The organism is Microcoleus sp. MON2_D5, from assembly GCF_036701905.1.
GTDB lineage: Bacteria > Cyanobacteriota > Cyanobacteriia > Cyanobacteriales > Microcoleaceae > Microcoleus.
In genome coordinates this window covers 1-51,807 of the sequence record NZ_JAUBRM010000046.1, presented here as the reverse complement: position 1 = coordinate 51,807, position 51,807 = coordinate 1, and the positions used below count along the sequence as shown (strand labels likewise).

At 47.0% G+C, this 51,807-nt stretch carries 35 protein-coding genes; 17 read left to right on the top strand and 18 right to left on the bottom strand.

The window, feature by feature from the left end; genetic code table 11:
- Positions 1 to 1,199: Calx-beta domain-containing protein (locus QUA47_RS18155; protein ID WP_333431741.1), on the bottom strand; the 1,199-nt coding region annotated here is incomplete at its 3' end.
- Between the two features lie 618 nt (positions 1,200 to 1,817).
- Positions 1,818 to 3,926 carry a GAF domain-containing protein gene (locus tag QUA47_RS18150; RefSeq protein ID WP_333431740.1) on the bottom strand — a complete coding sequence of 703 codons (2,109 nt, stop codon included), beginning with the start codon at positions 3,924 to 3,926 and terminating at the stop codon, positions 1,818 to 1,820.
- Between the two features lie 315 nt (positions 3,927 to 4,241).
- Here QUA47_RS18150 and QUA47_RS18145 point away from each other — a divergent pair, with 315 nt between their 5' ends.
- Positions 4,242 to 5,144 carry a pantothenate kinase gene (locus QUA47_RS18145; protein ID WP_333431739.1) on the top strand — a complete coding sequence of 301 codons (903 nt, stop codon included), beginning with the start codon at positions 4,242 to 4,244 and terminating at the stop codon, positions 5,142 to 5,144.
- An 88-nt stretch (positions 5,145 to 5,232) separates the two neighbouring features.
- Here the strand turns inward: QUA47_RS18145 and QUA47_RS18140 are convergent, their stop codons facing one another.
- From QUA47_RS18140 to bcp, 3 genes are all read right to left on the bottom strand, one after another.
- On the bottom strand, positions 5,233 to 6,039 hold the full coding sequence (locus QUA47_RS18140; protein ID WP_333431738.1) for an alpha/beta hydrolase: 807 nt from the start codon (positions 6,037 to 6,039) through the stop codon (positions 5,233 to 5,235).
- Positions 6,040 to 6,197: 158 nt separating this feature from the next.
- The gene (locus QUA47_RS18135; protein ID WP_006632358.1) at positions 6,198 to 6,653 is read right to left on the bottom strand and encodes an NUDIX hydrolase; all 456 of its coding nucleotides are present in this window, start codon (positions 6,651 to 6,653) and stop codon (positions 6,198 to 6,200) included.
- Positions 6,654 to 6,730: 77 nt separating this feature from the next.
- Positions 6,731 to 7,204, bottom strand: a complete 474-nt coding sequence (gene bcp / locus QUA47_RS18130) for a thioredoxin-dependent thiol peroxidase (RefSeq protein WP_333431737.1) — start codon at positions 7,202 to 7,204, stop codon at positions 6,731 to 6,733.
- A gap of 465 nt (positions 7,205 to 7,669) precedes the next feature.
- On the opposite strand from bcp, the gene QUA47_RS18125 reads away from it, so the two are divergent.
- The gene (locus QUA47_RS18125) at positions 7,670 to 7,858 is read left to right on the top strand and encodes a hypothetical protein (RefSeq protein WP_006632360.1); all 189 of its coding nucleotides are present in this window, start codon (positions 7,670 to 7,672) and stop codon (positions 7,856 to 7,858) included.
- 99 nt (positions 7,859 to 7,957) lie between these two features.
- On the opposite strand, the gene argH is transcribed toward QUA47_RS18125, so the two are convergent.
- The 6 genes from argH to QUA47_RS18095 form a co-directional block, all read right to left on the bottom strand.
- Entirely contained in the window at positions 7,958 to 9,343 is a 1,386-nt protein-coding gene (gene argH, locus QUA47_RS18120) for an argininosuccinate lyase (protein ID WP_333431736.1), read from the bottom strand.
- A 288-nt stretch (positions 9,344 to 9,631) separates the two neighbouring features.
- A complete protein-coding gene (locus QUA47_RS18115; protein ID WP_006632362.1) occupies positions 9,632 to 9,871 on the bottom strand; it encodes a hypothetical protein in 240 nt (79 codons plus the stop codon).
- Positions 9,861 to 11,348, bottom strand: a complete 1,488-nt coding sequence (locus QUA47_RS18110) for a PP2C family protein-serine/threonine phosphatase (protein WP_333431735.1) — start codon at positions 11,346 to 11,348, stop codon at positions 9,861 to 9,863. The genes QUA47_RS18115 and QUA47_RS18110 overlap by 11 nt, the downstream gene beginning before the upstream one ends.
- Positions 11,349 to 11,913: 565 nt before the next feature.
- The gene (gene ftsY, locus QUA47_RS18105) at positions 11,914 to 13,671 is read right to left on the bottom strand and encodes a signal recognition particle-docking protein FtsY (RefSeq protein ID WP_333431734.1); all 1,758 of its coding nucleotides are present in this window, start codon (positions 13,669 to 13,671) and stop codon (positions 11,914 to 11,916) included.
- 123 nt (positions 13,672 to 13,794) lie between these two features.
- Entirely contained in the window at positions 13,795 to 14,427 is a 633-nt protein-coding gene (nusB, locus tag QUA47_RS18100; protein ID WP_333288569.1) for a transcription antitermination factor NusB, read from the bottom strand.
- Between the two features lie 352 nt (positions 14,428 to 14,779).
- Positions 14,780 to 15,505 carry a DUF502 domain-containing protein gene (locus tag QUA47_RS18095; protein WP_333217617.1) on the bottom strand — a complete coding sequence of 242 codons (726 nt, stop codon included), beginning with the start codon at positions 15,503 to 15,505 and terminating at the stop codon, positions 14,780 to 14,782.
- Between the two features lie 1,133 nt (positions 15,506 to 16,638).
- Between QUA47_RS18095 and QUA47_RS18090 the strand changes: the two genes are divergently transcribed.
- A complete protein-coding gene (locus tag QUA47_RS18090; RefSeq protein WP_333431733.1) occupies positions 16,639 to 19,467 on the top strand; it encodes a PAS domain S-box protein in 2,829 nt (942 codons plus the stop codon).
- 775 nt (positions 19,468 to 20,242) lie between these two features.
- Here the strand turns inward: QUA47_RS18090 and QUA47_RS18085 are convergent.
- Entirely contained in the window at positions 20,243 to 20,440 is a 198-nt protein-coding gene (locus QUA47_RS18085; protein ID WP_015176637.1) for a hypothetical protein, read from the bottom strand.
- A 383-nt stretch (positions 20,441 to 20,823) separates the two neighbouring features.
- Between QUA47_RS18085 and QUA47_RS18080 the strand changes: the two genes are divergently transcribed.
- The 7 genes from QUA47_RS18080 (at position 20,824) to QUA47_RS18050 (ending at position 36,967) form a co-directional block, all read left to right on the top strand.
- On the top strand, positions 20,824 to 21,174 hold the full coding sequence (locus QUA47_RS18080) for an STAS domain-containing protein (protein ID WP_333431732.1): 351 nt from the start codon (positions 20,824 to 20,826) through the stop codon (positions 21,172 to 21,174).
- A 143-nt stretch (positions 21,175 to 21,317) separates the two neighbouring features.
- Positions 21,318 to 24,185, top strand: a complete 2,868-nt coding sequence (locus tag QUA47_RS18075) for a TIGR03960 family B12-binding radical SAM protein (RefSeq protein ID WP_333431731.1) — start codon at positions 21,318 to 21,320, stop codon at positions 24,183 to 24,185.
- Between the two features lie 1,469 nt (positions 24,186 to 25,654).
- On the top strand, positions 25,655 to 28,000 hold the full coding sequence (locus QUA47_RS18070; protein ID WP_333431730.1) for an Rne/Rng family ribonuclease: 2,346 nt from the start codon (positions 25,655 to 25,657) through the stop codon (positions 27,998 to 28,000).
- A gap of 1 nt (position 28,001) precedes the next feature.
- The gene (locus tag QUA47_RS18065; RefSeq protein WP_333431729.1) at positions 28,002 to 28,685 is read left to right on the top strand and encodes a ribonuclease HII; all 684 of its coding nucleotides are present in this window, start codon (positions 28,002 to 28,004) and stop codon (positions 28,683 to 28,685) included.
- Positions 28,686 to 28,810: 125 nt separating this feature from the next.
- On the top strand, positions 28,811 to 34,291 hold the full coding sequence (locus QUA47_RS18060) for an AAA family ATPase (protein WP_333431728.1): 5,481 nt from the start codon (positions 28,811 to 28,813) through the stop codon (positions 34,289 to 34,291).
- 514 nt (positions 34,292 to 34,805) lie between these two features.
- Positions 34,806 to 35,201, top strand: coding sequence for a response regulator (locus QUA47_RS18055; RefSeq protein WP_190662129.1), 396 nt, complete (start codon positions 34,806 to 34,808; stop codon positions 35,199 to 35,201).
- Positions 35,198 to 36,967, top strand: a complete 1,770-nt coding sequence (locus QUA47_RS18050; RefSeq protein WP_333431727.1) for an adenylate/guanylate cyclase domain-containing protein — start codon at positions 35,198 to 35,200, stop codon at positions 36,965 to 36,967. Before QUA47_RS18055 ends, QUA47_RS18050 begins: the two co-directional genes overlap by 4 nt.
- Positions 36,968 to 37,247: 280 nt before the next feature.
- On the opposite strand, the gene QUA47_RS18045 is transcribed toward QUA47_RS18050, so the two are convergent.
- On the bottom strand, positions 37,248 to 40,253 hold the full coding sequence (locus tag QUA47_RS18045) for a PAS domain S-box protein (RefSeq protein WP_333431726.1): 3,006 nt from the start codon (positions 40,251 to 40,253) through the stop codon (positions 37,248 to 37,250).
- A 695-nt stretch (positions 40,254 to 40,948) separates the two neighbouring features.
- Here QUA47_RS18045 and QUA47_RS18040 point away from each other — a divergent pair.
- On the top strand, positions 40,949 to 41,119 hold the full coding sequence (locus QUA47_RS18040) for a hypothetical protein (RefSeq protein WP_333431725.1): 171 nt from the start codon (positions 40,949 to 40,951) through the stop codon (positions 41,117 to 41,119).
- 10 nt (positions 41,120 to 41,129) lie between these two features.
- Complete coding sequence (gene trpD, locus QUA47_RS18035; RefSeq protein ID WP_333431724.1) at positions 41,130 to 42,245, top strand: anthranilate phosphoribosyltransferase; 1,116 nt, start codon at positions 41,130 to 41,132, stop codon at positions 42,243 to 42,245.
- A 236-nt stretch (positions 42,246 to 42,481) separates the two neighbouring features.
- On the opposite strand, the gene QUA47_RS18030 is transcribed toward trpD, so the two are convergent.
- A complete protein-coding gene (locus QUA47_RS18030) occupies positions 42,482 to 43,450 on the bottom strand; it encodes a retropepsin-like aspartic protease (RefSeq protein ID WP_333431723.1) in 969 nt (322 codons plus the stop codon).
- On the opposite strand from QUA47_RS18030, the gene carA reads away from it, so the two are divergent.
- Both carA and QUA47_RS18020 read left to right on the top strand, forming a co-directional pair.
- Complete coding sequence (carA, locus tag QUA47_RS18025) at positions 43,449 to 44,606, top strand: glutamine-hydrolyzing carbamoyl-phosphate synthase small subunit (protein ID WP_190662119.1); 1,158 nt, start codon at positions 43,449 to 43,451, stop codon at positions 44,604 to 44,606. The two genes, QUA47_RS18030 and carA, sit on opposite strands and share 2 nt — an antisense overlap.
- A 153-nt stretch (positions 44,607 to 44,759) precedes the next feature.
- Positions 44,760 to 45,116 carry an STAS domain-containing protein gene (locus tag QUA47_RS18020; protein ID WP_006632381.1) on the top strand — a complete coding sequence of 119 codons (357 nt, stop codon included), beginning with the start codon at positions 44,760 to 44,762 and terminating at the stop codon, positions 45,114 to 45,116.
- Here QUA47_RS18020 and QUA47_RS18015 read toward each other — a convergent pair.
- Positions 45,103 to 45,414 carry a hypothetical protein gene (locus QUA47_RS18015; protein WP_333431722.1) on the bottom strand — a complete coding sequence of 104 codons (312 nt, stop codon included), beginning with the start codon at positions 45,412 to 45,414 and terminating at the stop codon, positions 45,103 to 45,105. The two genes, QUA47_RS18020 and QUA47_RS18015, sit on opposite strands and share 14 nt — an antisense overlap.
- A 100-nt stretch (positions 45,415 to 45,514) precedes the next feature.
- Here QUA47_RS18015 and QUA47_RS18010 point away from each other — a divergent pair, with 100 nt between their 5' ends.
- The 3 genes from QUA47_RS18010 to QUA47_RS18000 all read left to right on the top strand — a co-directional run bounded on the left by QUA47_RS18010 (position 45,515) and on the right by QUA47_RS18000 (position 48,179).
- On the top strand, positions 45,515 to 45,961 hold the full coding sequence (locus QUA47_RS18010; RefSeq protein ID WP_006632383.1) for a Mini-ribonuclease 3: 447 nt from the start codon (positions 45,515 to 45,517) through the stop codon (positions 45,959 to 45,961).
- 263 nt (positions 45,962 to 46,224) lie between these two features.
- Entirely contained in the window at positions 46,225 to 47,604 is a 1,380-nt protein-coding gene (rlmB, locus tag QUA47_RS18005; RefSeq protein WP_333431721.1) for a 23S rRNA (guanosine(2251)-2'-O)-methyltransferase RlmB, read from the top strand.
- Between the two features lie 296 nt (positions 47,605 to 47,900).
- Positions 47,901 to 48,179, top strand: a complete 279-nt coding sequence (locus tag QUA47_RS18000) for a DUF1816 domain-containing protein (protein ID WP_190732199.1) — start codon at positions 47,901 to 47,903, stop codon at positions 48,177 to 48,179.
- 132 nt (positions 48,180 to 48,311) lie between these two features.
- Here QUA47_RS18000 and QUA47_RS17995 read toward each other — a convergent pair whose 3' ends face one another.
- From QUA47_RS17995 to QUA47_RS17985, 3 genes are all read right to left on the bottom strand, one after another.
- Positions 48,312 to 49,148 (bottom strand): alpha/beta hydrolase, encoded by an 837-nt coding sequence (locus QUA47_RS17995; RefSeq protein ID WP_333431720.1) that lies wholly within the window; start codon positions 49,146 to 49,148, stop codon positions 48,312 to 48,314.
- Between the two features lie 56 nt (positions 49,149 to 49,204).
- Positions 49,205 to 50,506 (bottom strand): serine hydrolase, encoded by a 1,302-nt coding sequence (locus QUA47_RS17990; protein ID WP_333431719.1) that lies wholly within the window; start codon positions 50,504 to 50,506, stop codon positions 49,205 to 49,207.
- Positions 50,507 to 50,734: 228 nt separating this feature from the next.
- The gene (locus QUA47_RS17985) at positions 50,735 to 51,190 is read right to left on the bottom strand and encodes a helix-turn-helix domain-containing protein (RefSeq protein ID WP_039886916.1); all 456 of its coding nucleotides are present in this window, start codon (positions 51,188 to 51,190) and stop codon (positions 50,735 to 50,737) included.
- Positions 51,191 to 51,807: the final 617 nt, after the last annotated feature.

The window sequence follows — 51,807 nt, the reverse complement described above, 5'->3', positions numbered from 1 at the left end:
ACGTTAACCGTAGCCACGCCGCCTTCTGCCACCGTGTAATTTGGTTGGGCGAACTGGAAGAGACTTGGAGACGTCGGAGTCGGCGTCGGAGTTGGCGTCGTCCCAGTTGGCGCCACATCATTAATCGTCAAAATTGACGGATTACTGACATTGCCACCGAAGAGCACCAAATTCACCGTTTCCGGCGATTCCACACTCAAATCACTCAAAGCCGTCACGGTGAAACTAGCGGTTGTTTGCCCCGCAGCAAAATTCAACACCCCCGCCGCCGTAGTGTAATCCGCTGCTGTGCCTGCTGAACTTGCCGAACCGTCAAAAGTAGCGTAGTTAATCGATGCAGCCGCCGTGCCACCGGTGCGAGTAACGTTAACCGTAGCCACGCCGCCTTCTGCCACCGTGTAATTTGGTTGGGCGAACTGGAAGAGACTTGGAGACGTCGGCGTCGGCGTCGGCGTCACATCAATGCCTTGATATTGAATACTCCGCACTAGGTAGTCGGAACTATCGTTTTTGGAGGAGGTGCCGAGGTAGGCAGCGGTGGGGCTATCGTAGGCTTTGGCCTTGAACCGCAGTTCGTCAAAAGCGACGCTAGTGGAATTTGATTGTACCTGGAATTGGAAATTGCCATCGGTACGATCGCCAATGAAAGTCACTCCATCTGAAGACACAGCGATCGGTTTTTGACCGCTCGTCGGAGCGTTGAGGCGAGTGATCGTAAAATTGCTGGCCGATACCGCCGTCCCATTATTAAAGAGTTGTAGGAAACCAACTTCATTACCTTGATCGTTCACTGCAGAACTTGATTTGGGAAGTAATCCACTGAGGCCGATCGTGGCGCTAGTGATGTCTTTGTTATCTGCCCATTTCACCTTCAGCACCTGAGATTTATCGGTGTTGGGGTTATGGTTGATTTCCGCCCGAACTTTATTGACATCGGTGAACCAACCAGGATAATCAGATGGGACACCAATACCAGCGACACCGCCGTAGCTCAACCAGCTTTTAGGGTTTTCGTTCGTTGCTAAGGTGAGGTTGCTGATGACAGTAGGGTTGGTGTAGTTCGTTTCCACGTCATCAAAAGCTATCCCAGACAGTTGGATGCCTTGATCTTGGGCGGCAGTAGGCCATTGTTTAATTAGGTCACTAATGCTGCTGTAATTAGTGGTTGTACCCAAAGAACCAGTGAATGAAGTAGCCATAGCTTCTCCTTTGATGATGAGTAATTAAGGATTAGAAGTGACTGAAAACCAGAGGTTGGGCTTTCTTGTAGCGATCGGTCACTGCAAGAAAAATTTCCTCATACGTGCAGGTAAATCCAGTAAAAATGCTTGCCCAATCAGCATCTGAAGGTATTATTGCCCCCGAACAAATGTTTGGTGTAAATAATTACACCTACTTAGACATATTTACCTAGAGATGTTTAACTTTCATCATCAATAGGTTTTATCCGGAGAAAGTGCGATCTTTTTTTCAGCCCTATAAAAAGCGGGTTTTCCACATCTGTAGAGGAGAGCTTAAATCCCCGATTTCGGCCCCCAAGAGGCAGCTTTCACTGATTCAGGGGGCAAAAGTGAATCAGGAGAGACAATTTTGAGTAAAAATACTTAGAATTTTATATGTCTAAGCATCACCCAGTTGGGAATTTCTGAAAATTGAGGTTCGGGCGTAAGTTAAATCTGATTCCATTAAAAATGCGATGGTAAAAAAACAAATTTATTGCTGCTCAGTAACGTGATTGACGATCGCTAAAAGATGTCAAATGGGTTCTATACTACTGCCAGAGTGACAAAACAGGCTTAATCTGACTAAAGCAGGAATTATGCACTTACCCTCCTCTGATTTGTCAGCGGCAACTCTACAATAAACTCAGTTCCTTCGCCAACCTGACTGACGCAACTGATCTTGCCACCGTGAGCTTGAACAATTACCTGATAGCACACTGAAAGTCCCAAACCCGTGCCTTTCCCGACAGGTTTAGTAGTAAAAAACGGGTCAAAAATCTTGTCTTGAATTTCTGCAGGAATGCCAGTTCCCGTGTCGCGGACAGAGATTGTTACCCAGTCCGGCTCACTTTGCCAAGTGCGGATGGTTAATTCCCCCGGTTTGTTCGTTGACTGAAGCGCATCTAAAGCATTGTCAATCAAATTATAAAATACTTGGTTGATTTGACTGGCATGACATTCGACGGGCGGTAAACTGCCGTATTGCTTGTCTATTTTTATATGGGTTTTTAGCTTATTTTGCAGCATCAAGAAACTGCTTTCTAAACCTTCATTCAAATCTACTGGTTTTAATTCAGCGTGGTCTAAACGAGAAAAACTTCGCAGCGTCATCACGATCGAGCGAATCCTCCCGCTTCCTTCCCGCATTGAATTGATCAGTTTACCAAAGTCTTCTCGAATGTAATCGAGTTCTAGTTCTTCATTGATTCTGACAATTGCCTCCGCTGCTTCCGGGCAGGAATTCCCGGCCAGTTCTAGAGCTTCGTTTAAGGCTTTAAAATATTCTTGAGCATGAAACAAGTTAGCGTGGATGAAATTGTTGGCATTGTTAATTTCGTGAGCAATTCCCGCTACCATTTGCCCCAAACCTGACATTTTTTCGCTTTGAATCAATTGCTGTTGCGCCGATCGCAATTCTTCTAACGCAGCCTGCAATTGCTGGGTTTGAGCTTGAGATTTTACCGCAGCATCTTGGACTTGGCTGTAAAGTTCTGCTTGCTGAATGGCGATCGCCATTTGGTTGGCTATCTGGGATAGCAACTCCATTTCTTGTCGCTCCCAATTGCGGGTATCCCGGCACTCGTGAGCAATAAGCAAACCCCACAGCCTACCGGGAAATTTAGGATTATAGTTTCCGGCTGTTTCCGGGGAACTTTCTTCAGTTCTCGATGTAACAATCGGCACGATCAGATTAGCTTTTACCTGCAAACGGTCTAAGAAATCAACGTGACAAGGCTCTAAACCAGCATTAAAAATATCATTAATGGCTTTGACTCGCCCTTGCTGGTAAAGATCGGCGTAATCTCCCCGGAAACACTTATCCGCCCCCATATCTCCTAAAATTGAAGGCCAAGGGATGACCATATCTTCAACAACAACTTTTCCTTGCCAGTTGTCTTGAAACTGATAGATGATTACTCGATCGCACTGCAACATTTGGCGGACTTCCCTCACCGCTGTTTGTAGGATAGTTTCCAGATCTAGGGTACTGCGAATTTGGTTGCCGATCAGCCGCAGCAGCGATTCTCGTTCGGCTTGGCGCCTGGTTTTGCTATAGAGTTTGGCTTGATTGATCGCGATCGCCAATTGCGATGCTACCCCTTCTAAAAGCTGCCGTTCCCAATCAGTCCATTCCCGTTCGCGATCGCACTGATGCAAGCCAATTATGCCATTCACTTGACCTTGATAGCGAGTAGCTACTGCCACCATTGACTTAATCTCCAAAGCTTCGGCAATTTTTCGGGTTTGTGGGTTTAATCCCGGAAAATCGAGAAACTTCGTCACTGCTAGCGACTCTTGCTGAGACACGACGGCAGCCAAATGCGGGTTGTCAGTCATCAGTACTTTCATACCAAGTTGAATCGGATAGTCGCCCGCGTTGTACTCTCCGCGCGTGACTAAAGTTTTTTCTGTATTTGATTCTTTGACTAAAATGCTCACGCGACTGCACTCTAACGCTTGCCCCAGCAATCGGCAGGCCGATGTCAAAATTTCTTCTATGTCAAGTGTACTGCGAATTTCGTTATTAATTTGGTTCAGCAAGTTTGATAACTGAACTTGCTGCTGCATCTGCACGATTAGGGCTTTTTGTTGGTCTACTTCCGGCAGCGAAAGACTTTCTTCCTGCCTCCAGTTTTCAGATTCAGGCAACCGCGAAGTGACTCTTTGCCAGGGGTTTTCGTGTTCTTGTATTTTTAAAGACATATTTACTCAGGAGTTGTACAGTATTTTGATTGAGTCTGTTTTTTTAAACCTATGCTTACCCCACCAACAGCCCCATCGCAGCTACCAGGACTTTTGGAATATCTTAAGACATTATAAAGGATGCAGCCTGAGCAAAGCAATTTTTTGCTTTACAAATATTTATATTTAGCAAGTATGCCCTCTGTGGCCCACAATACTAATTGGCGCGTGGCATGGAACTTGGTCAGATGTCAAATAGAGTTAACCGCCCGCTTAACCTAATAAAATTAATCTAAAATCTATCTTTAGTTCAATGTTTGCGCGCGCTCGATCGACATGGAAAACTCAATTCCCGACAATTTTCGTTCGCCACCAAGAACCGACAACCTTATATCTGGATTAATAGGTAAAGACCAGATTAAAATAGCTTTGGCGATCGGCAATTCCCGGCTGCACTGGGGATTATTTGTGGGCAAAACCCTGGAGAAAACCTGGGATACAGAGCATCTCACTGCTGATGCTGTTTCCCCGCTCTCCGAGGAGGAAAAGGCAGAATATTTGGTGCAAACAGTAATGAGGTCGATCGAGGAAGTATCTTCTCAAAATCTCCTTTCTCTTCCTGCTACTCCCGCTTTTTCTAGTCCTCACACACTTTCTTTAGTGCCGCTGCCTCTAATTGTGGCCTCAGTAGTTACCCAGCAAACAGCAATTTGGCAGAGTTATCCTAATGTCCGAATTATTACTTTAGACCAGTTGCCGATCGGGGGACTCTATCCTACCCTGGGAATTGACAGAGCTTTGGCTGTACTGGGGGCTGGCAACCAATTCGGTTGGCCAGTTTTACTTATAGATGCTGGTACAGCTCTAACATTTACTGGGGCTGATGTCAATAGGTATTTAGTTGGGGGCGCAATCTTACCAGGTTTGGGTTTGCAGTTATCGTCGCTAAGTAAAAAAACCGCTGCATTACCTTTAATTAGTTTACCAAAAAATCTGCCGCACCGCTGGGCGAAAGATACTGCTGAGGCAATTCAAAGCGGAGTTGTGTATGCGACGGTGGCAGGAATTAGGGATTTTATTGAAGATTGGCGGTGTTTCTTTCCTGATAGCAAAATTGCACTCACCGGGGGCGATCGCACTATGCTTTTAAAATACCTTACCGCAGCCTTTCCTGATACAGCTTCCGCAGTAATTGACGCACCCGAAGCCATTTTTTGGGGAATTACTCATGAGTTATGAGTCATAAGTTATGAGTCATTGTTAAGCGGGATGGGTAATGGCGAATTCTTCTTCCCTCTTGCCTCTTTCTTCCTTACCAATTCCCAATTCACTTAGCAAATTCCCGAATATACTTAGCAACAACATCCGGGACTTCCTGCGGCAAATTGCTTTCCCCCGAACTGACCAATTGCAGTTCGGCATTAGGAGCCAGAGCAGCATAGGATTGACACAGAGACGAAGCTGCGGCGGTATCTTCAGAACCGTGCAACAGCAAAACAGGCGCTTTCAGCAAAGGCAAATTCTCATCAACTAACTCCGCTGTAATTTCAGCCCGCCGCCGCCGGAACAGCAACTGCACGGCAACTCGCGACTGAATCAACTGCTGTCTGAACTTTAGCAGTCTGTCAATCTTGTTTTGAGTACCCAGCAACTTAGCAATTGGATAGATCGATCGCAGCCACCAAAAACCGAGGGGTGGTTTGCCGATCAGCCAGCTAGCCGTCTGCCACCGCCCCCGCCGGTTGCCAACCTTGAGGCCTTCTGGGGCCAACAAAACCAAACCCTGAACTCGATCGGGATATTTGATAGCGTAGCTGGTGGCCACCCAACCACCGAGAGAGTGAGCGATTAAATAAACCTCTCGCAGTTTCAAAGTATCGAGGTATTGAGCGAGACATTCTACTTCCAGGTCGATCGAATAATGAAGATTCGGGCGTTCCGAGTCGCCAAACCCCAGCAAATCCGGTGCGAAGCAGTGGTAGTAGGGGCTCAAATGTTCGATCGTCCTCAGCCACTGACTGCTGTTCTGCCAAGAACCGTGCAAAAATACTAAATTCGGGCCTTGACCGACTTCGTGCCAGAAGATTTGCCCTACAGAGAGTTTGATCCGAGAATTGCGTAGCGGTGAGTACATCCGGTTAAATATTTAGTAATAAAAAGATGATTAATTTAATCTTCAGAGATTGTGAATTAAAGTAGGAAAACATTAAAAATTAATTCCACAGTCATCACAGACAATTTTTGACGGCGAGGTAATTTCCGACTTTTCTCAAATTTGGATGCGCCGCCGATTTACGCCAAAGTTGTCAGGCCTTGAAAATAGTCCTGTAAGTGTTGGTCGTTATCGTGGCTGAGCGCGCCCTCCGGCAGTGATTCGGGCAAAAAAGCCTCAACCTCACTGACTTCAAGCGTATCCTGAACTTGCATATTGCCCTGCACCTCTGCAGCCACCACGATACAAATCGAGTGCAGGCGAGGGTCTCTATCGGCAGCCGAATAAACACCCACCAAGCGACGGATTTTGACTAAATCGAGTCCTGTTTCCTCTGCTAATTCCCGGCGCACAGTTGTCGGAATATCCTCTCCCCAATCCACCATACCTCCCGGCAGTGCCCAGCGACCGTTGTCGCGGCGGCGAATTAACACAATTCGCCCGTCAGGCAATACGGGAATCACCGCAGTACCAGTGACAGGATGTCGAAAAATCAGTCCCAGCACAGTTTGTACAATTTGCCACAATCGACGCATAAACTCAAAAGCTTGTTTAGGAGATAATAACTTCAGGCCTCCTAGCTTGCAGCTCCGGAGTCTTAATTTTTAATTTTTCATTCACGCCAGAGGTCTGGCAAGTCTGCTAGGATTTCCGCCGCGTGAGTTTGTGGTTTGACTTTCCGATAAACCTTTTCAATCCTACCATCTGGGTCGATCGCGAAAGTCGATCGAGTAATTCCCATAAATTCTTTTCCCATAAATTTTTTTAGTCCGTAACAGCCGTAGGCGCTAGCAACTTCGGCGTTAGAGTCGCACAGCAAGGGAAAGGGCAGTTGATATTTAGCTGCAAACTTGGCGTGAGACTCGGCCCCGTCTGTGCTGACGCCGAGGACTGCAATATTCCGCGACTCGTAGTCTGAGTGAATATCGCGAAAGCCGCAAGCTTCTTTGGTACAGCCTGGGGTATTGTCCCGAGGATAAAAGTAAAGTACAACTCGCCGCCCTCGAAAATCTGCAAGGCTGACGACATTGCCTTGCGCGTCGGGCAGGCTGAAGACAGGAGCTACGTCACCGGAATAAATCGTCATTTGTCGTATTTTGTCAAGAGTTTATAGAAATATTCCGCAAGAGCGAAAACATTGCGTCCCATCGGGCCCGCATTCCCACCGACTTGAATCCCCGTATTCTTTTTTCTGGGTCTTGTACCGGGTGTGCTATGATCGTCATCGGTCTAAAATTGAGTATAACTAGACAACGTAAAAACTTAACTGGATTAGTTGAGTGCGTAGTCACACCTAACGGTGTTGCGGTTTAGGAAAGCTAAATTTGAAGAAAACCTAACTACATAAAGAGAACTGATCGAGTACGGTATGGCATACCGGAATTTACGCTTGGGGAGAAGACACCTATATTTTGGCTGGAGCAATCCTGTCGCCAGTAAGTGACTTCGCTGAACCAAGAATCTTAGTCACCCAGAGTGCACAGAGTGTCAAACTTAAGAATCCCTGGGCGTGAAAGCCCGGGGACTGTCAATGTTTATTAGTGAGGTCAGAATGGCTAAGCGCCGCAATCTCAAGAAAGAGAAGGCACAACGAAATCAAGCATACGCTCGCAAGTTTCGCAAGCGGAGAAATCAAGATATGTTCTCCAACAAGAGAAGACGATTTGACGGCGGCAACGGCGGTGGCATGGGCGCCATGAGCGGTGGCAGAGACAAAGACATGGCTGCTGCTGAAGATTAATTGCTGAGGCTATCTGCCGAACTTAGAACCAGAGTGGAAAACACGATCGTTCTTTCGTAGAGATAGCCAGCCGGAATTTGTCCAATAATTCAACGATGTTTAGGCGATCCGATCGCGCGCAGCGATAAGTGATTTTCTCACTTGTTCAAACCCGGTACCCCCGTAACTATTGCGAGCCGCCACCACTTGCTGAGGTGCGATCGCGCTGTAAATGTCTGTCTCAAAGGCTGGGTGCAAGTCTTTCCACTCCTCAAGTGTCAAATCTTTGAGGAGTTTGCCCCGCGAAAGGCAAGTTTTGACGACTTTGCCGACAAGGTTGTAAGCTTCCCGGAAGGGAACGCCTTTGGCAGCCAAGTAGTCGGCTACGTCTGTAGCGTTAGAAAAGTCTTCCGTAACAGCAGCAGCAAGGCGATCGCCGTTAAACGCGATTCCTTCCCGCAGCAAAATCGTCATTGCTTCCAAGCAACCCTGTACCGTTCTTACGGTATCAAACAAAGCCTCTTTATCTTCTTGTAAATCTTTGTTGTAGGCCAAAGGAAGTCCCTTCACTACTACCAACAAGGCTTGCAAGTTACCGAACACCCGCCCCGCTTTGCCCCGCACCAACTCCGGCACGTCGGGATTTTTTTTCTGTGGCATGATGCTCGAGCCCGTAGCGCAGCTATCTTTGAGCGTAATAAATCCAAATTCGTGAGAAGACCACAAAATCATTTCTTCTGACAAGCGGCTCAGGTGTACCATAATCAAGCTAGCTGCGGCGAGAAATTCGATCGCAAAATCTCGATCGCTCACTCCATCTAAGCTATTAGCATAAACCTTGTCAAACTGCAATAGTTCTGCCGTATAATGTCGGTCAATTGGGAAAGTCGTCCCCGCCAGCGCGCCACAACCCAAAGGCGAAACATTCACCCGCTTGCAGATATCGCCGAGACGTTCCCAATCGCGATCTGTCATTTCAAAATAAGCTAACAGGTAATGAGCCAAACTGATCGGCTGAGCGCGCTGCAAGTGCGTGTAACCGGGGATTAAAGTTTCCACGTTCCGATCGGCAATATCGAGCAAAACTCCTTGAAATTCCCGCAATTGCTCGCGAATTTCTGCGATGCGATCGCGCAAATACAACCGAGTATCAGTGCCGGCTTGATCGTTGCGCGATCGGGCCGTGTGCAGCTTTTTCCCCGCATCCCCCACGATATCCGTCAGCCGCTTCTCTACAGCGAAGTGAACGTCTTCTGCATCAACTCCCGGAACAAAAAGTCCTTGGCGGTATTCGCGGCGGATCTGTTCCAAACCATTGACTAACTGTTCGCCTTCTGCTGCGGAAATAATCCCTGTTTTTGCCAGCATTTTCGCGTGAGCGACAGAACCCGTCAAGTCGTACTCAATCAATTCAATATCGAAGCCAATACTAGCATTGAATCGGGCGATCGCTGGGTGCAGCGCCGATTCAAATCTTTGACTCCAAGTTTTTTGTTGTGTTGTCATTGCTCAAGCTAAAACTAGATTATATCTCTGTTGCAGAAGTCTATAAAAACCGATTTGTAGCAAAGATTTTAGTCCTTCCTCCGGTTTGTAGTCGGGACTTTAATCCTCCCTCCCAAATTCTGTAAGAAAAAACTCACGTTTTGACTACAAAGTTTTTATACATCTTTTGACCCGAAAAAACTGAAGTCTTGACTACAAAATTGTGAAACTTTTGCTGCATCAGAAAGAAGTGAAGTTTTGGCTACAAACCTTTTAAATCCGTTCCCCATCCCTCCTTCGACCAAAAATCTAACGAAAAATCCCTTTAAAGAACCAGCCAACAAAAATACCTATAAAAAAAGCTCCTATTTGACCAGTCGAAACAAAATTGTTCCAAGCTTTCTGGAAATTTGTAAAAAGTTCGTAGCTTTGACCCAAAACCACCGTCGATCTCAAATGAGATTTCACAACTAACACGTGAGCGACATCGTTCCAATTAATTGAACTGGTTAATCCAGCAGTAATTTCCGGCATTAAATTAACTATCATGGTGATTTTCTCCTGCTAAAGGTGCTACCCTAAGTACAACCAGTGTCATGTCATCTTCGTTACGATTGCCGATGCCGATAAACTGGTGTACACGATCGAACAAATAATCCAAAATCTCTTCAGAGTGCTGGTAATTTTGACAGGCCCACTGAAAAGCCGAGGTCAAGTTATCCTCGTCAAAGCGATCGCCCCTTTGATTAGCAGCATCGGTAAATCCGTCTGTGTAATAAATAATAGTATCTCCTGGCTGCAATTGCACTTGAGCTTCTTGGTAATGTGAATCAGCATCCAGGCCAATTAACATTCCCTCCAAAGTATCGAGCTGAACAATCGAATTAGTTGCAGCTTGCCACAGCAAAGGCGGGTGGTGAGCTGCATTGCTGTAAGACAAAACGCGAGTTTTCGGGTCATACTCCGAATAAAACAGAGTCACAAAACGATGGGAATTTTCCAAATCCGCGTGCATAACCCGGTTTAAATGTTGCAAAATTCTCGACGGCGAGTGGCGGTTCAAAACCTCCGCCCGCAGCATACCCCGTGTCATCGTCATCAACAGGCCAGCCGGTACTCCTTTGCCCATCACGTCGCCGATCACAATGCTCCAGCGGCCCTTGTCGATTTTGGACTTGAGATTTTTAATTAGGGATGGGGGGTTTTCCCCCTCATTCTCCTTGCCGATCGGGTCATAGTCAGCGGGAATAAAATCATAATAATCTCCGCCGACTCTGCTAGCAGTTTGGCAGCGGGCGGCCACGTCAACACCGGGAATTTTCGGACAACTGCGGGGTTGCAGCCGCAATTGAATTTCCGCCCCGATTTCTAACTCTCTGTCTAAGCGGTCTTTTTCCGCCAACTTAACAGTAAGTTCGTCTTTGCAAATAGCCACGGCGGTTTGATCTGCCACCAACCGAACTAATTTTTGTCTGCTGGGAGTCCAGAGATATTGCGGATCACTGCTAAAAACATAAAGGCGTCCGCGTTCCAAATTGTTGACTAAAATTGGCGCCCCAAACAAATGAACATCCGGGCCCAAATAACGACCGACTTGCAGGTCTAGACTAGAAGTTTGCCCAGAGGTTTCAGAAAACGATGCAGCAGTAGCGCCCGCACCTGCTGTAGCTTGCCTGGTGGCTATTTCCAGCGCTTTTCGCATATCTTGGCACTGCCGTCCTTCTTGACAATGCAACTGCTGAAACCTGACTTGACCGTTGGGTTTGAACAGCACTAAAGCTCCCCCGTCGGCGTCAGTAACGCGAGTCGCCACCAAAGGCACCAACTCCAAAAATTGGTTGAGATTGTTAAAACTTCGCAGGGCAAATCCCAGCGAACCCAACATATCTTGAACGTTGTGCTGATATCGGTGCAAACGCGCCACCAGTTCTTTGAGGGCAAATACTGGCGTCGCGTCGGTGGAATTGCGACCCGAAGGGCGGTCAGCAGGTTGAGGTGAGGGGCGAGGCAAAGGCACAGCAGTCATTTTAAATTTGTGATTTTCGATCTTAGAGGGAGGAGGAATGATTGAGGACTTAGGGGTCACTTGAACAGAAACCCGTTTTTTTTAGAACAAGTAGTTTGGTTTGAGCAAGTAGGTTATGTACTGGGACATTCGTATCAACTTAACTCTGAAATTCTTAAGCAATCTCGTTTATAGCTGAGTCTAGAGCCCCCTAAATCCACGCCGCTTGCTTTACTGGGGGGGCCCCAAGACCGCAGCGGCTTCCCTTAAGAAGGGGGACTTTAACGATTTGCTGTCGCCCTTCTTAAGGGGAGGGGCAGGGGGATCGAGAAGACTGTGCAATCAAACAGCAGACTGATACTAAATTTGAGCTTAATTTGACACACTACTGGCGCTTTCAACCCAAACCAGCAAGAACAGGGGAAGGTATTGTTTCTAAGTATTTAGTTTTCACTCGCCACCCGTGGCGATCGGCGCAAGTCCTGCGATGGTAGTTTGAGGTTAATGATTTGAGATTTTGAACCTCTGTATCCGCCTCCAAAAATCGGGACGACCACAGATACCCGATCAATCTAAAATCTAAAATCTAAAATCTAAAATCGAGTAGGGCTTCCACAAATTCGTAACTAGAAAACGGGCGCAAGTCTTCGATGCTTTCCCCAACTCCAATAAAGCGGATTGGCAGACCAAGCTGCTGCACTACAGCTAGGGCAACACCACCTTTAGCAGAACCGTCGAGTTTTGTCAATACTACTCCGCTTAATTTTGCTGATTCTGCGAACACTTCTGCCTGTCGCAAACCATTTTGACCCAGTGTGGCATCCAAAACCAGTAGAGATTCTACGGTAGCGCCTGGGGCTTTCTTATCTACAATGCGACGGATTTTACTTAATTCGTCCATCAGATTTTTTTTGTTTTGCAGGCGGCCTGCGGTGTCTACGATCAGGAGTTCTGTGCCTCGGGCACCCGCAGCGGCGATCGCATCAAACACGACAGCAGCCGGATCGGTATTTTTCCCTGGGTTGGCAATAATTTCGACCCCACTGCGCGAACCCCAAACTTTTACCTGTTCGACGGCGGCGGCGCGGAAAGTGTCGGCGGCGGCAATTAGGGTTTTGTAGCCGGATTTTTGGGCAATATGGGCAAGTTTGCCGATCGTCGTAGTTTTGCCCGCACCGTTGACTCCTACGATTAACCAGATGTTAAAAGTGTCTTTTTCCGGGGCAAATGTCAGGCTGTAGGCGGGATTGCCGGCGGCGGTTTCGGCACAGGGAGCGTCGAGAATGTCGCGCAGGATGGTTTTCAGGTAGGCTAGAGCCTGTTCTGGGGGCAGCACTTCTTGTTTGAGCCTTTCTTGGAGGCGACTGATAATGATGTCGGTGGCTGCGACTCCGACATCGGCTTGCAGCAGTAAAGTCTCAATTTCGGCTACCGCGTCTTGATTGAGCGGGCCTTGACCGACGATCGCCTTTAGTCGATTAATTAAGCTGCGACGAGTTCTTTCTAAGCCTTTCCGCAGTTTTTGCAGCCAAGTGATTTCTTCGACGGATACTTGTTCTGGCCGGCGGCCTTGACTGGCTAAGATTTCTGATGACCACAGGAAGCCTTCGTCAAAGGCGAAACCGGGAATTTCTTCGATAATTGCCGCTCTCTCGGCGGCGGCTGCAATTACTTCTGGTTCTTCAAGGGCGGTTTCTTTGAGGCGTTCGATGCGCTCCATGCGATCGGCCTGAGCTCTGGCCCAAAACGGCAGGGCTTCGGCTGCTTCGCCCTCGGATGCGAGTGATTCGGTTTCTACAACCTCCGTTGCAGGTTCGGCAATTTCTATATTTTCTGCTGTAACTTCTAATTGTTGAGCAATAGGTGCAATGTCGATCGCCCCGGCTGTGGGTTGCAGAGTTTCTGCAATTTCTGCTGGCTTGGCTGCATCGAGTTCGATCGCCTCGGTTGCTTCAAGTGCGGCGGGTTCTGCAAATTCTGTAACTTCTGCAACAGTTGGTGTTGTGGGTGCTGGTTCAAGTTCGATCGGCTCGGTTGCTTCAATCGTCGCCGGTTCTGCAACTTCTGCAACTGTCGCGATTTCTGTTTCGGCTGCTGGAACCTGGGGCGCTGCTGTCTCGGAAACTTCTGTTTCGGGTTTTTGCTGTTTTTGAATATTTTTGTAAGCAGCTTTTGCCCAATTGAGATAATCTTCGGCTACAGCAGGAGAGCCTTGCTCTGTTGCATCTGCTTGAGGCTCAACCGATGCGGATTTTACCGACTCATCTTGCGGCTGTTCGGGGGTTGCCTCTGTTTCTGAAGATTTGCTTTCGCTGTACTGGCGACGAAACCAATTAAATACCATAGGAAATTGGGAATATAGTTATTAGTCCTTAGTTTAGAGCGGATTGCGAATTGCGGATTGCTCATGACTCTTGGTAAGGTGCACCGAAGAGCACCCTACAGACTCTTGACTGAGGACTAAGGACTACTGACTAACAACTTCTGCCTTGATTTTATCGACTACTCGGCGGAGGACTCCGTTGATGAAGCGATGTCCTTCGTCACCGCTGTAGCGTTTTGCCAGTTGGACGGCTTCGTTGACGCTGACTTGTTCGGGTAAGGCGAGATATAGCATTTCGGCGATCGCGATTCTCATGATATCTCGATCGATCCGGGGCAACCGTTCTATTTGCCAGTCTACAAGGGCTTCCGAGAGCAATTCATCAATTTGAACACGGTTGGCGCTGACTTTCGTCAGGATTTGCAAAGCATAGGTGCGGACATCTTGCTGGTTGGCTAGCTGGATCAGTTCTGGAAACTCCATTGCTGAACCGAGACGGTTGATTGCGGTTTGGGTGAGTTCGACTGCTTCCCGCACCATTGCTCTAGCACTTTGTATATCCGCAGCGCGGATTTCGCTAGCAAGCAGTTTGTCGCTACTCCGCTGCACTTCGGATGCTGCTGCTTCTAGGGCTTCTTGAACTTCTGTTGTCAGGGTACGGATGGCGGCGAGAAGAACATCTTGCAGTTTTTTGGCTTCTAAGAGTTCTGGATTCGCCGGCAGTTGGCTGATCCCGAGGAGCGCGAGTTCGCGTGCTGTTTCGCGGGCTTTTTTCATAATTTGTTAGATAGGAATTGGGACTTTAGGAATTTCGGAATTTTTGAGATTGCTAGGCGCTGGTTCAGAGCATAGACTTGGACTTTAACAGAAAAACTCGCAAAAAACCCGCCCTGAGTCACGATTGTTTCTGGGGAGGTTTTGGAGAGATATTATCTGTTATTGGGAAAGTAAAGTTTAGAGTTTCAAACCCGCTAAACCTTGCGAGCATCTGAGTTTTGCTTTTACAGGAGTGCGCGCGGCACGCCCGCTACATATATATATAGCGGGCGTCCCGCTCGCACTCCTAAAAAACGCTTTTTACTCTCATTGAGATGCTCTCTAAACCTGACCTACAGATTGATGTCTTCGTTTACTCTTCTTCGACTGGGACAGCCTGGTATCTTGATTCGGATACCAAGGGTTCGAGTGTTTTGCCCTTGATTTTTTCGGGGGTTACTGGAACTGAGTTGCTGGGGTTGACGATGCCGCCAGAGATGATGACTTTAAAGGCATCTTCGATCGACATTGACAAATTGACTAAATCTGCCTCCGGGACTATAGCGTACCATCCGGTAGTGGGGTTCGGAGTGGTGGGGATGAAAATGCCGATCGGGGTTTCACCCGAAAGGTGAGGTGGGATATCGTTACTCTCGATCGTACCGGTCACAAATGCTAACGTCCAGATTCCCCGCCGGGGATATTCCACTAACACCACGCGGCGAAATTTGTCGTTTGAGTTGAGGATGGTTCCCAGCAGTTGTTTGAGGGTTTTGTACACCGAACCGGCTAGGGGAATTGCCTGCAACAGCCGTTCGCCAAAGTCTAGCAGCCACTTGCCGAAAATGTTGCGGGCCATTAAACCGATGACTAAGATGCTCAGCAGGGGTACAGCCAGACCTACTAAAAGATTTAGCAGATTCACCAAAATCGGGTTGAGTCCGTCAAAAGGGTTGATCTGCTTGGGAATTTTGGTGAGAAAATTGATGACCCAATTGGCGACGGTAATTGTCAGCCAGATGGTGGTAGCTAAGGGTATCACTACCAATAGTCCTGCGATCAGGTCGTTTTTTAAGTCTTGTTTGATGCGTTGGAGCACGGCGGGTCAAATCTCCTCGTAACTGGTTGCCAATAACCTGAATAAAGCTGAGACTAAAGCAACTGCACGGGCTTTACTGGAAGTCACCATAGACGATCGTGTTCAATTCTGCTAAACCCTACCCTTTCTGAGGGGGAAGAGTTAGGGATCGCCGGTGCTGTACCTCTATTTTAAAGAATTATTGCAAGTTGGCGCTTGGTTTTAATATATGCAGGCTGTGCAGCAGCTCACCGTATTGTATATTTTAAGACACTTTGGGTCGGTTCAATCAATAAGCCGATCGGTCAGAGGCAGCCTGGGAGTGCAAGTTTAGCGAGTCCAGAGAAAATTTTCTGTTATTTGTATAGGAAATTAATTGGTCGATCGAGCTTTCTCAGATTTTCGGCTGGGTGGCACTTCGTTGTACCGAATTCAGGGGAATCTATCCAGGTTGAGTGCAGTGTCTATCCAACAACCTATCTTTGGATAGATGCACTATGACATTTTTTGGTATAAAATTTTTTCTTCTTGAAGACAGACAGCGATCGACAAGGCAACAGTTGCCTACCCTGCAAGTGTTGCATATTAGGCAAATCCGACAAAAAGTAAAGCAGACAGACCAGCAACTTTGACTTTTTTTGACACGATCGATCTATATTCAGGAAATAAGGGCACAATTCAAGCGAATTCGAGTTTGAGAGCAGCGGCAAAGCAATATAGCATTAACTCGGGCATCACTACAAAAAAAAGAATCTGCCAAACGAGGTAGCAGTAGTTAGTAGCAAGCGAGATAAATTACTACATAGCTAGTTGTTTCTAGCCAGAAGCGCGGAACTATTGGTTCAACAGCGTATAGCTAAACTGCTGCATAGAAGCAAAACTCCAGCGGTGCCGATTCCTTGGAAGCAGACGAAACTTAAGGAAAAACAAGCGTACTAGCCAATTAAGTCAGAGCCGGGATTCACCTCGCGGCAAGCAGCAATAGACTTGATTAGAAGTTAGGATTCAGATATGAATGCTCAACTAATGAAACCAATTGATTTTTACATTTTTTTATGCGATTCAAAATGCAATAATTTTTTGGGCTTCACTTAAAGCCGCAGCCTGATAAAATTTTGTATCCGATAATTAATATTTAAGTAAAAGGAATTTTTGTGAAAACGCTTAGTATCCTCTTAGTAGAAGACAGTCCCCTAGATGCCGAACTGATCGAGGCATATCTAAAGGATGGCGGGCTCGAATTTTCTCTGGTGTGTGTGGAAAATCGAGAAGACTTTGCCGCGGCGCTGGAAAAACAACGTTTTGACATTATTTTGGCAGATTATATGCTGCCTGGTTTTAACGGGATAGCTGCACTGGAAATCGCCCACACTAATTGTCCGGGAGTGCCGTTTATTTTTGTTTCGGCTACTTTGGGCGAGGAAGTGGCGATCGAAACTTTGAAAAGCGGCGCTACTGATTATGTTCTCAAACGCCGTTTGATACGCCTAGTGCCGTCGATTCAGCGGGCCCTGCGGGAAGTTCAAGAACGGAACGAGCGCAAGCAAGCCGAAGCACAGCAGCAGGAGAGCGAAGCTCGATTTCGGATTATGGCAGATACCGCGCCGGTGATGATTTGGATGTCGGACACTGACCAACTTGGCGATTACTTTAACAAAGTTTGGTTGGAGTTTACCGGTAGAACTTTGGCGCAAGAAATGGGCACGGGTTGGATGGAAAACTTGCACCCAGATGACTTGCCAGAATCTCTGGATATTTACCAAAAAGCCTTCAAAGCTGGCAGCGAGTACCGGCTCGAATGCCGCCTGAGACGCTATGACGGCGAATACCGCTGGGTTTTGGGTACAGGCGTACCCCGGTACAGGCCCGATCGCACTTTTGCAGGTTACATCGGTTCTTACATCGATATTAGCGAACGAAAACAGGCAGAACAAGAACGCGCTGCAGCTTTGTCCCGCGAAAAAGCAGCGAGGTTGCAAGCAGAAGAAACTGCTAAAGCGCTGCAATTGGCAAACGATCAAATTACTAACATTCTCGAAAGCATTACCGATGCTTTTATCGCTGTTGACTTAAATTGGAACTATACCTATGTCAACCACCAAGCTATTGAGCTGTTAGGCAGACCAAAAGCCGAACTGATGGGTAAAAATTTTTGGGATATATTTCCCTGGGCGGTCGATTTACCGTTTTACAAAATGGCTACCAAAGCATTAGCAGAAAAAGTAACAAACGAGTATGAGGGATTCGTACCGTTATGGAATAAGTGGTTGAAGATGCGTTTTTATCCTTCCGATTCGGGTTTGTCGGCTTACATCCAAGACGTTACCGATCGCAAGCAAACAGAAGCTGCACTCCAAGCTAGCGAAGAAAAGTTGAGAATGTTAGCAGAAGCTAACTTAATAGGAATTATCTTCGGGGATGTAAACGGCGGTATCCTCGATGCCAACGATGAATTTTTGCGGATAGTTGGTTACACGCGGGAACACTTGCAGCGCGGGGAATTAAACTCGATTGACATCACGCCGCCGGAGTACCAGTCTCTCGACAAGAAAGGGATGGCAGAGGCACAAGCAACGGGGGCTTGCACTCCCTACGAAAAGGAATTCTGGAGGAGAGACGGCAGCCGGATTCCGGTGTTGATCGGATATGTTTTGCTGGCACAAAAGCGGCAAGAATCTGTGGCTTTTATTCTCGACTTGACGGTTGGCAAGCAGTTGGAAAGAGAACTGGAGGATCGAGCTCAGGAATTGGCGCGGGCGAACCGGATTAAAGACGAGTTTCTAGGAACTTTGTCCCACGAATTGCGGACGCCGCTGAATGCGATGCTGGGATGGGCGCAACTGCTGCGAAACCGCAAGTTTGACGAAAAAACGACTGTTCGGGCTCTGGAAACGATCGACCGCAATACACGCTCGCTGGCAACTCTGATCGAGGATTTGCTAGACGTGTCCCAGATTATTAGCGGGAAACTGTCGCTGAATTTGCGGTGGGTGGATGTGATTTCGACTGTTGAGGCTGCGATCGATACTCTCGCGCCCGCGATTGCGGCCAAAAATATTGAAATTGTGACGGATTTCGACCCAACTACCGGGCGGATTTTTGCCGATTCGGGCCGGTTGCAGCAGGTAGCCTGGAATTTGCTGTCGAATGCGATTAAGTTTACTCCCGATGGCGGACAGGTGAAGGTGGGGGTGCGAAAGATGCAGGGGACTTTGGCCCCTGAGGAATCCGCTTGCTGTAAAAAATTGTCGCCCGCTACTGTGGAAATTGAGGTTAGCGACACGGGAAAAGGGATTTCAGAAGAGTTTTTGCCGCACGTTTTCGAGCGGTTCAGCCAAGCTGACAGCTCTACAAGGCGATCGTACAACGGATTGGGTTTGGGTTTGGCTCTAGTGCGGCATTTTGTGGAAATGCACGGGGGGACGGTGCAAGCCGAATCGGCAGGGAAGGGAAAAGGGTCGAGGTTTTTAGTGAGATTGCCAATTCAACAGCTTCCTGGCGACGGCGGATTTTCTGTTGCCGGAATCGGGGAGTTGGCGATTCCTCCCAGCAAGGCGCGAGCCCCTGTAAAGGAGTCTTTTGTCAACAGCAATCTTTCTGGAGTGCGGGTATTGGTGGTCGATATCGACGTGGATTCCCTGGATTTTGCCTCTACCGTGCTCGAAGATTGCGGGGCCCAGGTGGAGACTGCTAGCTCTGGAAAGGGTGCGTTGGAGGCGATTGAAAGGCTGAATCCGGATGTGTTGGCGATCGATATCGGGATACAGGCCCTTGACGGAGAGGCTCTGCTGCAACAAGTGCGATCGCGGATGGTGGACAGGGAAATTCCGGCGTTGGCGTTCACGGTGGTTGGTAGGGTAGAGGAACGCATACGGGCACTGCAGCAAGGTTTTCAAATTTACGTGCCCAAGCCGATCGAGCCTGCTGAGTTGGTGGCGGTGGTGGCAAGTTTGGTGGGGCGATCGAACGATTTTAGATTTTAGATTTTAGATTTTAGATTGACTCCGCGAGGACGGAAATCCTAACTACAAACCAATTTTCTTGCATTCGAGCGATCGGATAATAGTTCTTAGGACTAAGGCCAACTGGTAGATTAAACAAAAATATGTAGTTGCGGTTGTGCGCTCTTAGCTGAGGAAAGAGCGTACAGGCGCAACTACATACTTAAAATTTAAGCTTTATTTGTGACAGTTGCCCTTAGTCCTAATCCTGCCGAAAAACTTTTTTTATTATGAATTAGACTTAGAAATAATTTGTCAAGTCCCAAAAGTTATAAATTTAAGTGGGAGCACAGTGTGTAGTTTTTGATACTGAGAACAGTTTCTCAAAAGAATGCAACTGTAGAAAAGTTCCAAACCCTGATAATTATCAGTAGTCCGACTTTTAAAATCTAAAATCTAGAATCTAAAATCTAAAATCTAAAATTGTATGAGATTCAGGGACGATCGCCCTTAACAGTCTCTCCTCAAATATCAAGTTCAGCAATTAGCTGCTTAATTAAGCATGAATTTTAGTTACAGTTAACCTAATTTGTCATACCCCAAAAGTTATAAATTTAATTTAAGTCAAAGTTTTTAGCTTTTGATCCGAGGCGCAGGGACGATCGCCCCTAACACTATTTCCTTAAATATCAAGTTTACCAACGAGATGCTTAATTAGAGAAATATTCGGTCGGCACAAACGCTTCTAACACTCCTCTATTGCCCGCCGTGCAAGGATTTTTGGGTTCTTGGATGTGGACTGGTCGCCCGCTTTCCACTAGCGACGGCTAGATACCAATTGCACCCTGCCGGCATCCATTTCATCCATTAATAACTCTAAAGCCTCATAATCAATATCCGAGATGTACCCCAAACGGGTAAGCTCGTAGTTGATTTCGTTTTCAATGTCAGGCGTCAACTGCTTAATGTAGAGGGCTTTTTCTACAAGTTGACGGATAGCATGAGTTGCTTGCATAGTAAGTCGGAGAACTCCGTACATTTTAATTTTCCTCTGAAGTGTCGAGCAAACAGGTGATCTAGATCAGAACTAACAAGTGATTTTAATTACATTGTTTAGTTTTATTGAACAGCTAGGGCAAAGTCGATCGCAATTTTTAGAGTTAGCAAGACTAAAGCGGCTGGCCTAAATAAAAAATAGTATAGTAGCTTACGTTTCCTCCCCAAATCTTACGCAAAATTTCATAAAAAAGAGGCAATAAATAAAGATTCAGTAAAACTACTCACCAAAACTGGTCATTTTGCCTCAGATTAAGTTAGGCTCAGGGTAATCAAGTAGGTTTAGGCTTACATCCGTTTAGCACAGTAGTTGAAAATACGTAGCAATCATAGGTTTGACATATGCAGACACTTCTTGCCCATAAACCAATTACGGTGATTCGACCCCTAGACTACCTGAATGCAGCCACCTGCGGAGAATTCGGACGGCAACTAACGACAGCAATTTCAGCCCCCGGAGTGGTAGCGGTACTCGTAGATTTGGGCGCAGTAACATTTATTGACAGTGCCGGTTTGATGGCATTGGTTTCAGGCCTCAAGCAGGCGAAAAAAATGGGCCGCAGGTTTAGTCTGTGCTCGGTATCCCCCGGGATTAGGATGGTTCTGGAACTCAGCCAACTCGATCGAGTTTTTGAAATATTTGAAAATGTCGATAGCTTTGATGCCGAAAACTCCTGCGTAAAACAACACTGATAGAGCCTCCTAGGCCAGGAGAACAGGCAACAAAACACAGCACATTCGGTTAAATGCCCGAAAAGACAGACGGCTGTCGTTGGCGTGTTGGCAGATTTTAAGGTAGGCTGCTTAAGAGTCGCAAATATTTAGCGAGTCGAGCCGTGGCAGTAAAAGTCGAAGAATTACTTACAGCAGACATTAATCAGCCTGCTCGTTATCTGGGAAACGAATTGGGGGCTACGCACAAGCCTTGGGACGAAGCGTTGGTGCGCTGGGTTCTCACTTACCCAGAAGTTTATGAAGTTGGTGCTTCCAATCTGGGGCACATCATCCTTTACAACATTTTGAACGCAGGGCCAAGACAGTTGTGCGATCGGGCTTATTTGCCCGCCCCTGACTTGGCAGCAAAACTGCGATCGACCCAAACTCCGCTGTTTGCCGTAGAATCGAGGCGATCGCTCACAGAATTTGATATTCTGGGCTTCAGCCTCAGCTACGAACTCGGAGCCACAAACATTCTGGAAATGCTGGATTTAGCCGGCATTCCCCTAACTTGGCAAGAAAGAGCGACTAATCGCCAAAACGGTCAAATGCCGCTGATTTTTGCTGGCGGGCAAACGGCAACTTCCAATCCTGAACCCTACGCGGACTTTTTTGACTTCATCGCTTTGGGAGATGGAGAAGAATTGCTGCCAGAAATTGGCTTGATTTTGGCAGAAGGCAAAACAAATAATTTGAGCCGAGAAGCATTGCTGCTGGATTTAGCGCAAATTCCCGGCGTCTACGTCCCGCAATTCTACGATATGGCGGCCGACGGTTCTGTTCATCCCAACCGCCCCCAAGTTCCAGAACGAATTCTGCGCCGCGTGGCAACTCCCATACCAGCTTATTCGATCGGCCTGGTTCCCTACGTCCAGACAGTACACGACAGACTGACAGTAGAAATCCGCCGGGGGTGCACCCGCGGGTGTCGCTTCTGTCAGCCGGGAATGCTGACTCGCCCCGCGCGCGATGTCGAACCGCAGCAAGTCGTAGAGGCGATCGAACAGGGGATGCAAGCGACCGGGCACAGCGAGTTTTCCCTGCTTTCCCTCAGTTGTTCCGACTATCTGGCACTCCCAGCAGTCGGGATGGAAATCAAAAATCGCCTGAAAGATAAAAATATTTCTCTGTCTCTACCCAGCCAGCGGGTTGACCGATTTGACGATAATATTGCCGACATTCTCGGCGGTACGCGACAAGGCGGTTTGACTTTTGCGCCGGAAGCTGGTACTCAGCGGATGCGCGACATCGTTAACAAAGGTTTGACCAACGAAGAATTGCTTCGGGGTGTCAAAACTGCGGTCGATCGCGGCTGGGATAAAATCAAGCTGTATTTTATGATCGGTTTGCCCGGAGAAACCGATGAAGATGTTGTGGGCATCGCCGAAACAGTCCGCTGGCTGCACAGGGAATGCAGGCTCGATGGCCGCCGGGGACTGATTTTTAACTTGACAATTTCTAATTTTACGCCTAAGCCTCACACTCCTTTTCAGTGGCACTCGGTTTCTACTGCTGAGTTTTCCCGCAAGCAAAAACTCCTGAAGGGAGAATTTCGCGGGATGCGGGGCGTCAAGGTGAATTACACTGATGTGCGGATTTCGGCAATGGAGGATTTTGTCGGACGGGGCGATCGACGTTTGGCTGCTGTAGTCCGCCGCGCTTGGGAACTTGGCGCGGGTATGGATGCGTGGTGGGAAAGCTTGGATCAGGCTTACAAAGCTTGGACTCAGGCGATCGATGAATCGGGCCTTACCTGGAAATACCGCCAAGTCGAAAGCGGCGAGTGGAATCTTTTTGAGAAGGAAGAGGAGAAGGAAGAAGGAAGTTCGGCAACGGATTCTGTAACGGATGTAACGGATGTAACGGATGTAACGGATGTCAGTCCGATGGAAGTCGGAAGAAGGGAGAAGGAAGAAGGAAGAGGGAAGAAGGAAGAAGGAAGAGAAATTAAGGAAGATTTTTTCACTTCTGGCCCTCTCCCCCTCTCCCCCTCCCCCTCTCTTTCTCTCGATCAGGCCCTGCCTTGGGATCACTTAGATACGGGGATCGACAAAAACTGGCTGAAAATTGACTTGCAAAAGGCTTTAGAAGCAGCGACGGTTCCTGACTGTTCCTTTGAAGGCTGTTCGCGCTGCGGGGTGTGTGGCACCGATTTCGGACACAATGTGGTTGTGGATGCGCTGCCAATTCCTGAGTTTGCCGGGGAGTTTGTTCCGAATACGGAGCGGAAACAGCGTTTGCGGGTTTGGTTCGGGAAGGTGGGCGATATGGCTTTGGTTGGTCATTTGGATTTGATCCGCTTGTTCGATCGAGTAGTCCGCAGAGCCGATTTGCCGATTTCGTTTACGGGCGGGTTTCACCCAAACCCTCGGATTTCTCTGGCAAATGCTCTGCCTCTGGGTGTTACCAGCACTGGGGAAATTGCCGACTTTGAGCTCACTGAGTCGATCGATATTGAGAGTTTTCGGGAAAAGTTGGCCGCTAAGCTGCCGGAAAATATTCCGATTTACAAGGTTGAGTCGATCGATCTCAAGGCTCCTTCTGCTAACCAGTTGTTAGAAGCAGCGGAGTACGTAATTACTGTGGCCTCCGCAGGCTCGTTGACAGAAAATGGCGAATTAGACCGGGAAAATGCTGCTCCTGTCTCCGTGGCTCCTGATGCCAACTGGGAAGCTTGGGTCAAGACGATCGCCGAAACCGAGGCTTTTTGGCGGGTGCATACTACTAAGTCGGGAAAGACGCAGAATGTCAATTTGCGCGAAAGGCTGCACAAACTAGAACTTGTAGAGCAGAAACCAGACAGCAGCACAAGAGCCTCTGGTGCTACATCCGAAGGTAGAGCAGTCTTGCGCTTTACCGGGAGTTGTCGCAGCGATGGCAACTTGCTAAAGCCAGAACATATTGTTTTCATGCTCGAACAAGTCAGCCAGCAGGAAATTCAGCTTCTGCAGGTTGAGCGTAGTCAGCTAATCCTGGGTTATGGTTAAGATAGGGAAGCCGTGGTGGAATATTTCACCTTCGGCTCTCGATCGGGATGTGTCGTTTCACGCTATAATCGCTTGTTATGGAAGCCGCGGCGGCTCGAGCGCTTTAGTCGCTCGCCGCCCTCGTCAACCAGCAACGCGGGCTGGGTGCAAATTGCTTCTGTTCAAGACTTCAAGCCTTTTTGTTGTACATTCACGGGCTAAATCTAGCGCTAAACCCGCAGGAGCGGGGTCTGAACCAAATTTAGCGATTAATTTCGATCGATCGACTGGTTGTCGGTGGTCGGCTTATTCAAAAATCTCACGGTTCAAACCGCAGAGCGGGTATTCAACAATAGATGTTTTTGACGGGTCAAAAAACGGAGATAAGTCCCCGACTTAAGTCGTGGAGAACCAAAAGTTTGAGATTTTAGATTAAAGTTCCAGCTCCCAGATTTATCTGTGGAGTAAATCTAAAATCTCAAACCTAAAATCTAAAATCGACTGACCCGTCAAAAAACGGAGATAAGCCCCCGACTTAAGTCGTGCAGAACCAAAAATTTTAGATTTTATACTTTAGTTCAATCTCCCAGATTCATCTGTGGAGTAAATCTAAAATCTAAAATCTAAAATTTAACATCTAAAATCGACTGACCCGTCAAAAAACGGAAATAAGCCCCCGACTTAATTCGTGCAGAACCAAAAATTTTAGATTTTAGACTCTAGTTCAATCTCCGAGATTCATCTGTAGAGTAAATCTAAAATTTAAAATCTAAAATCGACTGACCCGTCAAAAAACGGAGATAAGCCCCCGACTTAATTCGTGGAGAACCAAAATTTTAGATTTTAGACTAAATTTCAATCTCCGAGATTCATCTGTGGAGTAAATCTAAAATCTAAAATCTAAAATCTAAAATCGACTGACGAGGTTTTAGGCTTGGCAGGGGCGGAGGTTGCAGTCGAATGCCAAGCTGGGGTATGTTGAGTGCGATGGCACAAGAATTCAACAAAAGTCTAGGCGCTTTCACTCCTACCTACTTTCGCTCAAAACCAGCCCTCTACCACCACGCAAGCGGAGTTATCAGTTCGTAGTGTTAAGTTGTGTGTTAAGAAATTGGTACGGTGTCAATGAATTTATTCGCTGAGTTCAAAGGAAGAGTTGTAAGTGTTGAATTTTGAGTATTGATTTCGCAATTCTCAACTCAAATCTCAATATTGCTAACTCGATAAAAGCCTCCTTATTTCAATCTCTCAGATTTATCTGCTGAGCATAACTCATAACTCTGTAAGGGCGGGTTTAACTACTTTATCTGTAACAGTTAACAGTGAACAGTCAACAGTTAACAGTGAACGGTCAACAGTTAAATTTTCTTCCACCCTGCACCAACTCACAGCTAATAACTCTTCAAGCCACTACTAATTACAGTGAAAGTCAGAGGCACTATGAGTGCGTAAGTGTCTCTAACTTGCTGCCAGTTTTGTGAGGAAATTGAATGACAAAGCAGATAGTTATAGCAGAGCAGCATCGCATTGCTGCCGTCTTTTCAGAAGATCAAATCCAAGAACTTGTGGTAGCCACAGGCAGCCACCAAGTCAGTGACATTTACTTGGGAATTGTTGAAAATGTACTTCCTGGGATAGATGCGGCATTCGTCAATATTGGCGATCCAGAACGTAACGGGTTTATGCACGTCACAGACCTCGGCCCGCTGCGCCTTAAACGCTCGGCAGGAGCAATTACAGAACTCCTGACCCCCCAGCAGAAAGTGGTGGTACAGGTAATGAAAGAACCGACGGGCAGCAAAGGCCCCCGGCTGACAGGCAACATTACCCTGCCGGGCCGCTATTTGGTATTGATGCCCTACGGCAGGGGAGTCAATCTCTCGCGGCGGATCAAGTCGGAAGCGGAGCGCAACCGCCTCAGAGCCCTGGCTATTTTGGTGAAACCAGCCGGGATGGGGCTGCTGGTACGCACTGAAGCTGAAGGGATGACGGAAGAAGCGATCATGGAAGATTTGGAAGTCCTCCAGAAACAGTGGGAAGCCGTTCAACTCGAAGGCGGTACTTCGCGGGCGCCGGCACTGCTCAACCGGGATGACGATTTTATCCAGCGGGTGCTGCGAGATATGTTCAGCGGTGACGTGAATCGGATTGTGGTGGACTCGCAAAATGGAATTAAGCGGGTGAAGCAGCAGTTGATGAGCTGGAACGGCGGTAAACTTCCTGCGGGAGTTTTGATCGACCACCACCGAGAGCGCGCCTCGATTTTAGAATTTTTCCGGGTTAACGCTGCGATTCGAGAAGCCCTCAGACCGAGGGTGGATTTGCCTTCGGGCGGTTATGTGATTATCGAGCCGACTGAGGCGCTGACGGTGATCGATGTCAACTCTGGCTCGTTTACTCGATCGGCGACGGCTCGGGAAACGGTACTCTGGACAAATTGCGAAGCAGCAACGGAAATTGCTAGACAACTGCGGTTACGCAATATTGCCGGGGTGATTATTGTTGACTTTATTGACATGGAATCCCGCCGCGATCAGTTGCAGGTGCTGGAACATTTCAATAAAGCTCTCAAAGCTGACAAAGCTCGGCCGCAAATCGCTCAACTGTCGGAATTGGGGCTGGTAGAACTGACCCGCAAGCGCCAAGGTCAAAATATTTACGAGTTGTTCGGCCACAGTTGCCCTACTTGCAGCGGGCTCGGTCATCTGGTGCAACTCCCCGGAGAAGAAGACTTCGCCGCAGCGGTGCGGGAATCGGCCGATCGCACTGTTGCTACCTCGAACCGCGTTTTGTTGAATTTGCCAGAAGGATTGGAACGCCGCAGCTTGACGCCTGTGGCGGCTGCAACTCCTGCCCCGGTGCGGGAAGAACGCCCCCCCGAACCTGCTCGGGCTGCTTGGGAACCTCAGAGCGAAAGTGTGGATTTTGAGACCGGCAGCAATGCCTCGCCTTTGGACTTGCTCAACCATCCCAGCTATCAGGATTTGGGGAACGGAACCAGACGCCGCCGCCGCCGCCGGATTGGCGAAGAGCCTTTTGCTCTCCCGGCGGAGGAGGAACCGGTACGCAGCAAGTTGCGGCTGCCGAATACTTCGAGCGCGCCCGTCGCGGATACGCGCTCTGAGTATCTGGCACCCCCCGGCATCCGGGCCGCGTCGGAGGGCTTCGGGCTGGTGAATATGGCGACTGTGGGCAGGCGCGAGGATTTCGATCGCGTGCGTCCGGCTAAGTCTGAGTTGATGAAGCCGATGGTGGAGCCTCCAGAGGTGATTTCGGTGGAAATGACGCCAGAGGAGCAGGATGTTTATGCTCTGATGGGGGTTTCTCCTTTGGTGCTTACCGATCGCAGCGTGAAAAATCCTAAGAATGCGATCGTTTCGGTAACTCTCCCGGGAGCGGCCCCGAACAAGCCACCTTTCGAGCAGCTCGAATTTGAATTTGAAGCGGCGGCGCCTGCAGAGAATGTTGAGGAACGGGATTATTATCCAGAAAGATCGGTAGTTGAGCCTGTTTTTTCTGAGGATGATGATAATGATGAGGCCCAAATTTATGGCGAGAGTTCGATCGACGAAACTGATGATTTTGATCGGATTGAGGAACCCAGCGATGTGATGGGCGAATCCTATGAGCCGATCGAACTCAATGAACCGATCGAATCCCATGAGCCGATCGAATCTTATGAGCCGATCGAATCTTATGAGCCGATCGAATCCCATGAGCCGATCGAACTCAATGAGCCGATCGAACCCAGCCAACCCAGCGAACCCAGCGAACCGGAGGAGCCTGCTATCAACCGTCGCCGCCGCCGCCGCTCGTCAGCCGTTGTGGATGAGTGATATGAAGTCAGAGGGAAGAGGGAAGAAGTCAGAGGGAAGAGGGAAGAAGGAAGAAGTAGAAATTTTTACTCTCTTCCCATCTTTCCATCTTCCCCTTTCCCCCTCTCCCTCGAACGCTCTAGTAATTGCGGGTGTGGATGAAGTCGGACGAGGCGCTTTGTTCGGGCCGGTGGTGGCTGCTGCCTGCATTTTGCCCGACGAAGTTCTCGATGAATTAGCAAGTTGCGGGGTGCGCGACAGCAAGCAGTTGAGTGCCGCAGCCCGGAGTCGGTTAGCCGTAAAAATCCGGGCTGTGGCGGTTGACTGTCAAATTGGTGTGGCTTCGGTGCCAGAGATCGATCGCCTCAATATTTTGCAGGCTTCTTTGTTGGCGATGAAACGGGCGATTTTGAAGTTGAAGGTGACGCCGGATTTGTGTTTGGTTGATGGGAATCAAAGAATTCCCAATTTGGCGATCGAGCAAGAGACGATGATTAAGGGTGATGCGCGATCGATTCAGATTGCTGCTGCTAGTATTGTGGCGAAAGTTTGGCGCGATGAATTAATAGTACGTTTGGCTGTTAAGTTTCCTGAATATGACTTGACAAACAACAAAGGATATGGTACAGCTAAACATAAATTGGGGTTGGAACGTTACGGGCGATCGGCTTTTCACCGACAATCTTTTAGTCCCTGTCGAAGATAGCTAGTTGTAGTCAATAATACAAGTCAGGTTAAATAGACATAATTCCGCTGGAAAAAAGCGACTGTTCAAGAGGGTGCAGGTTACCATACCTTACATAAAAATTAACATTCTCAAAATCACCCCAAATGTTAAAAATTGAAGGCTACGAGATTCTAGATCGAATTTACGAAAGCCAAAATTCAACGGTTTATCGAGGCATTCGCGAACAGGACAATCAACTTGTTATCTTCAAAATGCTCGAGCAAGATTATCCAGAGCCTGCTGAACTTACCCGCTACAAGCAGGAATACGAAATTACTTGCAATCTCCAAAATCTAGAAGGATTCCTCAAAGTTTATAGCCTACATGAGTATAAAAGAACCCTAGTCATTATCTTTGAAGATTATGGCGGCACTTCTTTAGAAATGTTAAAGGATAACCCTGTAGAAACGCCAAAGATTTCATCTTTACAGCACTTCCTCCGCATCGCTATTCAAACAGCAGAGATTTTGGCTCAAATTCATGGTGCCAAAATTATTCACAAAGACATTAACCCCGCCAATATCCTGCTCAATCCAGAAACCGGGCAAGTCAAAATTATCGATTTTGGCATTGCTACCGTCTTCACCCGCGAAAATCCTACCCTAAAAAACCCCAATATTTTAGAAGGTACATTAGCCTATATTTCTCCAGAACAAACTGGAAGGATGAACCGTTCTCTCGATTATCGAACCGACTTTTACTCTTTGGGCGTTACCTTCTACGAACTCCTCACCGGACAACTTCCATTTGCCGCTGACGATGCTTTGGAGTTGGTACATTGCCACATCGCCAAACAACCAGTACCGCCGCATCAGGTTAATCCAGAAATTCCCCACATTATTTCTGATATCGCACTCAAACTGATGGCAAAAACAGCCGAGGATCGATATCAAAGTGCCTGCGGAATCAAAGCAGATTTAGAAAAATGTTTGAACCAATTACAGACAAAGGGCAAAATAGAATCGTTCCCCCTTGGCAGTCAAGATATTTGCGACAAGTTCCAAATTCCCCAGAAACTTTACGGACGTGAGGCAGAAGTTGCAGATTTACTAGCAGCCTTCGATCGAGTTAGCAAAACCGAAAATAATCAGCAATCCCGTAAAGAATTAATGCTGGTTGCTGGTTATTCTGGCATCGGCAAGTCAGCACTGGTATCCGAAGTTTATAAACCGATAACCAAGGCTAGAGGCTATTTTATCGCTGGAAAGTTCGACCAATTTCAGCGCAATATTCCTTACTCTGCTCTTGTCAGTGCTTTCTCGGGATTAGTGCGACAATTATTGACCGAAAGCGAAGAACAGCTTAATCAATGGCGAGAAAAATTATTAGATGCTTTTGGTGCTAACGGTCAAATCATTATTGATGTAATTCCCGAAGTTGCATTGATTGTGGGCCAACAGCCGGCATTGCCGGAATTAGGCGCAATTGAATCGCAAAATCGCTTTAATCTTATCTGTGGCAATTTCATTCGGGTATTTTGCTCAAAAAAGCATCCTTTAGTCATTTTTCTGGACGATTTGCAGTGGGCAGATACTGCCACCCTCAAATTAATCCAACTGATGATGGCGGATGCAGATACCCAATATTTATTTTTGATTGGAGCTTATCGAGACAACGAAGTCAATTCCACTCATCCCTTGATGGTGACTCTGGAAGCAATCCGCTCCGATCAAGTATCTGTCGTCAACCAGATTACCCTTGTACCTTTAGCGCAAAAACATATCAATGAATTGATTGCTGATACGTTACAATGCGATGGTTTTTCGGTTCGATCTTTAGCAGAACTAATCCTGAAAAAAACCCGGGGTAATCCTTTTTTTGTGAGTGAACTGTTAAAAACGTTATATGCTGAAAACCTGCTAAGCTTCGATTTTATCGATCGCACTTGGCACTGGGATATGGTTCAGATTGAGGCGAGGGCAATTACTGACAATGTGGTAGAATTAATGATTGCCAAACTCAACAAATTGCCGTCAACCGCTCAGCAGGTATTGCGTTTTGCAGCTTGTATAGGTGCAGAGTTTGACTTAAGCACTCTATCAATTATTTGCGAGCGATCGCCCGCTGAAATTTTCTCCGCTCTGAAAGAGGCAATTCAGTCTGAGTTGATTTTTACTTTCTCAGAATTAGATACTCAACTGTTAATTCAACACTATAAATTTGGACACGATCGCATCCAACAAGCAACTTATTCTTTGATTGACGAGTCAGAAAAACAAGCCATCCATTTACAAATTGGTCGCCTGTTGCTCAAGAATAGTTCGCCCGAAACACGATCGAAAAAAATATTTGAAATTGTCGATCATCTCAATCTTGGGATAGGGGCAAGCACGGCAGTACAGCCCCTACTAACCCATCAACAAGAGCGAAACGAAATTGCCCAACTAAATTTGATAGCCGGCCAGAAAGCCAAAGCAGCGACGGCTTACACTGCGGCGGTTCAATATTTGAACACAGGCTTAAGCCTCTTAACCGAAGAAAGTTGGCAAACGCAGTATGACTTAACCCTCAATCTCTATCAAGAAACAGTAGAGGCTCAATATTTAAACACCAAATTTCACCAGGCAGAAACATTAGCTGAAGTTATCTTGGAACGAGCAATAAATCAGCTAGACAGGGTAAAAGCTTACGAACTTAAAGTGCAAATTTATACCGCTCAAAATCAGCCACTTAAAGCAATAGAAACGGGTTTAGAAGCATTGAAATTACTGGAAATTTCTCTGTCGAGAGCGGAAGATAGTAACGTAGAGCTGCCAACACTGATGGACTTAGAAAGCTTCCCGCAAATGACTGACCCTGCTCAACTAGCAGCCATGCGGATTTTAATGTCTATTTCTCCCTCAGCTTTATTTGCGAAACCCGGAGTTTTAGTGTTAATTATGTTGACAATGGTTAACCTGACTATTCAAAAAGGTTATTCAGCCTTGGCTGCTTATGCTTATGTTGGGTATGCTGTTATCTGTTCGGGAAAAGGCAACATAGAAACTGGATATCACGCCGGAAAATTGGCACTGAAGCTAGTAAATATATATCATGCTACCGAACTAAAAGCGAAAGTTTATAACTTATTTTGTTCTTTCGTTAAACACTGGAAAGACCCCGAAAAAAGCAGTCTTTCTCTGCTCCTAGAGGGAAGTAAAAGCGGACTGGACACAGGAGACAATGAGTACGCCTGTTATTGTATTAAAGCTTATTGTATCACCCTATTTTTGACGGGAGAAGGACTAGAATCTGTCGCCTCAAAAATGCAGCAATCCTGCGAACAATTATGGAAGCTTAAACAGGAATATGCTCTCTACCAGACTAATATCTGGCGGCAAGTTACCTTAAATCTTTTGGAAACAACTGCCACCCCATCTCGTTTGCTGGGCGAAAGCTTTAACGAGGAGGAAATAATTCCCCGTTTGCTAGCCACGAATAACCGCACTTTGCTTTGTCTGGTTTACCTCGCCAAACTAAATCTTTCTTACTTATTCAAAGACTGTGCCGGGGCCGTAAAAAATGCGATCGCAGCCGCAGAATACATAGATTCTCTCATGGGATTTATGTATGTTGCTGTGCATAACTTCTACTATTCTCTTGCCCTGCTCGCTCAGTATTCTCCCCAATTCATGGAAAACTTGGAGCAAGTCGAATTAAACCAGGAGCAAATGAAGCAATGGGCAGAGCTGGCCCCGTTCAATTTCCAGCATAAATACGACCTAGTAGAAGCAGAAACAGCGCGAGTATTGGGAGATAATTGGCAAGCAGCAAAACTTTACGACCGAGCGATTAAAGGAGCAAGAGACAGCGGATATATTCAATATGAAGCTTTAGCCTATGAGCTAGCAGCAGAATTTTATCTGGAAAGCGGTATGGAGGAGATTGCCCAAACCTATCTCAAAGGAGCACACTACGGCTATACTCGCTGGCAAGCTAGGGCAAAAGTTGAGGATTTAGAAGCAAGATATCCACAATTACAGGCTAAATCTGCGGGAACCATTGGTAAAAACACAGGCACGAGCATCGCCACTTCTCAGACTACTACAGGAGCGGGTACAGCTTTAGATTTAGCGACAGTTATCAAAGCCTCTCAAGCCATTGCTGGTGAAATTGTGCTAGAGAAATTACTCCGAAACTTGATGAAAATTATGATTGAGAATGCTGGCGCACAGGTGGGCTACTTGTTGTTGGAATCTCATGGTAAACTACTGATTGAAGCATCCGGTGCAGTTGATTGCGACAGCATCAATTTATTGCAGTCAATCCCATTGGAAAGCAGTAATTTACTGTCACTATCAGTGATTAATTATGTAAGTCGGACTCACAAAGATGTTGTTTTAAATGATGCTACTCGTGAAGGTAAATTTACTAAGGACACTTATATAAAGGCACATAAAACTAAATCAATCCTCTGCGTTCCTCTGCTCAAACAGAATCAGCTTATTTCAATAATTTACTTAGAAAATAACCTGGTAACAGGTGCATTTACTCCCGACAGAGTAGCCCTGTTAAAAGTCTTGTCCTCCCAAGCTGCCATCTCGATAGAAAATGCCCAACTCTATACCAACTTAGAAGCAAAAGTAGAAGAACGCACTCAAGAATTATCACAAGTTTTAAGCAATCTCGAAGCCACCCAAGAAGGATTGATTCAATCAGAAAAAATGGCAGCTTTAGGACAACTTGTGGCCGGAGTGGCCCACGAAGTTAACACTCCCCTGGGTGCAATTCGCTCCTCGGCAGGAAATGTTTCTAAGTTCTTGAATCAAACTTTAGAACAGTTGCCCGCACTTTTTCAATCTCTCTCCCCAGAAGAAGCACAGAATTTCTTGAGTTTACTTCAGCGTTCCCTCCAACAAGAAGCAAGCTTATCAACAAAAGAAGAACGCAAATTAAAGAGAGCTTTGAGAACCCAACTGCAAGAATTAGAGATTGATAGTGCCGATACCGTAGCCGATCGCCTAGTGATCATGGGGGTTTATAATGAAATAGATGCCTTTGTCCCGTTGTTGCAAAGATCCGATAGTTTACATCTCTTAGAAATCGCCTACAAACTTTCCGAATTAAAAAGAGGCATCGCTACTATCAACACAGCCACAGACAGAGCATCAAAAGTAGTTTTTGCCTTAAAAACTTATGCCCGCTACGAACAGTCTGGCGAAAAAACAGCAGCCAGTATTACAGGAGGTATTGAAACTATCTTAACCCTGTATCAAAATCTCCTAAAACAGGGAGTGGAGGTCATCAAAAACTATGCCGAAATCCCGCCCATACTGTGCTATCCAGACGAACTTAATCAAGTTTGGACGAATTTAATTCACAATGCTTTGCAAGCAATGGATTATCGAGGCACGCTAACAATTGAGTTAACGACTGAAGATGACCAGGCTAAGATTAGCATTAGCGACAGCGGTCACGGGATACCAGAAGAGATAAAAGCGAAAATATTTGACCCGTTTTTTACTACTAAATTGGCAGGAGAAGGAAGCGGATTGGGACTCGATATTGTCAAGAAGATTGTTGAGAAACATCAGGGAAAAATTGAAGTAGAATCAATTCCAGGCAAAACTACATTTAATGTTTTTCTGCCAATGAGCGCTGTATAAGCAGGTCAAGGAACTCGCAAACTATATAAGGTAGTAAGCCGATCGGATTTGCTTGGTTGCGCCTAAGCTGCAATCTACCCCATTGATAGGATTTCAAAAATTAAAGCGTTTTGAGGCCCATAACTCCGATCGAACCGGAAACGGATGTAAAACAGCAGTACGATGGGCTATGCTCAGCTAAGCTACTACCCATATAAGTTTCTTCGTTTCGGCGACTGGGGGGAGGGGGAGAGGATGGGGCGAGCAGTTGACTTGTGACCCCGCCCAAAAACGGATACAAGCCCCGACAGGATTCGTGGAGAGGCAAAAATTTTAGACCCTTGTTCAAGCTCCCAGATTCATCTGTGGAGTCAATCTAAAATCCTTCGACTGAGCGCTCACGCCGAAGTCTCAAATCTCAAATTTAAAATAGACTGACATCTTCAGATAAGATGGGGTCTACTAATATACTTTACTACTTTGACTACTTTGACTACTTTTGCTACTAATAACAATTAAAAAGGAGAAAAAATAGATGTCGAAACCAGTTATTTTGTGCGTTGACGATGAGAGAATGGTATTAGACAGTCTCAGGACGCAGCTAGCAGCAGAATTTGGGAATGCCTACACCTACGAAGGAGCAGAAGATGCTGAGGAGGCTTTAGAGGTAATCAGCGAACTCTATGACGAAAAAATTACCCTTATTCTGATTATCTGTGATTGGTTAATGCCCGGTATTAAGGGAGATGAGTTGCTGATTCGCATTCACCAAAACTACCCCCATGTTATAAAAATTATGCTGACAGGTCAAGCCGATCAAGTAGCAATTGACCGAGCGAAAAAACAGGCTAACCTCCATTCTTGCTTATCTAAACCTTGGTTAGAATCCGAGTTGCTGGAAACTATTAAATCTGGTTTATCTAAACTATGAGTCAACAGGTAATTATCTGTGTCGATGATGAGAAAACTGTACTCAGGAGCCTCAAAGCAGAACTGCAAGAGGCTGTTGGCAATGATTATATAATCGAAATTGCCGAAGGGGGGCAAGAAGCCTTAGAGCTAATTGAAGAATTGCTAGAGGATGGGGATGAAATTCCTTTAATTATTTCCGACCACATTATGCCTGACATGAAGGGAGACGAGCTGTTGAAACAGGCTCATATAATTTCGCCTAAAACTATAAAAATTATGCTGACGGGGCAAGCAGATATTGAGGCGATAACCAATGCTATCAACTCTGCAAACCTGTATCGTTATATTACCAAACCTTGGCAAGCTGAAGATTTGAAATTGACGGTTAGAGAAGCGCTAAATAGTTATCTTCAAGATAAACAACTGGCACAACAAAATGCCCAACTTCAGCAAATGAATCAGGAGTTGGTAGAGTTCAACTGCGAGCAGGCGGTACTGATTGCTAAACTCCACGAAAACGAAAGTCGCTTGACACAGTTTTTGGAAGCAATGCCGATTGGTGTGGGTGTGCTGGATGCCGACGGCAAACCTTACTACATCAATCGGAAAGCAAAAGAGATATTTGGTAAAGGAGTTGTGCCGGATACCAGTTCCAAGCAATTGTCAGAGGTTTATCAACTCTATCAAGCAGGCACAAATCAAAATTATCCTACGGAAAATTTACCCAGCGTGCGTGCGTTGAAGGGGGAAAGTGCTACGGCTGACGATGCCGAAGTTCATCAAGGCGACAAGATTATTCCCCTAGAAATCTTCGCTACTCCAATCTACGATCAACAAGGAAATATTGTTTATGCTATCACCACTCTTCAAGATATCACGGAACGCCAAGAAGCTGAGGCAGAACGCCAAAAGTTCATCGAGGATCTCTTTGAGGTCAATTGCAATTTGGAACTTTCACTGGATGCAGAATTAGAAATTGCGGAGGCCACAAGTCGCTTTGTACCCAAAGAGTTGTTAGCTTTTTTGGGATGTGACAGTATTGTTGATATTAAATTGGGAGAAGCGGTGGAGTTGGAAATGTCGGTTTTGTTTTCTGACATCCGCGATTTCACTACTCTCTCGGAACAAATGACACCGACAGAAAATTTCAAATTTATAAATTCTTATCTGAGTCGAATGGAACCGCTGATTGTGGAAAACCAGGGGTTTATTGATAAATATATTGGCGATGCAATTATGGCTTTGTTTAGCGAGGGGGCGGATGATGCTGTGAAAGCGGGAATTGCCATGCTGCATACTCTTGCTGAATACAATCGAGATCGCGCTTCTGTGGGTTATGTGCCAGTTGAGATTGGGGTGGGAATCAATACGGGTTCTTTGATTCTGGGTATAGTGGGCGGCAAAAACCGGATGGACGGTACTGTGATTAGCGATGCGGTTAATTTGGCTTCTCGGATTGAAAGTTTGACGAAGAATTACGGGGTGTCGCTGTTAATTACTCAGCAGACTTTCGATCGCTTGAGAAATCCGGGTGATTATGCAATTCGGGTAATTGATAAAGTTCAGGTTAAGGGTAAGTCTGAATGGGTGACTGTTTATGAAGTTTTTGATGCGGATTTGCCGGAAGTTAAAGCGGGGAAGTTAGCGACTTTGCAAGTGTTTATTGAGGCTTTGTCTTTGTACAATATGAATAGTTTTAGGGAAGCTTCGGCACTTTTTGCGGATTGTTTTCGCCAAAATCCGGGGGATAATGTGGCTCGAATTTATTTGGAAAGGTGTAATTAAGGAAGAAGGAAGTTCGGCAACGGCTTCGCTCGACGGATGTAACTGATGTAACGGAGGGAAGGAAGTTTGTCAGCGGATTCGCTCGACGGATGTAACGGATCGGAGCAAGAAGCAATAAAAGCCAGGGTTTGAGCAATACATAACTTATGCAAAATTTCTATATGTAGGGCTCCATGCACACCCCACCTTACCGCTTTAGTCCGATCGAGTTTTATGAGAACTTTAGTCCTCACTACAAACCGCGACTCGTTATCGGAAATGCGATCGCCCCGATCGCACTTTAGGATTGTTCGATCGGTTGTTCGATCGGTTGTTCGATCGGCAATTCTATGATAAACTCTGCTCCGTGGCCGAGTGCAGACACGCAGCTAAGTGTGCCACCGTGTTCTTGGATAACTTTGTAGGAAATTGACAGGCCTAAACCGGTGCCTTTGTCGGCGGGTTTGGTGGTAAAAAAAGCCTCGAATAACTGCTGGGAAACTTCTTCTGGCATACCGGGGCCGTTGTCAGAAATCCTAATTACAGCATTGGAGTTTTGGACTTCTGTTCTAATTTTAATCTTGCTGCGGTTAACTTTGACTTCGCCAACTGAACGCCCTTCGTTGTATTCCTCGATCGCGTCGATCGCATTTCCGATCAAATTCATAAATACCTGATTGATTTTGCCGGCATAACACTCAACCAAAGGCAAATTTCCATAGTCCTTAATTACCGCAATTTCGGGATAGTTGCCTCTGGCTTTCAGGCGGCTTTGCAGAATCAGCAACGTTCCTTCAATCCCTTCGTGCAGGTTAACTTTGCTCATTTGAGAATCGTCTTTGCGAGAGAAATTTCTGAGCGATCGCACGATTTCCCGAATGCGATCTGCCCCAACCTGCATTGAAGACATCGCTTTCGGCAAATCTTCTAGCAGAAACTCTAGCTCGATATCCTTAATTTTATCTTGAATTGCTGCCGACGGCTGCGGGCACTGCTGCTGGTACATATCGAGCAAATTCAGCAAATCTTCCGTGTAGTGGCCGACGTGAACGAGATTGCCACAAACGCTGCTAACGGGATTGTTAATTTCGTGAGCGACACCCGCTACCATTTGACCTAGAGTAGACATTTTCTCAGTGTGAATCAATTGAGCTTGAGTTTGCTGCAATTCGTGCAAAGTATTTTCGAGTTGAAGTTTTTGTTGGGTTAACTCTGTTTGCGATCGCCGCAAAGCTTCTTCACTGCGTTTCTGCTCAGAAATATCAGTAATTAAGCCTTCCAAAGCTATCAACTCTCCCGAGTCGGAAAACACTCCCAAACCTTGCTCCCAAACCCATTTTAATTCCCCATTTTTAGAAGTAATTCGGTAATTTAGCTGATAGGGTCGATTTTCTTGCAACGCAACTTGTACGGCATTCCACAAAATATCGCGATCGTCCGGGTGAGTCAATTCCGATAGAGAAACTTCCCTAGTGCCGATAAATTCTTCAGGAGAATAGCCTGCTAACTGATAGCAACCTTCGCTGACAAACTCCATACTGCGATCGGCATCGTTGCGAAAACGGTAGGCCATTCCCGGCAAATTGCTCATCAGCGTCGCCAACGCCCGCTGGCTTTCCCGTAGGGCTTCTTCGGCGTGTTTGCGATCGGTAATATCCGTCATCACCGCTAGCATACAGAGTTCGCCGTCCAAATTAATCAACTCTGCAGACAGCAAACACACCACCACCGATCCAGACTTCATGCGAAACTCGCATTCCTGATTGCGAACCACACCTTGTTCGTGCAAACGTTGCCTAAAATTAAGTCTGTCTTGAGGCCTTACCCAAATATTTAACCCCGGTACTGTATTGCAAGTCGTTTCTTCTAAAGCGTAACCAGTCATCGACAAAAAACTATCATTAACTTCAATAAAACGACCCTCTGAAAAAGTAGTAATAATCATCGAATCGGGACTTGAGCGAAAAGCCTTAGAAAACTTTTCTTCCGACAATCTCAACTTTTTAATAGCCTCTTCCAACTGACTTGTCCGCTCTTTAACCCGGCATTCCAATACCTCGTTAGCCTGCTTCAGGGCCTCCTCAGCCTGCACTCGATAAGTGATATCGCGCACCACGCCTTGCAGCCCCATTTTGCCGCCAATATCCATAGAAGTTAGCAGCACTTCCGCCGGAAACTCATAACCGTCCAAACGGCAGTGCCGCCAGTCAAAACGGCAATTTCCCGATCGCACAGCCGTATTAACTCGCTCTTTATAAAGACTCAGAGAATCTTGTCCGTCCGGTTGCAGCGGCGGGCTGAAATCCGAAAGATGCTTGCCGCAAAACTCCGATAGAGTGCTGCAGCCAAATAACTCTAAAGTTGCCGGATTGCAATCCAAAAAACCCTCTTCATCTAGCAGCATTACCGCATCAGTCGTCGATTCGTACAAAGTGCGAAACTTTTTTTCCGACGCCTGCAAAGAAGCAATCAACTGCATCTTTTCCTCAGCCGCCCGCTTTTGCTCAGTAATATCCTGCATTACTTGAGAAAAGCCCTGCAACTTTCCCCTTTCATCGCGCAAAGGAGTAACAATAATATTCGCCCAAAATCGCGATCCGTCTTTGCGAAGCCGCCAGCCTTCATTTTCGTATCGACCTTCTGCCACTGCCCTGATTAATTTTTCTCGGGGCTTGCCAATTTCCAGATCTTCTTTCGTGAAAAAACACTCGGAATTATTGCCGACTATTTCATGTGCTCTGTATCCAAAAATGCGTTCGGCACCAGAATTCCAGCTAGCTACATACCCAGCAGGATCTAACATAAATATAGCATAATCCTTAACGCCTTCAATTATTAAGCGCAGGCGTTCTTCGCTTTCTCGAAGTGCAGATTCTGCTTGCTTGCGCTGGGTGATATCTTCTACAAAACCTTCGTAGTAGAGCAATTTACCCGCTTCATCGCAGACAGCCCGCGCATTTTCCGCGATCCAAATTATTGTTCCGTCTCGGCGATAAATCTGCGACTCAAAATCCGATACGATGCCCTGTTCTTGCAAAGCAGAAACAAACTGATCGCGCCGATCGGGGTTGACGTAAAGCTGATCGCTGATATCAGTCAGACAGCCCATCAATTCTGCGGCGGAATTATATCCGTAGATGCGAGCCAAAGCTGGGTTAGCGCTGATGTAGCGACCGTCTTGGGTTGTTTGAAAAATGCCCGACACAGCATTTTCAAACATACTATAATATTTTGCTTCCATTTGGTGCAGTGCCTCCGCGACATTCAGGCATTCTATCGTTTTATTTCCTAGTTTTTGATTTCCCACTTGTGAATACCCTGCTCTTGTGTATGAGTTGAATATTTTTGGTCTACCGCCTGCTAAATTTGAGCCGTTAGTTAGGCTGAAAGATGGTGTGTCGCAGCCGGAGACGAGTGTGTTTATTCATCTGTCCTACCGGGCTGTTAGTTGTTAGTGGTTGCTGCAGAAAGTTTAGTTGATCGGGTATTTATTTGAGGCTTGACTGGCTGTCACGCTCGCATTGGCACATCGCTCTGCCTGCGGTGCAGGTGTTCTAGCAAAACCCGTTTTTTGAAATCTCCCTGAATATATTAGCCGTTGAATACCCTGAAATAAGTTAGTAGCAAGGATGTTGTTACAAGAATAAAAGGCAGCGACTTCTACAACCGCAAGACTCTATTTTTAGGATTTGGGTGAGAGAATGATCGACTCTTAGCCGAGGCAACTAACCCGCCTGCAAGAGCTAAACGCTCGCTGTCCTTGCTGTCAGTCGATTGGAGAGTTGAGATTTTAGATTAAAGAATTGACTCCACAGATGAATCTGGGGCTCTCCTAATGTCTAAAAATTTTTGCTCTCCACAACTCCTGTCGGAAACTTTTATCGGTCTTTGGGTGCTCTGAGTTACTGTTAAGTATTATTGCTGATAGATAATACAGCAGACTGCTGGCAGTTATACGATCTGGGGTTTGTATGTAAAGTTGGCACAACAATAGGGTAATAGTTGTATCAAAAAATTCATATTCTGCTGCTGCGGGCGGAAAAATTCTGTAGCGGTGCTGGCATTTGGGCAAAAATCTGGGCCCGGGCGCGCAAAATTTGGTCGGCAAGTCTGGTAAAATCCCGATCGATTCTCGGTTTGGCCGCAAAGCTCGATCAAGCTAAATTTGACTAGAAACTAATAAATGACAGATTCTCCTCTACTAGCAACGCCAGAGTTATCCCCTGCTTCAACCCAGACGGCGGATTCTCCTGTGTGGCCAGCCCTCCTGCAACAACTATTAGACAGACAATCTCTCTCACGCGCCCAAGCAGCCGACTTGATGCAGGGATGGCTAGCAGAAGCTATTCCCCCCGTCCTCTCAGGAGCAATTTTAGCGGCCATCCAAGCCAAAGGCATCTCTGCCCAAGAAGTGGTAGGAATGGCTCAGGTATTGGGTTCTCAGTCGCTTGCAGGTGAGTCGGAGAGCGTTTTCAATTCCCAATCTCCAATCTCCAATCTCAAATTAATTGATACTTGTGGCACCGGCGGCGACGGCGCATCCACGTTTAACATTTCCACTGCTGTCGCTTTTGTGGCCGCCGCCGGCAAAGTTCGAGTCGCCAAACACGGAAATCGCTCCGCATCGAGCAAAGTGGGTTCTGCTGACGTGTTGGAAGCACTGGGAGTCAACCTCAACGCCGATCCCGCAAAGGTAAAAGCTGCGGTAGACTCTGTGGGCATCACCTTTTTATTTGCCCCTGGGTGGCATCCCGCACTTAAGGCTGTAGCGTCGCTCCGGCGCACTTTGAAGGTACGGACTGTTTTTAACCTTTTAGGGCCCCTTGTCAATCCTATGCGCCCTACAGGGCAGGTAATTGGGGTGTTCGATCCTAGTTTGGTATCAACTATTGCTCAAGCTTTGGGCGAGTTGGGGACTGAGTTAGCTGTAGTCGTTCACGGCAGAGAAAAATTGGACGAAGCGGGGTTGGGAGATGTGACTGATTTGGCCGTTTTGTCGGAGGGCAAAGTGGAACTGACTACTTTAGACCCCCAAAAGGTAGGATTGACACCAAGTGCGATCGGCTCGTTAAAAGGCGGAAATGTTGAGGAAAACGCCGAGATTTTGCGGAACGTTTTGCAAGGCAAAGGTACGCCCGCACAAATGGATGTTGTAGCTTTGAATGCGTCTTTGGCTTTTCAGGTGGGAGGTGCAATTCCTATGGGTTCCCACGCAGCAGGAGTTTCTATGGCTAAGGACATTTTATTGAGCGGCGAATCTTGGTTGAAGTTGCAGCAGTTGATTGAGTTTTTGAAATGAAGGAAGAGGGAAGAAGGAAGAAGGAAGAGGGAAGAGGGAAGAACGAAGAGGGAAGAAGTAAATAAAAATTTAGAATGCCAAAATCTTCCCGCTCAAACCGTCTAAAACTCAGCCTTCTGCATTCATACTTTTTCAAGTTGGGAAACTTTTTTCTCTCTTCTCTTCTTGTTGGTTAGTAAAAAAAATCCTTCTTCCTTCTTCCTTCTTCCCTCTTCCCTCTTCCTTCTTCCTTCTGTTTAAGAGCGCGATCGAAATTCAATGACATCTTGCTTAATAGTCACATCTTTATTACCAAAAAAGTCGTGACCCAATAGTCCGATATCTAGGGATGGCGAGACGGCCACAACTACATTGTTAACCGCCAAACCACCTGCTTCAATAGAAGTCAAGCGACCGAGGGGAAAAGTAGCCACTCCGTTCGGAGTTTGTGCTTGCACTGTTCCCTGAAGAACAACGCCCAAGGCTTTAGCCATTGCTGGTGTAATTACTGTGCCACTAGCTCCAGAATCTACCATCATCTCGAACTTTTGTTTGCCGTTAAACGTGACTTCTATGACGGGGATATTGGCCTCTCGGCGTTTAATTTTTGCCTGAAATACTCCAGACTTCGCTGCGGGCGCAGTAGCGGGATTCAATGCTTCGGGGAGAAAACCGCAGACTGATTGGCTGAGGTTGAGGGTTCGGCCTGACGAGCTCCGCATGAAGCATCCCTCACTTTCTTGAGCCACTGCTCGCGAGGAGTTGGCAACAGTCGCTACTAAAATTGAACTGCTCAGAGAAATAACTGTTGTTACAACCAGTAACGGTTTGCACCGTTTTTGAGAGTTCAGTAGATGCTTGTATAAGTTTGAGAGTAAAGGCAAGGGAGATTTACTAGCCATAGTTTCGTTAAACGCTGTAGCTCGATCGTAACAGCGACAACTGCCTTTTGGTATAGATTTAGACTTTCGGCCCTCATAAGCTGCTGGCAGATAAATTGCTGCGCCAGAGGGAGATGGAGAGACTAGGAGATGCCGAGGGTGGGGAGTGGGAAAATTGGCACTTGTTGCAGCTTTTTGATTACCTGTTGCTTCGGTCTCGGGCCTAGGTGCCTTGCTTTGCCGAACCCTTGCACAAATTAAAATAATATCTGTATATTGCCGACTAGCATCAAATCGCTGGCAGTGGTAAGAATGAAACCAAACGAAAGTAATTAAGGATGCCATGTCACTTTCAACTGCACAACCCGCTCTCCTAGTCCTGGCTGACGGTACTGCTTACCGCGGCTGGTCGTTTGGCGCTGACGCCACCGTCGTTGGCGAGGTAGTATTTAATACGGGAATGACGGGCTACCAAGAAGTATTGACCGATCCCAGCTATTGCGGTCAAATTGTAACTTTTACTTATCCAGAATTGGGCAATACCGGGGTAAATCTCGAAGACGAAGAATCCTCGCGCCCGCAAATTCGAGGTGCGATCGCCCGCAACGTATGCAGCCGCCCCAGCAATTGGCGCTGCTCGCAATCTCTGCAAGACTACCTGAAACAGTACGATATCCCCGGAATTTACGGGATCGACACCCGCGCCCTCACTCGCAAAATTCGCACGGTGGGAGCGATCAACGGTGGCATTTCGACCACGATTCTCGACCAGGCGGAACTTTTGGAGCAAGTGCAAGATGCCCCCAGCATGGACGGGCTGAATCTAGTCCAGGAAGTCACCACTCGCGAGGTTTACGAGTGGTCTGAAGCCACGGACTCGGTTTGGGAGTTCAGTCCTACAGTCAAACCTGCTAGCGGCGAAATGTGGACAGTGGTAGCGCTAGACTTTGGGATCAAGCGCAACATCCTGCGGCGTCTGGCGAGTTACGGGTGTCGGGTCATCGTTGTCCCCGCTGACACGTCGCCGGAGGAAATCCTCAAATACAACCCGGACGGCATTTTTCTGTCGAACGGCCCTGGAGATCCGGCGGCGGTAACGGAAGGGATCGCGACTGCGAAAGCTTTGTTAAAGTCGGACAAACCCGTATTCGGCATCTGCATGGGACACCAAATTTTGGGACTTTCCTTGGGTGCAGAAACTTTTAAACTTAAGTTCGGCCACCGGGGATTAAATCATCCAGCGGGTTTAACTCAGCAAGTAGAAATTACTAGCCAAAATCATGGTTTTGCCATTAACCCCGATTCCCTAGTCCCCGAAGTAGAAATTACTCATCTCAATTTGAACGATCGCACCGTAGCCGGATTGAAGCATAAAACTCTGCCACTGTTCTCAGTGCAGTACCACCCAGAAGCCAGTCCGGGCCCGCACGACGCCGATTATTTATTCGATCGATTCGTGCAGTCAATGCGAGACAATCAGAAAGTAGCCAGCAGTAAATAGTCAGCAGTCAGCAGTCACCCGCTAATGACTGCTGCCTCAAAAAAACTAAAAATCACTGACCAAAAAAAACTGTAGACAAAAGACCAAAAAACTCCTATAATGAAGCCTCGACTTTAAGCCATATCTAGCTAGGAGGGTGTCATTCCTGAGTCATTGACCCTGACCGTTAGCCTCAGAGGCACTCGCGAAGTCAAGAATAACTATCAGTTATTTCGCCTGACTGGCCTGCTGGACGCTTTTTCTGAGGCAACTTTTCGGAAGGTAATAAGCAAATGTATTGACGAGAGCCCAAAACACGTAATTTTGGACTTGTCGCAGATAGACTTTGTGGATAGTTCAGGCCTGGGCGCACTTGTGCAACTTGTCAAAAAAGCCCAAACCTTGGAGGGGACATTGCAAATTGTCTCAAATCCCCGCGTAACTCAGACTGTTAAACTGGTTCGCTTAGAGAAATTTTTGTCTTTGCAGCCTTCGGTTGATGAGGCGGTAAAAAACGTCAAGGATGCTTGACGCCAAAGTGGATTAAATTAGCTATCCGGTTCTCAACGCTGGATAGCAAATTTTTATTTTTGTGCTGGTAAAACAATACCGATTTACCCAGAAGCTGTGGCACGCGCCAGCCGCTATTTCCCCGAGGCTTAGAGTTTCGGTGGATGGGCAGTAAAATATGTGTGGCAAACACGCGGAAAAATGGTATAAAAATTAGAGCATCCCGATTTGGTAAAAAGCCTTTTTTAGGAGTGCGATTAGGAGTGCGATCGTCTTTGCGCCAAGCTTTGTCTATATATCTCGCTTCGTGATCTGACAACGAACACTCCTGTGAAAGCTATAATTGCTGAAGTAACGAAAGACGAAATAAGTAAGTGACTAGAAAAACCAAGCTGTGCGGAAGTTTTATTTAAAAAAGTATGTCGCCGATCGCAGATGACGGGCTCAAACTGAGTCTGACGGATATCAGTTTAAATCGAGTGCATCCTGCGAGGGCTACACCAGCAGAAATAGAAAGGATTTCGCCCGCAGCCTGGGCATATTTGGGAGATGCAGTGTACGAACTCTACGTTCGCAGTTCGTACTTAGTCCCACCCAAAAAATTGCAAGCTTATCACGAATTGGTGGTGGGGCAAGTACGAGCCGAAACTCAAGCGCGTCACTTGCGATCGCTCTCTCCTTACTTGAACAGTACAGAATTAGCAATTGTCAAGCGCGGCCGCAATGCTGCAGCGGGTCGTTCTAAACGAGCAGATCCAGAGATATACCAACAAGCCAGCAGTTTAGAAACCTTGGTCGGATATTTGTATCTCACCGATCCCGAAAGATTGACCGAACTTCTGGGACTTTTAGATCTTGAGACTTAAAGGATTAAGCAGTTAAGAGTTGGGAATGGGGAAGGATTAATTAACCATCCTTGCACGGCTAACATACAACCGCAAAAATCTCGATCGGCAAAACAGGATTTATCAGTTATTAACTAGCAATTTGAACACAGCAAAATCCTTGCTCCCTCCCTAGAATATCTAAAATCTCAAAGCCCCAAGATGGCTCCCTCAATCAAGAATCTCAAATCTACAATCTACAATCCATTAGCCTTCAGCTAAAACGTTTTGACCACAAGAAACCAATGAGAAAATTTACCAGACCAAACTCCTCGCGATCGAATTCCGACAGCAAGCCATTCAAAAGCGAAGGCCGCCGTCAGGACTCACAACCATCCTCTGCCCGCTTTGAACGCAAGCCCCGTCCCGAAACTCGCGGAGTAGACGCGCCTCAAAAGCGATCGACCTTCGCTCCGCAATCGCGAGAAATGCCCGTGAGAGCAATTTTTAAACGGAGAGCCGATTCCGACAGCCAACCATCCCTTCGCAGAAATAATACTTTCCAAGACAGAGACAGCAGCCCGCAGGAATCCCGGGGCAATTATTACCAAGACAGAGACAGCAGCCCGCAGCCGGCCCGCAACAATTTCCGAGACAGAGACAGAGACAGCAGCCCGCAGCCGGCCCGCAACAATTTCCGAGACAGAGACAGAGACAGCAGCCCGCAGCCGGCCCGTAACAATTTTCGAGACAGAGACAGAGACAGCAGACCGCAGGAATCCAGGGGCAATTATTACAAAGACAGAGACAAAGACAATAGCCCGCAGGAATTTCGGGGCAACCATTTCAGAGACAGAGACAAAGACAGAGACACTCGCCCTGTTGACAGTGCCTCAAATACAGTTGTGCAACCAGACGCAGACACAGACGACATGATTTACGGCCGCCATGCGGTGCAAGCAGCTTTAGAAACAAACCAAGTCCTCAACCGCATTTGGGTTGTCCCCCACCTGCGCTACGATCCCCGCTTTCACAGCTTGCTAACCGAAGCCAAGGCCAACGGCAGCATCATTGATGAAGTTGACGATTTGCGCCTCGACTACATCACGCGCAAGGCAAACCACCAAGGCGTAGCGGCTCAAGTATCAGCCCACGAATACCTTGATTTGAGCGAACTGATAGCAAAGGCTAAGTCGGCTTGCGAAGATCCAGTAATTGTGGTAGCCGAAGGACTCAACGACCCGCACAATCTAGGGGCGATTATTCGCACCGCAGAAGCATTGGGCTCTCAGGGCATGGTGATTCCGCAGCGGCGGGCTGTTGGGATTACCTCGGCAGTGAGAAAAGTGGCAGCAGGGGCATTGGAAAGCCTGCCCGTGGCGAGGGTTGTCAATCTTAACCGGGCGCTGGAAGAACTCAAAGAGGCTGGATTCTGGATTTATGGTACAGCAGCAGGCGTCGGTCAATCTGTAGAGACAGTCAAGTTCTCTGGGCCCACTGTTTTAGTGGTAGGTGGTGAAGCTGATGGTTTGAGCCTTTTGATACAGCGCGGATGTGACGGATTAGTTTCAATTCCTTTAAGGGGCAATACTCCTAGCCTGAATGTCTCGGTAGCAACGGGGATGGCTTTATACGAAATTTACCGTCAGCGCGGGCCCAAAAAGTTTCACGTACACGGATCGTAAAGGTGGTTGAAAAAAAGAACACAACAGAGTAGTTTATTGTGAATGCCACTCACAATGGAGTGGCACCACACCCTGAACAAGTAAGGGTAGCCGATCGACTGTCGTTACTTGTTCAGGCGAAAGTAGAAGGGGCTTTGCCCCTAGGTTCAAACAGGAATTCGACACCAATTTATTTAGATATCAGCTTTAAATAGGTTTGGATCAGTTCTTGGCAGCAGTCAGCCACGTGTAAATAACAGAAGCCTAGGCGTGTTCGCAGCACCCTGAAAACACCGTCAAATACATTAGAAAAGCAGATGAAAGAATTCTTGATTAGCTTGCTCAACTTTTTCGGATTGGCTTGGTGGGTTGAAGTGAAAACTTCAGCGCCGCGGTGCATTTACTATTTTGGCCCGTTCTTAACCAATAAAGAGGCGGAAGCTGCAAAAGCAGGATATGTAGAAGACATAGAAAATGAAGGGGCAGAAGGTGTTAGTGTTTCGATTCAGCGCTGCAAACCTATTACTTTAACGGTTGCAGAAGATTTGGGAAAGCTTGGTGATGGAGGGCTGTGGCCGGTTTTGAGCGGTCAGTAGAAGCAGGGGGAATTTTGAGTTGGGAGAGGGCTACGCTTCCCTCGCAACGCTGTGCGGTTTTGAGTTGTGAGTTGTTGTAACTTCAAAACTCTTGAGTGTTGGGTAATAAATTGCTTGTGACAAACTCAAAACTCAACACTCGCAATTGCCAACTGCTTCGGGGTGACTTTCAATCCAGCGATCGATGTCTGCGACTACCCGATCGGGAATTTCCCAAGGGAACAAGTGGGCTGTATTGGGATAGCACTGCCACTGACAGTCGTGCAGGTGGCGGGCGGTTTCTAGACTGGATGCTGAGGTGATGTGCCGATCGGCCTCTCCGGCCAATACCAAGCAGGGACATTGAATGTCGCCGAGGTGGATCAGTCGATCGTATCCAGCCCTCAGAGCGGTATTTAACGCCTTGGTGGCCGTGTTGGAAGTCTTGAGGTAGGCGGGGGTACCTGCCTGTGCTAAGTAGCGGTAAGGGGTGGCGTTATGCTGCTGTATCAAATAGCGAAAGAGCGATCGCCTAGCAAAAGTATCAATATTCCACTGCCAACCGGGTATCACCCAATTGATAATTCCGGCTAAACCGGTGTAAAGGTTATCTTGCCAAGAGATGGGAGGGTGACTTCCTCGCGGTTTGGCTGCGGATGCAAGTAGAATCAAACCGGTGACTCGCTGGGGATATTTCATGGCTAATTCCAGGGCTAAAATCCCTCCCAAAGACCATCCGATCACCAAACACCGATCGACTCCTAATCTGTCTAATAGTGCTTCTAAATCGACCAGATGATCCGTCATTTCAAAGAAAGTTGAGGTGCGGCTGTTGCCGTAGCCGCGCAAGTCGGGGGCGATCGTTTGGAAGCGTTTTGATAGGTGTTCTGTGAAGACCGACATACAATCGCCGGAACCTGGATGGCCGTGCAAGCAGAGAATAGGAAATCCTTTGCCTTTGACGGAAACGCTGAGTTGTTGATGCGGCATTTTTTAACTGTTTGGGCGGTGCGTTGTCCCCCGCTATAAATTGTATATTCCAGCGATTAAAAGTTGGGGTTTCGGACAATGTAATCGGCAATTTTAGAAATAGACTGGCGCATTTGTAGCTCGCCGCTGCGGCTGTCAATCACAGTAATCACATAGGCCTCGTCGTCAACGCTCATCGCTAAAGTTGTGCCGAGTACCCGAGAATTTTGACCAGTTTTTTCGCCCAACCATTGAGCTTTAGTTCCTTCCAAGGCGGCAAATCCCAGAGCGTGATCGTACTGGCGGTTGAGAGTTTCTATTAATAGTTTAGCACCGGGTGTTTCGCCGTTGTAAATTTGCACCATCATTTCGGTGAGTTCGTTAGCAGTCAGGCGGTTGCGGCCAGAACCGGGGTTGGAGGGCATAATTCTTTCCCCCATCAACTTGAAGTTGACGCGGGTGACTTCGTATCCGCTATTATCTAAATATTGATTGATGTAATCCGAACCCAAATAATCTATCAGTTGATTGGTGGCGATATTGCTGCTGCGATAGATCATTTCTTCTAACAGTAGCTGTAGCGGGTAATTGCGATTGGACCTAATCTTTGCCGATGCGTCTTCGGTGAAATTACCGCGACTGACTAATACTTCCTGGTTCAGACTAATTTTTTCTTTTTCGACTTTTTGCATCAGGGCGACAGCAATCGGCAATTTAATTAAGCTGGCCGGACTGGCCGGAGGCACATCGCCCCGGAGGTTTACGCATTCTCTAGAAAGGTTGCAAACACCGATCGAAGCTTGAGCCGACAAACCGCTTTCCCGGGCAAGCGCACCCAAAAAATCGGATTTTGCTTGCTGCAGTTGAAAGGTTGCTGCTGTTAGATTTTCCCGGTATTCTTGAGTTTTTGAGGCAGTGAGGGAAGCTAAAAATGAATTTTGAGGAACTTCCTGCAAGTTGTTGAGCGCCTGGTGCCAGAAAAATTGAGTTTGCTGCGAAGATTCGATCGACTTATTTTGCTGCCGTTGAGTTTCTACGGCTCGGTTGGCTAAACGGACTGCTTGCTGTAAGTCGTCCTTAGCCCTCTGTTCTACTAATATTTGAGCTTCCACCGCTTGCAACTGCTGTAGCAGTTGTTCTTGAGGATTGGCGGCCACGGGAACTAAGCGCGAGAGCAGGGTTGGTTCTGGGGAGGGAGAGGGGGGTTGTTCTAATTCGGTGACGAGCCGATCGCGAATTTTGTAGAGTTCGTCTAGGGAACGCGGGTTAGATGATTGAGAGAATGAACTTGCGATGGTTAACATCTGAACCAGTCCGATGCCGGCTACTACTGCCGCCATCTTGTTGGCGATCGACAAAAAACACCTGATATCTCGCATACTTAACATCCTCAACACCACCACATTCAATATAAGCAGCTATTGTTACATCAGTCAAACGGTTTGAGATTTTAGATGGGAGATTTTAGATTGAAGAACAAATCTCAAATCTCAAATCTCAAATCTCAAATCTCAAATGGTTTTAATCGTGCCAATGTGGCAAAATAATCAAGATAAAGGGAGCGATGGCACCAAAGCAATCCACCCCCTTTAAATATTGGGAACTATCTACTTTTTGCGCCGCCGTCGCCAGTCAGCACCCAACCGCTTGAGGTAATCCCAACCGCGTTGGGGCCAGACATGATCGCTACCGATTTTTTCGGCAATCCAGCGAGCTACTTTGGGGCCTGTCCAGTCTCCGCCGTCGGGGGCAGGGCCTTGCAGCGCTTGTCGCAGTTCTTCTTGCTGTTCTGGATTCAGCAAGGATTTCGCAGGAGGGGGCTGGCGGTCTCCGCTGCGATTTCTCACAGAGTTAGGCCCTTCTCGGTTATAGCGCTGGACAATTTCTTTGGCATAGTCGTAGTTGAGGCCTACGACTTGGGCTGCTTGTTTGATAGTCCAATTTCTGGAAACTAACAGCAGCAAGTGCCAGCGGCGCGACTCTGTGGTGTTTTGTGCCTGCCGGTAGCGAATTTTGAGTTCCTCTGCCGTCAGGTGGGATTCTAAGTGAGCTTTAGGTGGCATTCCTCCAACGGGGCATCGGGAACTTCTTACCATATATCTTTGGTTTTGGGGATAATTCCGGATGAAATTATTTTCCTGGGGATCGTGGCGGCAAATAAGTAGCTTTTTTTACCCCAGATGCACGCAGCTAGACACTGTTGAGGAAGGACTGCTGTTTTTTTGCAGGTGCGCGCAACAGGAGACCTCGGCGTGGCGGTGAGCGTTTCGAGCTTTTTTGTGAACCCCAGATTTCTGACAGGCTTTTTGACCTCTGGCACAAGGGGCGTGTAGGGGAAAAGGTCGATCGCTATTTTCTTCGACCATCGCGCAGCCGCCATTAATTCACTCGGATGACTGATAACTTTCAGTAATTTTTGACTAAAAAAGTGTTCTTCATAATCGGGTTATAATTATTAGGTAAGGTGCCGCCATAATCTCATATTTTTTTTCATAATTTTCTAGTTTCATTTTATTATTTTATAAATAATCAGGAGGCGAGTAATCTCGTCAAAAATCAGCTTCAAATGCTTCACTCTATATTTTTTGAAATAAATTATATGTCAATACGGTTCAGTTAAGGGCTAGGCAGTGCTTAAAACAATAAATACAGGAGGATTCATTATTATTCCAGTACCTCT

Coding starts and splice junctions, on each gene's coding strand:
- QUA47_RS18150 (WP_333431740.1), bottom strand. CDS start 3,926: ATGTCTTTAAAAATACAAGAACACGAAAACCCCTGGCAAAGAGTCACT.
- QUA47_RS18145 (WP_333431739.1), top strand. CDS start 4,242: ATGGAAAACTCAATTCCCGACAATTTTCGTTCGCCACCAAGAACCGAC.
- QUA47_RS18140 (WP_333431738.1), bottom strand. CDS start 6,039: ATGTACTCACCGCTACGCAATTCTCGGATCAAACTCTCTGTAGGGCAA.
- QUA47_RS18135 (WP_006632358.1), bottom strand. CDS start 6,653: ATGCGTCGATTGTGGCAAATTGTACAAACTGTGCTGGGACTGATTTTT.
- bcp (WP_333431737.1), bottom strand. CDS start 7,204: ATGACGATTTATTCCGGTGACGTAGCTCCTGTCTTCAGCCTGCCCGAC.
- QUA47_RS18125 (WP_006632360.1), top strand. CDS start 7,670: ATGGCTAAGCGCCGCAATCTCAAGAAAGAGAAGGCACAACGAAATCAA.
- argH (WP_333431736.1), bottom strand. CDS start 9,343: ATGACAACACAACAAAAAACTTGGAGTCAAAGATTTGAATCGGCGCTG.
- QUA47_RS18115 (WP_006632362.1), bottom strand. CDS start 9,871: ATGATAGTTAATTTAATGCCGGAAATTACTGCTGGATTAACCAGTTCA.
- QUA47_RS18110 (WP_333431735.1), bottom strand. CDS start 11,348: ATGACTGCTGTGCCTTTGCCTCGCCCCTCACCTCAACCTGCTGACCGC.
- ftsY (WP_333431734.1), bottom strand. CDS start 13,671: ATGGTATTTAATTGGTTTCGTCGCCAGTACAGCGAAAGCAAATCTTCA.
- nusB (WP_333288569.1), bottom strand. CDS start 14,427: ATGAAAAAAGCCCGCGAAACAGCACGCGAACTCGCGCTCCTCGGGATC.
- QUA47_RS18085 (WP_015176637.1), bottom strand. CDS start 20,440: ATGCAAGCAACTCATGCTATCCGTCAACTTGTAGAAAAAGCCCTCTAC.
- QUA47_RS18080 (WP_333431732.1), top strand. CDS start 20,824: ATGCAGACACTTCTTGCCCATAAACCAATTACGGTGATTCGACCCCTA.
- QUA47_RS18070 (WP_333431730.1), top strand. CDS start 25,655: ATGACAAAGCAGATAGTTATAGCAGAGCAGCATCGCATTGCTGCCGTC.
- QUA47_RS18065 (WP_333431729.1), top strand. CDS start 28,002: ATGAAGTCAGAGGGAAGAGGGAAGAAGTCAGAGGGAAGAGGGAAGAAG.
- QUA47_RS18060 (WP_333431728.1), top strand. CDS start 28,811: ATGTTAAAAATTGAAGGCTACGAGATTCTAGATCGAATTTACGAAAGC.
- QUA47_RS18055 (WP_190662129.1), top strand. CDS start 34,806: ATGTCGAAACCAGTTATTTTGTGCGTTGACGATGAGAGAATGGTATTA.
- QUA47_RS18050 (WP_333431727.1), top strand. CDS start 35,198: ATGAGTCAACAGGTAATTATCTGTGTCGATGATGAGAAAACTGTACTC.
- trpD (WP_333431724.1), top strand. CDS start 41,130: ATGACAGATTCTCCTCTACTAGCAACGCCAGAGTTATCCCCTGCTTCA.
- carA (WP_190662119.1), top strand. CDS start 43,449: ATGTCACTTTCAACTGCACAACCCGCTCTCCTAGTCCTGGCTGACGGT.
- QUA47_RS18030 (WP_333431723.1), bottom strand. CDS start 43,450: ATGGCATCCTTAATTACTTTCGTTTGGTTTCATTCTTACCACTGCCAG.
- QUA47_RS18010 (WP_006632383.1), top strand. CDS start 45,515: ATGTCGCCGATCGCAGATGACGGGCTCAAACTGAGTCTGACGGATATC.
- rlmB (WP_333431721.1), top strand. CDS start 46,225: ATGAGAAAATTTACCAGACCAAACTCCTCGCGATCGAATTCCGACAGC.
- QUA47_RS18000 (WP_190732199.1), top strand. CDS start 47,901: ATGAAAGAATTCTTGATTAGCTTGCTCAACTTTTTCGGATTGGCTTGG.
- QUA47_RS17995 (WP_333431720.1), bottom strand. CDS start 49,148: ATGCCGCATCAACAACTCAGCGTTTCCGTCAAAGGCAAAGGATTTCCT.
- QUA47_RS17990 (WP_333431719.1), bottom strand. CDS start 50,506: ATGCGAGATATCAGGTGTTTTTTGTCGATCGCCAACAAGATGGCGGCA.
- QUA47_RS17985 (WP_039886916.1), bottom strand. CDS start 51,190: ATGCCACCTAAAGCTCACTTAGAATCCCACCTGACGGCAGAGGAACTC.